Origin of the sequence: Geobacillus sp. FJAT-46040, from assembly GCF_002335725.1 — a bacterium.
Lineage (GTDB): Bacteria > Bacillota > Bacilli > Bacillales > Anoxybacillaceae > Geobacillus > Geobacillus thermoleovorans.
Genome location: NZ_NISS01000001.1, coordinates 1,687,903 through 1,745,573 on the forward strand (window position 1 = coordinate 1,687,903; position 57,671 = coordinate 1,745,573).

Below are 57,671 nucleotides of genomic sequence, written 5' to 3' on the forward strand. Positions count from 1 at the left end.
TCGTTTGCCCGCCCTCAGCCGCTTGTCTCGACGCCTCACTAGCGATGGCGGACACGCTTTGCGCCCGTCCGGAAATTTGCTCGATTCTCTCAGACATCAAATCGACGGCGGCGGACGTTTCTTCCACGCTTTGCATTTGCTTGTTCATGCCGGAAGCAACGCCCTGAATCGTCATGGCGATTTGCTCGGTCGCCTTGCTCGTCTGTTCGGCGCTCGCTGCCAGCTCCTCCGACGAAGCGGCGACTTGCTCGGCGTTTTGCGCCACTTCCTTTAGCACTTCGCGCAAATTTTGGGCCATTTGTTCAAACGAAGCGGCCAGCTCGCCGATTTCGTCCCGGGTGCGGACGCCGATTTTCGTCTTGGTCAAATCGCCGGCAGCGATCCGACCAGCCGCATCCGACAGCACCAATAGCGGGCGGGAAAGCGAGCGGCTGATGAAATAGCTGACAGCCGCCCCGACCGCCACCACCAACACACCGACGATGACGATCAGCCGGCGAACGGCAGCCGCCGATGCGCTCGCATGATCATTAGCTTCCTTCATTTCCTGCTCCTGGAGAGCGGCCAATTGATGCGCCTTTTCACCAAATTGGGTTGCTAAGCCGCGCCCTGTTGTGGTCAAAAGGGCGATGTACTGCTCCGGTTTGTTTTGCGCTTTTAAGTCGAACATTTTTTGCCCAAGTTCGTAAAACTGCTGTTCAAGCAAATCGAGCTCGGCAAGCTGCTGTTTCATTTCTTCCCGCGTCAGCTTCGCCGCAAGCTTTTCGCTTATTTTCTTGTACTCCTCACGCGCTTTTTCAAAGTTTTTCCTTAACGTCTCATCGCCAGTCAACAAATAGCCGCGCATGCTGCCGAATTGGCGTTGGATGAGCACCTCCAGCTCCTTGACGTTGACGAGATTCGACACCTGTTTGTCAATGATATCGGTATATATACCGTTCAGTTTGGAAATTTCGTAATAAGAAAACCCGACTAGCAGCGCGATCAACACATAGACAAGGCCAAACCCAGCCTGCAGTTTTCTGCGCACGGTCATTTTCATGTTCATTGGCAAATCCTCCTTTTTAATCACCTATGAATATCTTACTGTAGTTGAGCAATTTTCATTACAATAACCCGTGGTGCTATATATATGCTCATTGAAAAGTTAACCTTCGTATAAGTGGTTCCCACTCCGGTTATACTGCTCCTAAGGAAAAGCATGGAAAAGGAGCGGAATTCTGCATGAAACGTCTCAAAATCACCAACGATCACGGATGGACACCTCGGACACTTCGCAAACAGGAACGGAAAATCAAAAACACCCTTCTTCGCCAACGGGTGATGGCGGTTCGCCTGGTCATGGAAGGCTATTTGGGTAAAGAGGTGGCCTCCATGGTCAACGTGTGCCGACAAACCGTTTCCCATTATGTGTCGCTGTTCAACGAAGGCGGTCTGGAGCTCTTGCTTCATCGGGATTTCGCCCCCGGGCGGGAGCCGTTTCTCACCGAAGAACAGCAGGAAGAGATCAAACAGCTTGTGTTGACCACCACTCCCGTAGAACTGGGCTGGGACGTCGCTTCGGCGTGGAACACCAAACTCCTGCAATCCTATGTCGAAAAGCACTTCGGTGTTTGCATTTCCCGCGAAGCGTTGCGAAAACTCCTGCACCGCAAAGGGCTGTCGTGGACACGGCCGACCTACACATTGGCGAAAGGCGATCCGGATCGACAAAAGAATTTTGAGAAACAGATCGACTTCATAAAAAAAACTTAATGGATCCTGATTCGGTCTTGTTGTACCTTGATGAAACACATATCCGCTCTTACCATGTCTTGCGGTCCACATGGTCGGAAGTCGGCCACCAAAAACAAGTGCCGACGTTCGGCCATCATGCCCACGTATCGCTGTTTGGCGCGGTCAACATCCACGATGGCGAAACGGTGCTTCATCAAACGACCGCTGCCAATGCCGCGACGTTCTTGGATTTCTTGAGAATGCTCAAAGAGCGCTATCCGGACCGTCTCATGGTTTTGGTGTTGGATAACGCCCGCATTCACCATGCCAAAATGGTCAAGGAGTTTTTGCGGGAAGAAGGACAGTGTTTTCACTTTATTTACCTTCCTCCCTATTCGCCACAGCTGAACCCGATCGAACGCTTATGGAAATGGCTGAAAGATACGGTGATTGCCAATGTCTTTCACAAGGATCGCCACGATATCATTCAAGCCATTACTCGGTTTGTCCACTACATCCACGAACGTCCGGAGGAAGTGCTGCAACGCTTAGGGTGTGCAGGATGACTGAGAAGTTAACTCTTCATGTTGCATGTATATAGTTGGAGGGCGAATAGTTACATTATAATTTTATCATACGGTTTTTATTCCTTTAATTACCATATGATAAAAATAATTCCTACTTTTTTGCTAAAATTCGACAAGCCCATCATCTTGTGTGCCTGCGTAGGGGCCTGTCACTTGTTGAAGGCTATTCCATCAACGAAGTGATGGAAACTATATAGATAAACTTGAGCAAGCATAAAAATAGCCCTTGCTGGCGGATCTCCTGTAGAATGAAAGTGCGACCTGCCATTCGAAAGGAGAATCCCCATGCAAGAGCACTTTCATTTTACTACAGATCGAGCCAAGATTGAGAAGCAATATGCCGCCATTTTCGTTTTTGTTTCTGCTCAATTTTCATGCATTCAGGTGCATCTTCATCGTCGAAATCGCCATTTGGTCAAGCAAGGCTGTACGAAGAATACCAAATGGCGCTTTGGACTCCGTCTCGAAAAAACCAGAAACATCGTGCGTCTGAGACATGGGAGCAGTGGATCCAACAAAAACGCAAAGTGATCGAGACGGTGTTCTCGGTTCTGGTTGACCACTATCGCATCACGGGGATCCGAGCCAATTCGATTATCGGATTTGAAGTGGCACTAGACGGTATATTGTTAGCTTATTCCCTGGTTACACTTGGGCTAGTTGAGCGCTAAAGCTCAACTAGCACCACGGGTTATATATTTGTACTTGTTGCTGTTTTTTGTTGCCTTAAAAGCAGAAAGCCTCAAAACCGCTAACCCGTTTTCCGCGGCATCATCCTGCATCTTTTTTGGATTCGGCTTTCACTCGCACGAGCAACAAAAAAGCTGTTCACCGAAGCGCCTAAGGCTTCGTACGAACAGCTGCGTTAATCGTCTTTCATTTAGTTGATGACCCGAACCGCTTTTACATACCGCGTTTTCCAATAGGATGACGTCAGCGACGAATACGTGACACCGAGCGAAACGGTGGCGTTGATCATTTGCCCGTTGCCAGCATAAATGCCGACGTGGTTGATTGTGCCGTTCGAATCGGTATCAAAAAAGACGAGATCGCCTTTTTGCAACTGGCCAAACGACACCGTTCTTCCCGCTTGCGCCTGAGCGATGGATGTGCGCGGCAGCGAAATGCCGACTTCGCCAAAAACGCGCATCGTAAACGATGAGCAGTCAAACACATCGGTGCGCGACGGGCTTGCTCCGTACAAATAACGCGCCCCTAAATATTTTTCCGCAATATCGATGATTCGGTCGGCAAGCGATGCGGACGACTCAGTGGCAGCCGAGTTGGCGGCCGATACTTGCTGCTTGGCCTCCCGGACATCAGTCATTCCGCCCGCCACTTTAATGGCTTGGCCAATGCGGATGGTGTTCGGGTTTGTAATTTGTGGATTCAGTGCCAATAGACGGTCGACCGTCGTGCCGGATTGCCGGGCAATCTTCCAAAGCGTATCGCCTTTTTGCACCGTATAGCTCGCCGCCGATGCCGCGTGGCCGGCCAACAAGGAACCGATCAACGTGCTTGTCAATATAACCGTTTTTTTCATGCTGCATCCCCCTATGACGTCGATGTATCTATGTTTATACAAAATTCGCTATCACTCTACAAAATTCACCACGTATTCCTACACATGAGCCATTATAGTAAAATCAAAGCAATCCGTCTGTAACAGAAAGAATAAAAGTAGATTACAAAACGATTACAAAAAGCGCCCCCTTTGTCGCACAAAGGGGGCGCAGGCTACATCACCCGTTTAAATAGTTTTTCAATTTCATATGTCGAAAAATGAACGATGATCGGCCGGCCGTGGGGACAAGTAAATGGGTCCGTCGTCTGCCGCAGCGCCTCAAGCAAAGCGAACAGTTCATCCTGGCGCAAATGTTGGTTTGCTTTAATGGCGCGCTTGCAACTCATTAAGATCGCCGCTTGTTCGCGCAATTGCTTGATGTCGACCGTTTTGGCCGCCAACACTTGTTCGATCATTTCCTCGATGATTTCCCTTTCTCTCCCTTTCGGAAACCACGTCGGATGGGAGCGAACGAGAAACGCCCGCGGCCCAAACGGCTCAAGAAACACGCCGCAGTGCGCCAGCTCATCGCGGCAGGCGGCGATCCGCTCGTACTCGTCGGCTGGATATTCAAACATCAACGGAACGAGCAGCTCCTGCACTTCCTTCGTGGCTTCGCCGAGTTTTTCCCGGAAATATTCATAGTTGATCCGCTCTTGAGCCGCATGCTGATCGATCATATACAGCCCATGTTCGTTCTCCGCCAAAATGTACGTCCCATGCAATTGTCCAATCGGATAAAGCGGCGGCAGGCGATCGGCCGCCGCTTTATCCTCCGCTTGCCCATCTGTCGGCAAGCGGGGAGAGCACCGCTCTTCTCCCTCCTCTTCCTCCTGCTTTCGCTCGAAAGCGGGCCCATGTTCGTCCAGTATTCCACATTCATCCGTCTGCACAGCCGCGGATGGCCGCTCAGCCGGTGCGTCACCGGTTAGCGGCGCAAGAGGGGCGGTCGCATCTTCCCCGCCGCCGATGTCGCTCGATAAGACAGACGGCTCGCGGACGCGATGAGTGAACGTCCAAGCCGCCTGCTCCGCCTTTGGTTTTGCCATCTTGCTGTCGGCAGATACGGACGGAATGAGCGTCCGCTTGCGAAATGCCTGGCGGATGGCGTCTGTGACGAGCTCATTCAGCTCTGCTTCCTTGCTAAAGCGGACTTCGAGCTTTGCCGGATGGACGTTGACATCGACAAGCACCGGATCCATTTCAATGGATAAAAACACAATCGGATAGCGGCCGATCGGCAAGAGCGTATGGTAGCCGGCTTCAATCGCTTTCATGAGCGGCACGCTGCGCACATAGCGGCCGTTGACAACAAGCGAGATGTAGTTGCGCGAGGCGCGCGTCACGTCCGGCGGCGAAATGTAGCCGCGAACGGTAAAATCGAGCGATTCCGCTTCGATGGGGATCATTTGCCTCGCCGTCTCGGCGCCGTAAATAGCGGCGAGCACGTGCCGGACATCGCCGCTGCCATTGGTGGCAAGCAATGTTTTGCCCTGGTGGCGGAGGCGAAATGATACGTCCGGATGGGCGAGCGCTAGCCGGTTGACGACGTCGGCCGCATGGCCGAGCTCGGTGTGGATCGTTTTCATATATTTCAAGCGCGCTGGGGTGTTGAAAAACAAGTTCGATACGGTAATATCCGTTCCTTTGCGCCCCGCCGCCCGCTCGCGGGAGACGAGTGCGCCGCCTTGAAGCACAAGCTTCGTTCCCGGTCCGCTGCCCGTGCCGGTCGTCAGCTCCACTTCGGATACAGAAGCGATGCTCGGCAGCGCCTCACCGCGGAACCCGAGCGTGCGGATGCGGAACAAATCGTGCTCGTCATGAATTTTGCTTGTCGCATGGCGTTCAAAAGCGAGCAAGCAGTCGTCTTCCTCCATGCCGTCGCCGTTGTCGATGACGCGGATTTTCGCCATTCCCGCCTCTTCAAGCTCGATGTTGATGACCGTACTATGGGCATCAATGGCGTTTTCCACCAACTCCTTGACGACCGAAGCCGGCCGCTCGACGACCTCGCCGGCGGCGATTTTGTTTGCCAGCAGGTCATCGAGCTTGCGGATGCGTCCCATCGGGCCTCCCTCCTTTACTTGAGGAGCTTTTGCAGTTCATACAGTTTGTTGAGCGCCTCAAGCGGCGTCATCTCGAGCAAATTGATCTCTTTCAGCGCCGCGAGCGCCTTTTTCTCTTTGCTTGAAAGAGGCGGCTCCACAGGCGCCGGGGCAAGGTCAGGAAACATGCTCAGCTGCTCAAACGCCGCTTCCGCCAAAACGCCCTCCCGCGCCGCGCCGGCTGACGGACGGGAGGCCTTCTCGCGCTCAACCTTGCTGCCGACGTCTAACGCTTCGTTCCCCTGAAAAGCCAAACCCGCTTCCGCCAAAGCGCCATCGTCCATCCTGCCTGCGGCGGCTTCCTGTTTTCCCGCCGCTTTCTCCAGTTCCGCTAAAATGGCCCGCGCGCGTTCAATGAGCGAAGCCGGCAGCCCGGCCAGTTCGGCGACGTGAATGCCGTAGCTCTTGTCGGCCGGCCCGTCGGCGATTTGATGCAAAAAGACGACTTTGCCGTTTTCCTCGATGGCGCGGGCATGGACGTTCGAAAGCCGCGGGAGCGAACGCTCCAAGGCGGTGAGTTCATGGTAGTGGGTGCTAAATAGTGTTTTCGCGCCGATATGGTCGTGAATGTACTCAATGATCGCCTGGGCGAGCGCCATGCCGTCGTACGTCGATGTGCCACGCCCGATTTCATCAAACAAAATGAGGCTGTTTTGTGTCGCATGAGCGATGGCGTGGCGCGCCTCCAACATTTCGACCATAAACGTGCTTTGTCCTGCCGACAGGTCGTCAGCAGCGCCGATGCGGGTGAACACTTGGTCAAAAATGGGCAGCACCGCCCGCTCGGCGGGAACGAAACAGCCGATTTGCGCCATGACGGCGGTGAGCGCCACTTGCCGCATGTACGTGCTTTTTCCAGCCATGTTCGGTCCAGTGATGAGCAGCATTTCCCGCTCGCGGTTCATGTAGCAGTCATTCGGCACGTACATTTGCGCGCCGAGCACTTTTTCGACAACCGGGTGGCGGCCGCCTTGAATCACCAAGACGCGCTCCGTGGAAAACTGCGGACGCACGTAGCGATACTCGTCGCTGATCGTTGCGAATGATTGAAGCACATCAAGCTCGGCAATGGCTTTCGCCAACGTCTGCAGGCGCGGGATGTATTGCTTCACCTGCTCGCGAATGGCGACAAACAGTTCATATTCGAGTTCGATGCTTTTTTCTTCCGCCTCCAAAATGAGCGCCTCTTTTTCCTTCAACTCCGGGGTGATAAACCGCTCGGCGTTGGCGAGCGTCTGCTTCCGCTCGTAACGTCCTTCCGGAACAAGGGGGAGATTGGGCTTTGTCACTTCAATATAGTAGCCAAACACTCGGTTGTAGCCGACTTTGAGCGATTTGATGCCGGTCGCTTCCCGCTCCTTCGCCTCAAGTTCAGCGATCCACGCCTTGCCGTTGCGGCTCGCATCGCGGTAGCGGTCGAGCTGCTTGTCATATCCGTCTTTGATGAGGTTCCCTTCTTTGACGGAAAGCGGCGGCTGTTCTTGAATCGAGCGCTCGAGCAAATCGACGAGCTCTTCGCACGGGTCAAGGCGCTCGCACAGCTTGTCCGCTTCAGCGAGCGGCAGTGCGCCGACCGTCTGGCGGAGCGCCGGCACTTGAAGAAGCGACTTTTTCAGCTGCACGAGATCGCGGGCATTGGCGTTGCCGTAGGAGACACGGCCGACAAGGCGCTCAATGTCGTAAACGCCGCGCAGCCTGTCGCGCAGCTCCTGCCGTTCAAAATAGCTCGTTTTCAACGTTTCCACAAAATCGAGGCGCCGTTCGATTTCGCGCCGATCAATGAGCGGCCGGTCCAGCCATTGTTTTAAGAGCCGCCCACCCATCGCTGTCACCGTTTCATCCAGAAGCCATAACAACGAGCCTTTCCTTCCTTTTGACCGCACCGTTTCGACCAATTCCAAATGCAGCTTGGAATGTCGGTCCATTTTCATATAGTGGTCAACTTGATACAACTCAGCCGGCTGCAAATGATCGAGCCGCCGCTTTTGCGTGCGGACGAGGTAATGAAGCAAGCGGGCTGCGGCCTGCCGCAGCTTTTCTTGCGCCACATGGCCGATGACGCCGTTCCATTCGTCGCATAGAGATGTGTCGTCCTCATAAGAGACCGCCGCCCCGTACCGCTCTTTCAGCTCGCGCACCCACTCTTCGCCGCTGTCTGTGGCAACGATGATCTCCCGCGCTCCAACGGCGTGCAATTCGTTTGCCGCTTCCTCCCACGAAGAAAGAAGCGTCAACCGGACCTCGCCGGTCGACAAATCGGCGTAAGCCAATCCGTATGTACCATCAGCAAACGGCGTGAGCGCCGCCAAGTAGTGGTTTTCCTTCTCGGTGAGCCCTTTGCCTTCCATGAGCGTCCCTGGGGTGATGAGCTGCACAACTTCGCGGCGAACGACGCCTTTGGCCGTTTTCGGGTCTTCGACTTGTTCGCAAATGGCGACTTTATATCCCTTTTCGATTAACTGCTCAATATATCCTTGCGCCGAATGGTACGGCACCCCGCACATCGGCACCCGTTCATCGCCGCCGCCATCGCGGCTTGTTAATGTAATTTCCAGCTCTTGCGCCGCCTTGATGGCGTCGTCAAAAAACAGTTCGTAAAAATCGCCAAGCCGGAAAAATAAAAACGCGTCCGGATATTGCGCTTTAATGTGCAAATATTGCTGGATCATCGGTGTGTACGATGGCATCGCTTCTCCCCAACCTTTTCGGCCCGAAGGCTCGTTGATTGCGCTACTATTATAACAAGCGGCAAAAGAAAAAACTAGGAAAGAAATTTCCTAGTTTTATTCTTCTTCGCCAAGCAGCAAATCTGGGCTTAAATCTTCTAATTCTTCATCAAGGTCATCCTCGTCGCAAAAATCGTCGTCCTTGCCGCATCCTTCCGGATTGATGGCAACGCACACCTTCGTTTCGCCGATCACTTCGGCGACAAACTCCCGCTCAACATCGACAACGATTTTATTGCCGTTTGGCGAAATCGTGCATTCGAGGCAGTTCGGCTGCTGGATGACGCGGACGATGACATCGGTGTCATCGCTGATTAAATTATCTTTGTCGCGATATTTTAATTTGACGACGTCCGTATACGACACCGTTTCGGTGACGACTTCGGTTTTTGTATTGTGGTTGTACGAATACCAGACGTTGATGTCATAATGGCCGTGAATTTCGACCGTTTTATCGCATTTTTTCGCTTCATAACGGTGGTTGATGATCCAGCAGCCAAGAATGCTTGACGGGCGGTTCGGCGCCGTCACCGTATGGGTCGATTGTGTAAACTTGCGGCCTTTGCCGACAACGGCTTTCGTAATAATTTCTCTGTATTCAGACATCGAACGGAACCCTCCTCAAATGAATCTTCATTTCATCCTATGCGCCATCTCCGCTAATGTGCACAGCAAATGAATCATTATTCCGTATAGTTCATTGTATGCGCCTGCTCCGTTCGATGTGCCTTCTTTTTTGCCGCCAGGCAGCCGCCCGTGGTTTGGGGGAAGGGAGAGCGCGCCCATAAGAAAAAAAGCGCCCCGAAGGACGCTTTTGAGCCGCATGCCATTAATGGCAGCCGCCGTGTTTGTTGTAGCGAAGCGCGGCGCCGGTTTCGCCGCGCAGCACGTCGCCGCCCGTCGAAGCGAGAATTTCATCGGTCACCGTATTCGAAATCGTCGAGGCGACGAGCTGAAGCAGGTCGTTCACATCGGATTGGGACTGCTGGAATTCGCTGACGATCGGAATTTGCGACAACTCTTCGTAAATGGCGTCAATTTTGGCCTCAACCTGTTTCAGCGCTTCATGTTTTCCGTAATGCTGAAGGTTGACCGCTTGCTTTTGCAACGATTTCAGCTCGTTGATCAACGTGCGCACTTTTTCGTTTTGGTGGATTTTTTCTTCCGCTCGTTTGAAAAAGTCGACTTCTTCCGTTTCGGCGATCATTTTCGCCAGCTGCTTCGCCTGGGCCAAGATATCATCCCGCGTATATTTTGCCATGTTCGTTCACCTCGATCGCTTCATTGACTAGCTCGCCCGTCAGCGTCCACGTCTTTGCCTGCGTAATGCGCACGTTGACCAATTGGCCAATGAGCGATTTGGGGCCGACGAAGTGGACGAGCTTGTTTTTGCGCGTATAACCCGCCAATACGTCCGGATTCGTTTTGCTTTCGCCTTCCACAAGCACTTCGACGACTTGCCCTTCGTATTGCTTCATTTTCTTGGCCGCGATTTCCTGAACAAGGTCGTTGAGACGCTTGAGCCGCTCTTTTTTCACTTCCATCGGCACGTTGTCCTTCATGTTCGCCGCCGGCGTGCCTTCGCGCGGTGAATAGATGAACGTGTAGGCCGAGTCAAATTCGACTTCACGGTAAAGCGACAGCGTTTCTTCAAACTGCTCGTCCGTCTCGTTCGGGAAGCCGACGATAATATCCGTCGTCAACGCGACATCCGGAATGGCGGCTTTGATTTTGCGAACGAGCTCCAAGTACTCCTCGCGCGTATATTTGCGGCCCATCATTTTTAAAATTTCCGTGCTGCCCGATTGCACCGGCAAATGGATATGCTCAACCAAGTTGCCGCGTTTGGCGAGCACTTCGATGAGCCGGTCGTCAAAGTCGCGCGGATGGCTCGTTGTGAAGCGGATGCGCGCAATGTCAATTTTGCGCAGCTCATCCATTAAATCGCCAAGGCCGTACTGGATGTCGGTGAAATCTTTTCCGTAAGCGTTGACGTTTTGCCCAAGGAGCGTAATTTCTTTATAGCCTTGGGCGGCGAGCTGGCGCACTTCTTGGATGATGTCTTCCGGACGGCGGCTTCGCTCTTTGCCGCGCGTGTACGGAACGATGCAGTACGTGCAAAACTTGTCACAGCCGTACATAATGTTGACCCATGCTTTAATCTTCCCTTTGCGCACTTTCGGCAAGTTTTCAACAACGTCGCCCTCTTTCGACCATACTTCGACGACCATTTCTTTCGACATGTACGCCTCATGCAAAATGTACGGCAGGCGATGGATGTTGTGCGTGCCGAAAATAAGGTCGACGTATTGGTATTGCTTTAAAATTTTCTTGACAACCGATTCTTCTTGCGACATACAGCCGCACACGCCGAGCAATAAGTCCGGGTTCGTCGTTTTGAGCGGCTTTAAGTAGCCGAGCTCGCCAAACACTTTGTTTTCCGCGTTTTCACGGATCGCGCACGTGTTGAGCAAAATGACGTTTGCCTCTTCCGGACGGTCGGTCGGCTCATAGCCGAGCGCCATGAAAATGCCGGCCATCACTTCCGTATCGTGCTCGTTCATTTGACAGCCATACGTGCGGATGTAAAACTTCCGTCCGCGCCCCATGCCGCGAAACTCTTCAGGAATCGAAAAGTCTTTGACGTACTTGACTTCCTCTTTGCCGCGTTTCTTCGCCTCTTTTAAATTCGGCGGGAGAAACACGCTCGTGAAATATTTCTCATAGTCTTTCGTCGTTTTTTCTTTCAGCCGGTCCAAGGCGGATTTTCTGTCCGCTGGATGGCTTTCGGTTTTGATTTGTCCCGTTTGCTCCAAACGTTGTTTTTCGTTCATAGCAATCTCCTTTCTTCACAAAATCATTCGATCATCCGAGACGAGCGGCCGCCGTTTCCTGTGCAGCCGGCCTCGCCTCGGCAAATTTCTTCCAACCACACACTACCATAGTATATCGCGAGCGGCAAGGAAACACAATGGGGTTTGTTCCGGAGGACCGGAACATGTCATGATAACAAAAAACACCCAATGAGGCAAGCCTCCATCGGGTGCAAATTGTTTCCATTTTTACATAAACTCTGCTACGAGTTCGGCGAACTTTTCTTTGCTCATTTTCAGCTCCGCCTCGGCAAGCGGCGCCTCGCTGTAGCCTGGCACAAGCTCTTGGTACGACTTTTGTTCTTTGTTTTGATAAATGATCCCGGTGACGAGCCCATCGTATTTCATGACCGTCTGCATCGCCATCTCCCGGTCGGACGGGTCGTATCCTTCGATGTCGCTCACCTTGATGAGCCGCTCTTTGAACCACTCGTACGTATTCACTTTGTTGTACGTCACGCACGGGCTGAAGACGTTGATGAGCGCAAAGCCTTTATGCTTGACGCCTTCCTCAATCAAGCTCGTCAATTCTTTTAAATCGCTTGAGAAACCTTGCGCGACAAACGTCGCTCCGGCGCTTAACGCGATCTCGAGCGGCGACAAAGCCGGCTCGATCGACCCGTGCGGCGTGCTTTTTGTTTGGAAGCCGGCAGCACTGCGCGGCGATGTTTGTCCTTTCGTCAACCCGTAAATTTGGTTGTCCATGACGATGTATGTGATGTCGATGTTGCGGCGAATGGCATGAACCGTGTGCCCCATGCCGATCGCGAATCCGTCGCCATCCCCGCCGGCGGCGATGACCGTCAAATCGCGGTTCGCCATTTTCACTCCTTGCGCCAGCGGCAAAACGCGGCCGTGCGTGCCGTGAAAGCCGTAAGAGTGAATGTAGCCGGAAATGCGGCCCGAGCAGCCGATCCCGGAAATGACCGCGAGTTCGTGCGGCTCCAACCCGAGATTGGCGGCCGCGCGCTGGATGGCGGCCTGCACGGAAAAGTCGCCGCACCCCGGACACCAGTTCGGTTTCACATCATTGCGGAAATCTTTAAAGGTGGCCATTGCGCTAACAACTCCTTGCATTTAGTATAGACGTCGCCCGGCAAGAACGGATTGCCGTCGAATTTTAAGACGCTGGCGATTTTATCAGCGTGCCCGACGTTCATTTTCAACAAGTTCGCCAGCTGCCCGGTGGCGTTTTGCTCGACGACGACGACTCGTTTCGCTTTCTCGATAAGCGGCCGCACGTCGTCAACCGGGAACGGATGAAGCAGACGGATGTGCGCATGGTTGACTTTGACGCCATCTTGCTCGAGCCGCTCCATCGCTTCTTCAATGGCTCCGCGCGTCGATAAAAAGCCAACAAGGAGCAAATCCGGTTCTTCGTGGCGGAGTTGTTTGTGCACCGGCGTCGGGAAGTGGATGTGCTCGAGTTTGCGCATCCGTTTTTCCATTTGCGCCCGGCGGTTTGCCGCCGTCTCTGACGGGCGGCCTGTTTCGGCGTGTTCGACCCCGGTGACATGGTGGATGCCGTATTTTGTTCCCGGCAGCACCCGCGGCGAAACACCGTCCGGCGTGATTTCATACCGTTTGAAGTTGTCTTTGTCCGGAAGCGGCGGCAGCTCACCATTCATCAGCTTGCCGCGGCGGATCTCGATCCGATCGTAATCAAGCGGCTCAACCGTCTGCTTGCCGAGCGACAGCTGCAAATCCGACAGGAAAATGACCGGGCATTGGTATTCCTCAGCTAAGTTGAACGCTTCCGCCATATCGTAAAACGCTTCTTCGACCGTGCTTGGCGCCATGACAATTTTGGGAATTTCCCCGTGCGTGCCATAGATCATCGCGAGCAAATCCGACTGCTCTTGCTTTGTCGGCAAGCCGGTGCTTGGACCGCCTCGTTGCGTGTCAACCACAACAAGCGGTGTTTCCGTCATCCCAGCTAGTCCGATCGCTTCGGCCATAAGCGACAACCCGGGTCCGGCGGAAGCGGTGAACGCCCGCACGCCCGCATAGTTGGCGCCGATCGCCATCGTACAGGCTGCGATTTCATCTTCTGTCTGGATGACCGCGCCCCCAAAATCCGGCAGCTTTTTAATCAAATACTCCATAATCTCCGAAGCTGGGGTGATCGGATAGGCGGCCATAAAGCGCGCCCCGCCGGCAATGGCGCCCAAGGCGATGGCATCGTTGCCAATCATGAACATTCGCCGTTTGCCGTCGGCTTTGGCTAGTTTCATCGTTTTCGTCGAACCATCGAGCTGCTCTTTCATATATTGCGCTCCAGCGCGAATCGCTTCCATGTTTTTCTCAACGACTTGCGCCCCTTTGCGCCCAAATGTATCCACAACAACACTTTCGAACACGGCGGCGTCCAAATCGAGCACCGCACTTGTCGCGCCGATGGCAACCATGTTTTTCATCAGCGGATTGCCAAGCTGTGTAGCGATATCGGTGAACGGAACGGCGTAAAGCGCCACTCCTTTTCCTTCCGGAATCACTGGATTGAATTTGGCGTCCGCAATGACGATGCCGCCGTCACGCAGCTCGTGGAAGTTGAAGTCGATTGCCTCTTGGTCGAACGCCACCAAGATGTCCAAATCATCAGCGACCGCCCGCACCGGTTTCGTGCTGACGCGAATTTTGTTGTTCGTATGACCCCCTTTGATGCGTGAAGAAAAATGGCGGTATCCATATAAGTAATATCCGAGGCGGTTCAGCGCTGTGGAAAAAATTTCCCCTGTACTTTCAATTCCTTCCCCTTGCTGGCCGCCTACCTTCCATGACAGCTGTTCGATCATGAATTACACCCCTTTATATTCACTCCAGCCTTTCGCTACTATTGTACCACTTTTCTGACAAGGAAACTACCATTTTGAACGCCTTTTTCAGCCGGCGCCGCGGATGCCCTGTCTCCTATTCTAGGATACGCAGAGCCGATACTCAGTGATATTCGTCACTCCGGCAAATGGGCGTAGAAGTTGCCGAATAAAAAGCGGGATACTTGCTCGGTGGAGTAATGCTTGTACAACTCGTTGACAAGCCGCGCATATTCCCTTACCGTTCCAAGGCCGGCGACCGTCTCCGTGATGCCATCGAAGTCGGAGCCAAACCCGACGTTGTTTTCCCACCCGAGCGCGCATATATGGTCGAGATGGCGAAGCACATCAGCGATCATCGCCTCGTTTTTCTTCGCCGTCAAAAAATACGGAACGAAATTAATGCCGATCATGCCGTCTTTTTCGATCAACGCTTTGATCTGCTCGTCGGTTAAGTTGCGTGGATGTGGGCATAGACGATGCACGTTGGAATGGGAAGCGATGGGGAACCGAGCCATCTCGATGACATCCCAAAACGCTTTCTCCGATAAGTGGGACACATCGACCCATCGTTTTGCTTCATTAAGAAGTGCAACGACTTGCCGGCCAAACGCCGTCAGCCCGGCGCCGCGCTTCTCCCACGCTCCGTCAGCGACAGCGTTCGGGAAGTTCCATGTCAACCCTACGGAAGCGACGCCGAGGCGGAGGAGCGTCTTTAGCTTGACAAGGTTGACGCCGATGGCGTCGCACCCTTCCAGCGTCAACATGGCGCCGACTTCCTCTTTTTTAAGGGCGGCGATATCCCGTCTCGTCCGCACGAACTTCACAGACGGAAACGCATCGATAATGCGGGCAAAGAAGATGTCCACCATCTCCAGCGCAACAGTGAACCGGGCTTCCTCCGGCACCGTTTCCGGTATGTAGATGGCAAAGCATTGCACTTTCACCCCTGCTTCCGCCATCCCGGAAAGAGTGACGTGAAGCGAAGCTCCGTCGTAAAACGACAGAGACCGATCTTGCCATAACTTCATCAACACATCGCAATGTGCATCGAAGATCATTCCGTTCCCCCCTTGAAAAAGCAAAAATAACCTGCCTGCCTTCGCAGCCGAAGGCGCCAACAGGTTATAGCCGCCATTGTCTGATCATCCAGTTAACGAGGTTCGACAATCAATTTGATCGCTGTCCGCTCTTCTCCGTCGATGATAATATCCGTAAACGCCGGAATGCAAATCAAGTCCATGCCGCTCGGTGCCACAAACCCTCGTGCGATCGCTACTGCTTTAACGGCTTGGTTCAGTGCACCTGCGCCGATCGCTTGAATTTCCGCTGCGCCGCGCTCGCGCAACACCCCGGCAAGTGCACCAGCTACAGAGTTCGGATTCGATTTTGCTGAAACTTTTAATATTTCCATTCCTAGCTCCTCCCTCGTTTCCTTGGAAAATGATTTCGGTAAAAGGTCTTCATTGTAACTATATTCACTGTTTCGACAACTATTCCTGCATGGGAGGAGGACATTTTAAAAAAATTTTAAAAGATGGACTATTCAAAATAAGGGTGGTCATCGTTAATGATCAACCGTTCAATGCGAAACGCCCGTCCGCTTTTTTCGTCTACATCAACAAAGACGGCATTCAATTGGCTTCGTCCTTCCTTGACGTCGAAACGAACTGGCAGCCCGGTTAAAAATTTGCGCAGCACCGCCTCTCGATCGACGCCTAAAATGCCGTCGTATGGACCGGTCATGCCAACGTCGGTAATGTACGCCGTCCCTCTTGGCAAAATGCGGTTATCGGCCGTCTGGACGTGTGTATGCGTGCCGATGACCGCGGATACGCGGCCGTCTAAGTACCAGCCCATCGCCTGTTTTTCACTCGTCGCCTCGGCATGGAAATCGACGATGATGACCGGCGTGCGCGCGGAGGCGGCGGCGATCAGCTCGTCCGCCTTTTGAAATGGGCAGTCAATCGCCGGCAAAAACGCCCGCCCTTGCAAATTGATGACCGCCGCTTCGCCATGCTCGGTCGGCACAAAGACGATGCCTTTTCCCGGCGTGCCGGGCGGGTAATTCGCCGGGCGAATCAATGCCTTCGCCTGATCGATAAACTCAAAAATATCGCGTTTGTCCCATGCGTGATTGCCCAACGTGATCACATGAGCCCCCCAAGCGAGAAGCGCCCGGTAAATCGGTTCGGTGATTCCTTTCCCGCCGGCGGCGTTTTCGCCGTTGATCACAACAACGTCCGGCCGATGTTTTTCCTTCAGCCTTGGCAAATAGTGCTCCACCATTTTTTGCCCCGGCAAACCGACGACGTCGCCGATAAATAAAATTCTCATCCCTGATCCCTTTCTAAACGAAAAATATCGCCTTGCGCCCATCTCCGCATCGTTATACCCTCCTATTTTACGCACAAAAAAAGAAAGTGGCAATAGCCACTTTATTTCGCGTATTCGACCGCCCGCGTTTCGCGGATGACCGTCACTTTAATATGGCCCGGGTAATCGAGCTCTTCTTCGATTCGTTTGCGGATGTCACGCGCCAGCCGGTGCGCTTCCAAATCGTCGATCATATCTGGTTTGACCATAATGCGCACTTCACGCCCAGCTTGAATGGCGTACGATTTTTCAACGCCTTCGTACGATTCGGCGATTTCTTCAAGCTTCTCTAGACGACGGATATAGTTTTCCAGCGTTTCGCTGCGCGCTCCCGGCCGCGCCGCCGACAGCGCATCGGCCGCCGCGACGAGCACAGCGATGACCGACGTCGGTTCCGTATCGCCATGGTGGGAAGCGATGCTGTTGATGACGACCGGATGTTCTTTATACTTCGTCGCCAGCTCAACGCCGATTTCCACATGGCTTCCTTCGACTTCGTGGTCGATCGCTTTGCCAATGTCATGAAGCAAGCCGGCCCGGCGCGCCAGCATTTCGTCCTCCCCAAGCTCGGCCGCCATCAGTCCGGCTAAAAACGCCACTTCCACCGAGTGTTTTAAGACGTTTTGTCCGTAGCTCGTTCGGAACTTGAGCCGCCCTAAAATTTTGATCAAATCCGGATGCAAGCCGTGAACACCGACTTCAAACGTCGTCTGTTCGCCGACTTCGCGGATATGCTCATCCACTTCGCGGCGCGCCTTTTCGACCATTTCCTCAATGCGCGCTGGATGGATGCGGCCATCTTGCACAAGCTTATCGAGCGCGATGCGCGCCGTCTCGCGGCGAATCGGGTCAAATCCGGACAAAATGACCGCTTCCGGCGTATCGTCGATGATCAAATCGATGCCGGTCAACGTCTCGAGCGTGCGGATGTTCCGCCCTTCGCGCCCGATGATCCGCCCTTTCATTTCGTCGTTTGGCAAATTGACGACGGAAACAGTCGTTTCGGCGACATGGTCGGCGGCGCAACGTTGGATGGCAAGCGACAAAATCGCCTTTGCCCGTTTGTCTGCCTCCTCTTTTGCCCGCGTTTCCGCCTCTTTGATCATCATCGCAATCTCATGCGACAGCTCTTTCTCGACGCGCTCTAAAATGAGCTGGCGGGCATCGTCGCGCGTCAGGCCGGAAATGCGTTCAAGTTCGGCTTGTTGTTGTTTGACGAGCGCTTCCACTTTGCTTTCCATTTGTTCAATATGCTGTTGTCTTTCGTTCAACGCTTCTTCCTTTGCCTCAAGCAACGCCTCACGTTTGTTGAGCGCTTCATCTTTGCGGTCGAGATTTTCCTCCTTTTGCATCAGGCGGTTTTCTTGTTTTTGGAGCTCGCTTCTCCGGTCGCGGATATCACGCTCCGCCTCCGTACGCAGTTTGTGAATCTCGTCTTTCGCTTCGAGAAGCGCCTCTTTTTTCAAGGCGTCCGCCTCGCGTTTCGCCTCCTCAATCAGCTGTTCGGCAGCGGCTTTCGCCCCGCCGATTTTCGCTTCGGCAATCGATTTGCGAACAAAAAAGCCAACAACGGCACCAATGACTAAGGCAAGCAAAGCGGAGATGATGATCGAACCCATCGTTTCACCTCCTCTTGCTGTTCGGTTTCCTTTCGCTCTCTCTTCTCACCGCCATGACCGGCGCAGATGGACATTCCCGTTTTCAATCCATTAGCTCAGTCGCTTGGCATCACAATCGACCCGCGCAGCCTTCCGCACGAAGGCGGTCCGCCGCAGCGGGCGGGCGTATGGCCCTGCCGCGCGTATGGACAAATATACATGTTCATTGTAAAGGCGGCAATAGGAATTGTCAAGATATTACACCGACGCGCCTAGAGGATGACAACGGAACAAGACCGTTCCGCACGCCGTCCTTTTTTAGGCTTATCGCTCTCCTTGGCAGGCCGAACGGATGGAAAAAGGCGCCCCGGCAGCTTGCCAGGACGCCTTGTCCCGTTATTCTTCAAGCAATCCGAACCCGTCTTGCTGCGGTTCGCTCGTTCCCTCTTCAACGTCGATGCCGTAATGCTGGCGGATGGCGCGGGCGATCTCATCGGCGATGTGCGGGTTTTCCTTCAAAAATTGCTTCGCGTTTTCCCGCCCTTGGCCAAGCCGCTCGTCTTTGTACGAATACCACGAACCGCTTTTTTGCACGATGTCCAATTCGGACGCCATGTCGAGAATTTCCCCTTCGCGGGAAATGCCCTCGCCGTACATAATGTCGACGTCAGCCGTTTTAAACGGCGGCGCGACTTTGTTTTTGACGACTTTGATTTTCGTCTTGTTGCCGACCATATCATTGCCTTGCTTGATTTGCTCGGCGCGGCGAACCTCTAGGCGGACGGAAGCGTAAAACTTGAGCGCCCGCCCGCCCGGCGTCGTTTCCGGATTGCCAAACATGACGCCGACTTTTTCGCGAATTTGGTTGATGAAGATGGCGATCGTTTTCGATTTGTTAATGGCGCCAGACAGCTTGCGAAGCGCCTGGGACATAAGCCGCGCTTGCAAGCCGACATGGGCGTCGCCCATCTCCCCTTCAATTTCCGCTTTCGGCACAAGCGCCGCCACCGAGTCGATGACGATAATATCGACCGCGCCGCTTCGCACGAGCGCTTCCGCGATTTCGAGCGATAGTGATAGGTAAGCCTTTGATGCAATCTCCGGCTTTTCCCCCACCCCACACCGTGCGTGCGAGTTTCCCCGCACACGGCGTTCCACCGGGACAGCTTCGATAGCCCCGTTTGGGCTATCTCTCCACCATATCACCTCGCGATGACATGGCAGCAGCACCTACAATTTTTCCAGCGAACAGAACTTTTATATTTTCAGCTTGTTCCTATACTCCGTTAGTTTGTCAATCATTTTTCGTTCTGTAAACGGCGGTTCTTGGTTGCTATGGACAAGCCTATGGCATTGGTTGCATAAGCTAACTAGATTAACGGTCTTATTGATCTCACTTAAAGGTTTACTCGGGTCAATATGATGGCAGTGGAAGTTACCGGGACTTAAGTATACAGCACATATTTTGCATTTTCCTTTATCTCTGTGAAATACATTCACCCTATTTAAGAAATATTCAAGATTATATTTCCCATCATTATGCTCAGATAAAATGTAGATGAATATCGAATCGTGATCAAACAGACTCATTTTATCTGGCAATCGTATTTTTCTATGCTTTTCTTCATACATTTTTCTGCCGTCTGCAGTGTATGGGGTCATTTCTTGTTTGAATACTGTTGCATACTGTATAGGCGTTACGATGCATAGTACCCGTTTATCCCTAACGCCCATATTCCACATGATGTTCAGAAGCTTCTTATGATTGATGTGATCAAAATAACTTTCAATGTCACCTTTTACAACCCAATACAGCTTGCTTCCGTTGATGATTTTCAGCATCCAGGCTAAGGCATGTTCGGTGGAGCGATACGGTCTGAACCCATAACTGTGCGGATAGAATTGGGCTTCGAAAATCGGCTCGAGCACTATCCGGAGCATCTCTTGGATGATTCTATCCGTCACCGCGGATATTCCTAAGGACCTCGTTTCCCCTTCCTCATTCGGACTATTGCCTTTTCTTTTTGAGCTTTTGGCATTTCCTTTGGGCTTGTTGCACCTTCTCACTGGTATAGGCTTATAGTCATTGAGTTTGGCTTTTATCATCCCGAAAACCTTTTCCGTTGGCATAAGCAAATAATCATCTACTATTTTCTGATCAATCCCCGCCATTTTGCTACCTTTATTGCTTTTAATATTGCGAATAGCTTCTAAAATGACAACATCATTTTGAAGCAACTCAAGCATCCCGTAAAAATGTTTTCCCTTTTTAGCTTCTTGATAAAGAAGATCCAAGCAGTTTCTCAAGTCCTGTTCGCTTTTTACGACAAGTTTGTTTACCTTCATGCTCCTTTCTCCCTTTTTATAATACTGGGTGGAAGTGCCATGAATTAGCCTGCTTGCCGTAACATGTAGATACTTTGCCGCCCCGGCTGGTTCCCTTCACTCCAGAGCGTTTTTTCCTCCCCCATCGTTGCCTTTGGGGTTCAAACGGCGCTCCTTCATCATTACTATGGAACCGCTGACTCCCCCTAAGATGTCATCGACCAGCCCTGTCTCCTCCTTAGGGGGCCTCTCACGTTCCCTACAGCCTATCCCTTCTTTTGAACGCCCTTAGGTGCCTACTCTACTCGGCAGGACCTCTGATTGGAACGTCCGCTACCCATCAGAGCAGTAACCGAACTAAGCCAGCCGGTTAAAGGAAACACCGCAAACAAGACACGGTGGTTCGTCCTGTATGGTCCCTTTTCAGGGAGCACCGGTAACCGAGCTTCACGCATAGGTTCCTTTCGTCACCATAGGCGTCTTTTAAGGAGCCCCGCACCACTTTCGCCATAGCCACATTTTGCGGCCTTAGGCTACTTGGGTTACGACTTCACCTGGCTTCATACATCCCGGTGAGGGTGCACCGGAATGCATGCAGGAGTCTCAGGCTCGTGGATATAGGACTATCACCACGGGAAGGAATTTCACCTTCCAACTCGGCTGTAGAGTTGTCCCGATGTTCCCATCGGACTCCGCTTTCGTGCCTACGCACTTATACGGAAACGTGACGCACCTTGCTCGCCCGTGTCAGGCTGGGAAAGCAGCAATTCATCGATATTGACCCCTAATTTTTGTGCATAGATGGGGTCGAGCGCGTGCTCTGCGTCGATGAAAGCTGCTTGCCCGCCCCGCTTTTGCACTTCCGCGATCGCGTGAAGGGCAACGGTCGTTTTCCCGGACGATTCCGGGCCGTAAATTTCCACAATCCGCCCGCGCGGATAGCCGCCGACTCCTAACGCGATGTCGAGCGCCAGCGAACCGCTCGGCACGACCGACACTTTGCGGTCGACTTGCTCGCCGAGCTTCATGATGGCCCCCTTGCCAAACTGTCGTTCAATTTGTTTTAATGCCTGCTCCAATGCAGCTTGACGATCTTGGTTCACTAACCTACTCCTCCTTATTCTAGGACTACTTATACTATACCGCGTTTTGCGGCCATTGCCAAGCAAAAAACGAACGTCCATTCGTTTTTTCGGTGGAGAAACTAGCAACAATCGCCATACTCATGCGGTGGAAAAAACGATGTGCGGTGGAGAATGGAGAAGGAAGGGGGCGGCCGATCAGCAGTCGGCCGCGAGCATCTCAAGCAGAAAAAAACAGCCGTATTTGGCGGTGCGGATGCGAATGGCATCACGCGTGCCGGACAGCATCAGACGGTGGACAGTCGCATCGCGCCCGCGGACGGCGATGCCGACATACACGGTGCCGGGCGGGTGGCCCTCAAGCGGATCGGGTCCGGCGACGCCGGTGAAGCTGATGCCGATATCCGCATCGCACATCGCGCGGACGTTTTCAGCAAGCAAACGGGCGCACGGCTCGCTCACCGCCCCTTCTGCCTCAAGCAGCGGGCGCGGTATGCCAAGCACCTGTTCTTTGACGCCGTTTGTGTAGCAGACGACACCGCCCTGCACGACTTGCGACGCGCCGGGGAGGGCGGTGAGCTGTTCGAGGAAAAGGCCGCCGGTCAAACTTTCGGCCGACGCGATTGTCCATCCTCTTTCTTTTAACCGTGCCAATGTCTTTGTAAACAGCGTTTCATCATTATACCCGTAACAATAACGGCCGACGCGCGTCAAAATGGCGGCTTCCGCCTCGTCGAGCAGCCGCTTGGCTTCCGCCTGATCCCGATGTTTCGCCGTCAGACGGAGCGTTACCTCACCGTCGTTTGCAAGCGGGGCGATCGTCGGGTTCGACTGGGCGTCGATCAAGTCGGCGATCGCCGCCTCGAGCGCCGACTCGCCGATGCCGAAAAAGCGGAGGACGCGCGATTCGATGCGCTCGGAAAGCGAAAACGTACGGCGCAAAAAGGCGTTTCCGTATTTTTTGAACATCGGCCGCATTTCTTTCGGCGGCCCGGGCAGCAGCATGTACGTAATGCCGTCTGCCACAAGCGCCATCCCTGGCGCCATGCCGTGCTCGTTTTTCAGCACCGTCGATCCTTCCAAGACGAGCGCCTGCTTTTTATTGTTTTCTGTCATCGGCCGGTTTGTGCGGGCAAAATACACCTCAATCGCTCGGAGCGCTTCCTCGTCGATCACGAGCCGGCGGCCAAGCAAACGGGCGATCGTCTCCTTCGTCAAATCGTCTTTCGTCGGGCCGAGGCCGCCGGTGAAAATGATGAGGTTCGCTCTCGTTTGCGCCGTTTTCACCGCCTGCTCAAGGCGGCCGGCGTTGTCGCCGACGACGGTATGGAAATAGACGTTAATGCCAAGCATCGCCAGCTGCTGCGACAAAAACTGGGCGTTCGTATTGGCGATTTGCCCAAGCAACAGCTCGGAGCCAACGGCAATGATCTCCGCGTTCAACAGACTTTCTCCCCCTTTGCGGCCGGCTATTTCGAATGGGAAAACGCATGTCTGTTTTTCGCAAAATAATCCCAGCCAGACCAAATCGTGAAAATGACCGCCACCCACAGCGCCAATTCAGCGAACGGAAACGAAATGAGCGAGAAAGGGAAGTTATGTAACAATAAAGCGGAAATGGCGACAATTTGCGTCCATGTCTTGATTTTGCCAAGCATGTTGGCAGCGACGACTTCCCCCTCGCCGGCAAGCACGAGCCGCAAGCCGGTGACGGCAAACTCGCGGCTGATGATGACAATCACCATCCACGCCGGAACGGCCCCGAGCTCGACAAGCACGATAAGCGCCGCCGACACAAGCAGTTTATCGGCAAGCGGATCTAAAAATTTTCCTAAGTTCGTCACCAACCCGTATTTGCGGGCATAGTAGCCATCGATCCAGTCCGTGGCTGAGGCGATGATGAAAATGAGCGCGCCGGCAAGATGGGCAACCGGAAGCTCTGTCCCGCCGATTTGGATGCTTCCCCACCCGAACGGAACGAGCATCACGATCAAGAAAAACGGGATGAGCATAATGCGCGCTACCGTAATTTTATTCGGCAAGTTCACCACAAATACCTCCGCTCATTCAACATAGTTCAGTCCGTGCGAAAAGCAGGCGCCTTCCTGCGGAAAAGCGCCCTGTTCCATCATTTCTTCAACACGAAATGCAGCTTTTGGTATACTTCCTCTTTCGGGGCAAACGGGTAGGCAAACGGTTGGCCGTTCACCTTCATCTCAACATCGAGCGTACGCCCGATTTTCACCCATACTTCGCTTTCGGCCGACAGATCGAACGTTTTCGTCTGCCCGCTTGTCAAGTTGCCGCGGTAAAACGTATGGCCTTTCGTATTGTATACTTCGACCCATGACGTTCCTTTGGATGAAAGCTCGATGGAAAACGCGCCGGAGCTGGCGACTTCAATCGTCGCCGTGTTGCCGCGCTTTTCCGTCACATTCATCGCCGCAGCCGGCTGTTCTTCTTCGCCAGTCGGCGCTGGCTGTTCATTTTGCTGTCCGTTTTCATTCGTTGCCTTCTCGTCCGTTTCCTTCGCCGACTGCTTTTGTTTCGCCTGCTCAAGCGGCGAATGTTTCGGCTTTTCGACCTCCGCTGTTTTTGGGCTTGTCTTTGTCGGCGGCTCATTTGCGGCGCCGTGCTGGAGCAGCACCCAAACGAGGACAGCCGCCCCGATGACGACCGCCGCGACAATCACTTTCGGCAGCCAATCGAGCCATTTCGCCCCCTCGGCAGACAGTTGCTGGCGCGTCTTCACGCGCGACAGCGTCTGCGGAATGTCATCTTGATAAGACTGGGGAATGTCCTGTTTATACTGTTCAAACAGCTCATCCGGATCAAGTCCGACCGCTTCAGCATATTGCCGGATGAAGGCACGCACATAAAAATTTCCAGGCATGATGGCATAGTTGCCTTCTTCGATGCCGATCAAATACCGCTTTTGAATTTTCGTCATCTCCTGCAGCTCGTCCAAACTCATATTTTTTTCTTCCCGTGCTTCCCGCAAACGTTTTCCTAGTTCCGTCAACGGCCAACACCTTCCACTTTTTTAAATTAAAACCCAAATTCGGAAAACCCGTCATCGCCCAACAATGACGGGCGGTCAATCGCTTCGTAGGAAATATCTTCGTCCGGTTCATGGCGCAGCTCAATAATATAATCAAAATCATCGAGCGTGTATTCCGTATGGCGAACAAACATGTCCGGATGCTCGACGACTTTCGTCGCCTCAAGGCGCATGAGCTCACGGATGAGCTGCCAGTGCTGCTCGTTCCCGCGGCGCGTTGAGACGATGCCGTCGATAATGAAAATGTTGTTCTCGCTATACTCATCTTCGATCAACTGCGTGCGAACCGTCTGTTTAATCAGCGTCGATGAAACAAACAGCCATCGTTTGTTGGCGCACACGCTGGCGGCGACGATCGACTCTGTCTTGCCGACGCGCGGCATCCCGCGGATGCCGATGAGCTTATGCCCTTTTTCTTTAAAAAGTTCCGCCATAAAATCGACAAGCAGTCCAAGTTCATCACGGACGAAGCGGAACGTTTTTTTGTCATCGGCATCGCGCTGGATATAACGGCCGTGGCGGACGGCGAGGCGGTCGAGCAGCTTCGGCTGGCGCAGCTTCGTCACCGTAATGTTGTCCATCGTCCGCAAGATCGTCGCCAACCGTTCAATTTGCTCGTTATTGTCGCACAAAAGCAACATGCCGCGGCGCGAATCCCGGACACCGTTGATCGTCACGATGTTAATGGACAACATACCGAGCAGCGAAGCAACGTCGCCGAGCAACCCCGGGCGGTTGACATGAATTTCATATTCCAAATACCATTCCTGCTTGCCCATCCCGTCTCCTCCCTTGCCGGTGTCCGCACGAACGCCTTATGCTAAGTTCATACTACTATAATTATAAATGGAAAAGCAACCGAAAAGGAGGAAGAAAAAAGAGAGGGAGGCCCCTCTCTTTTACCGGGTGATTATTTTTGTTGGACCAGCTTGACCATCATGTTGGCAAGGGCGTGCTGCTCTTTTTCATCCGCAACGCTCCAAAGATCAGCGAGCACCCGTTCTTCCGGGTTTTTCGGGTCGACGTGTTTCGCCAAATAATCCCCGATTTGGTAAGCGACATCTGTGATCACTTGCTGAGTCAATCCTTGCTGTTGCGCTTGTTCTAAACGTTCCGCCAAAAAGTCTTTCCATTGTTCAAAGTTATCCAGTACCGACATGTCAATCCCTCCTTGTTGAATGTTTCAAGGATAGTTTGCCTGCCGAACCGGAAAATATACGTTCAACAATACCAGCCGCCGTTGACGGAAATGACTTGGCCGGTGATATACGAAGCGGCATCAGACAGCAAAAACGCCACCGTTTCCGCCACCTCATCCGGGGTGCCGAGCCGGCCGGCTGGAATTTCGTCAGTGAGCGCTTCCAGCTCCTCAGGACGAAACACCCGCAGCATATCGGTATCAATCGCCCCCGGTGCAACAGCGTTGACGCGAATGCCGCTTGGGGCAAGCTCCTTGGCCAGCGCCTTGGCAAACGCGTTCTGCCCTCCCTTTGTCATCGAGTACACCGCCTCGCATGAAGCGCCGCACAATCCCCAAATCGAGGAAATGAACACAATATGACCGCGCTTTCTCGCCACCATTGATGGGATCAGCCTTTTGATGAGCAACGCCGGGCTTGTCATGTGAAGCCGCACCATCCGCTCGATTAATTCATCGTTCATGTCGGTCAACAATCCGTAATAGCTTGCACCGCTGTTGTAAACGATGGCATCAACCGGGCGATCGATTTGCGAAACGAGCTTTTCCACCCCATCCAGTGCCGACAAATCGGCCTCAATCGGTACAATATGCACATCGTTAAGCTCTTCTTTCAGCGCTTCAACAGGCGCCCGTCGCCGATAGTAATGGAGAAAAAGTCCGTACCCCTCCCGAGCGAGCACACGAGCGATGCTTTGTCCGATGCCTCCAGAGGCTCCCGTGATCAAGGCGTAGCGCATGAAACCATCCTCTCCTTTTTGCCGCAAAAAAGCATCCTTCTCAGGAAGGATGCCTTATTGCCCTTTTGGAACGACTTCGCAAACCGCGATTTGCGAATCGCGGAAGCAAGAAGAGGCAACCGCCGCGATATCGTCCATGGCAAGGGATGAAAGCGCCGGCAAAATGTCAAACAAGTTGGATCCGTAAAACGCGTAGCGCGTAAACTGGTTGGCGATGTATTCCGGCGAGTTGAGCGCGCGCAAAAAGGCGCCGATTTTTTTCTTTTTCACCCGTTCAAATTCTTCCTTTTTTATAGTCTCCGCGGCAAACGACAGCAGCACCGTTTGAATTTCCGAAGCGAGCCGTTCAGCGTCCCTTGTATCGCCGCCGATCAACGCGAAGCCGAACCCGCGCTCTTCTGTATAATCGTACATAAATGTATCATCGATCAATCCTTCGCGGTACAGCCGTTCATAATGCGGCGAGCTTTTTCCAAACAAATAGTCCAATGCGACGTGGAAGGCAAGCTCATGCCGAAGTTTTTGTTCGCCGGCTTCAGGAACGGACGGCGCTTTGATGCCGACAAAGCATTTGTTCGTCTGCACATGCATCGGAATCACTTTTTTCTTTTCCGCTACTGCGCTCGGTTCTTCATACGCAAACCGCTTCACTTCCGGGGCTTGCGGGAACGACTTTTTCGCCTGGTTGTCGCGGATTTGCTGCATGATTTTTTGTTCATCGACCGGGCCGACGACAAATAAAAGCATGTTGCTCGGGTGGTAAAACGTTTCGTAGCACTCATACAGCAACTCTTTCGTAATTTGGGCGATCGATTCAACTGTGCCGGCGATGTCGATTTTGACCGGATGGTTGTGATACATGCTTTCGATGGCGCCGAAATAGACGCGCCAGTCTGGGTTGTCGTCGTACATCCGGATTTCCTGGCCGATGATCCCTTTTTCTTTTTCCACTGTCTTGTCGGAAAAGTACGGGCTTTGCACAAAATCGATCAACGTTTCCAAGTTTTTCTCGACGTTGTCGGTGCTTGAGAACAAATAGGCGGTGCGGGTGAACGTCGTAAAGGCGTTCGCCGAGGCGCCTTGTTTGCTGAACTGCTGAAACACGTCGCCGTCTTCTTTTTCAAACAGCTTATGCTCCAAAAAATGGGCGATGCCGTCCGGAACGCGATTCATCTCCGTTTTACCGAGCGGGACGAACTGGTTGTCGACCGAACCGTAGTTCGTGGTGAATGTCGCATACGTTTTGTTGAATCCTTTTTTCGGCAAAATGTATACGTCAAGGCCGTTGTCCATTTTTTCATAAAACAGCTCTTCGTGCAACGTCTCATACACCCGTTTTTCCATCTTCCGTCGCCTCCATTCCGGTCAAAAAGTACACCGTATCAAGCTCCACCTTGTCAGCGGCGCGCACCACATCCTCGCGCGTCACTTGATCGGTGCCGGCAATCCATTCATCGATCAGGCGCTTTCGCGTTGAGACGACGTTATGGTACAACACCTCCACAAGCCCGCGCGGCGTATCGAGCGTCTCAAGCAGCTGGTTGCGGATGACCGCTTTCGTCTGCGCCATTTCTTCATCTGTGAAATCGCCGTTTTTCATCGCCTGCATTTGCTCATCGATGATGCGGCGCGCCTTCTCATAGTTGGCCGGTTCAATGCCGGACATGACCATAAGAAGCCCTTTATGGCTCTCAAGCCTTGAGGCGGCATAATAGGCAAGGCTTGCCTTCTCGCGGACGTTGATGAACAGCTTCGAATGGGAAAAACCGCCAAAAATGCCGTTAAACATTTGCAAGGCGTAATAATCGTCATCTTCATACGTCACATTTGTCCGATAGCCGATGTTGAGCTTTCCTTGCTTCACGTCTTGCCGCTCGATGACTTCGCGAACTTCCCCTTGCGGCTTGACAGAAACCGACGATGCGCGCTCCCGCTTTGGACGATCCGGCAAAGAGAAGCGCTGCTTCACCGCTGTGAGCACCGCCTCTTCAGCCACGTCGCCAATGACATATAGATCCAGCTCATCCTCGGCCAGCGCTCGTTCATAATAGCGATACAGCCCTTCCGCCGTGATGCCGTCCACGTCTTCAAGCTCGCCGTTTGGCGAGAGGGCGTACGGTTCGCCTTTGCACATTTCTTCTACAAGGCGCATGTTCGCATAGCGCATTTTGTCATCATACACCGCCTGAATGCGTTGACGGAGCGCCCGCTTTTCCTGCTCGACAATGTCGGTGACAAACCGCCCGCCATCAAGAGCCGGGCGGAACAGAAGATCGGCCAAGAGCTGAAACGCTTTCGAAAGCAACGGCGTTTGCTCCGGCAAAAATCGTTCATTGGCGACATCGATGCGAATCGTCATGATATGATGTTCGCCTTTTTTCGTTAAATCGACGTTCAGCGTCGCCCCATACAGTTCATCCAAATAGGTGCGCAGCGCCTTAACGCTCGGATAGTCGGCCGTGCCGCTTTGCAAGACGTATGGCAAAAGCGCGCGCAGCGTGACCGTTTCTTTAGCAAGAGGGGCCTTCATTTTCCAAACGATCGTGTTCGTTTTGTACTTATCGGTCGAAATCGTATGGACGCGAACCGGTCCGACCGCTGTGACTTTTTCGTCGACCAATCCAACTCCTCCTTACTTTTTCTCTTTGCAGATATGCACTATCTTTAATTTATTGTAAAGCGTCTTATCAACAATATACCTTTTGCCAATAGAAAAATGCAAATCATTCCATTCAGCAAAAAACGGCCGTCCGTTTTTCGGACAGCCGCTTTCATTACCGTTTTCCTTTGATGTATGGCGTGCCAGCCGCTTTCGGCGCCTCAGCGCGGCCGATGAAGCCCGCCAGCGCCAAAATCGTGAGTGCATACGGGGCGATGAGCAAGTAAACGGTCGGGACGTTTTTCAAGAACGGAATCGTTTGCCCGACGATGCTTAAGCTTTGCGCCAACCCGAAAAAGAGCGCCGCCCCCATCGCGCCGATCGGATGCCATTTGCCAAAAATCATGGCGGCGAGCGCCATAAATCCGTGCCCAGAAATCGTCGCATGGCTGAAATCGCGGGAAATGATCGTCGCGTATACCGCACCGCCCAAACCGCCGAGCGCCCCGCTGATCATGACAGCGATGTAGCGCATTTTGGCGACATGAATCCCCATCGTATCCGCCGCCATCGGATGTTCGCCGACCGCACGCAGCCGCAGGCCAAACGGCGTTTTATAAATCACATACCATGATACAAACGCCAGCGCAATGGCGATATATGACGGCGCGTACGCGTTAGAAAACAACAGCGGCCCGATGACGGGAATGTCGCTTAACACTGGCACGTCAATTTTGTCAAACCCAACTTGAATTTGGTCCGTCTGCCCCTTGCCGTACATTTTCTTCACTAAAAACAGCGACAGACCAAGCGCCAAAAAGTTGATCGCCACCCCGCTTACGACTTGGTCGGCGCGAAATGTGACCGACGCGACAGCGTGCAGCAGGGAAAATACAGCGCCGACCACCATGGCAGCCAATAAGACAAGCCACGGCGTCCATTCGCCAAACCGATCGGCAAACGTCAAATTAAAGACGATGCCGACAAACGCGCCGATGGTCATCAATCCTTCAAGCCCGATGTTGACGACGCCGGACCGTTCACTAAACACGCCGCCAAGGGCGGTGAAAATGAGAGGAGCCGCAAAGAAAATCGTTGTCGGGACAATCGTTTGCAAGACGTCATACACGCTCACTTACTCCGCCCCCTTTTGCCAACGAGATAACAGCCAGCGGATCATGTAGCTGGATGCAACAAAGAAAATGATGAGCGCGATAATAATATCGACGAGTTCGGTCGGCACGCCGGCGCTTGACGGCATTTCCAACGCCCCGACTTTTAAGGCGCCAAACAACAAGGCGGAGAGCAAAATGCCAAACGCGTTGTTTCCTCCGATCAAGGCAACCGCGATGCCATCAAATCCAAGGCCGGTAAAGCCGGCTTTCGTCGAGATGTTTCCAAATGTGCCAAGCCCCTCCATCGCCCCGGCGACGCCGGCAAAAGCGCCGGAGATGACCATCGCTAAAATGATGTTGGCGCGCACATTCATGCCCGCGTACTGTGACGCATGCTGATTGAAACCGACCGCCCGCAGCTCAAACCCTTTCGTCGTCCGCTCAAGCAAAAACCACATGACAAATGCGGCGGCGACAGCGATGAAAATGCCGTAATGCATGGTGGAATGATGCGTAATGGCATCAAAAAAGTCGGAGTGAAGCGATGCGCTTTCTTTCACCGGCTTTGATTTAAATCCCTCATCAGACAAAACGGAACGGATGATGGCGTTCGTTACATGCAAAGCAATATAGTTCATCATGATCGTAATAATGACTTCGTGCACTTTTAAATACGCCTTCAGCACACCCGGAATCAAGCCCCATAGCGCCCCGGCCAACGCGGCGGCCAACAAAGCGAGCGGCAAATGGATGATTTTGGGCAAATCAAAGGACACCCCGACCCAAACGGCAGCGAGCCAGCCGACGATCAGCTGCCCTTCAACCCCGATGTTAAACAAGCCGGTGCGAAAGGCAAACGCCACCGCCAAGCCCGTTAAAATGTATGGCGTCGTCTGGCGGATCGTTTCGCCGATATAGTACGTATCGCCAAACGCCCCGTACACGAGAGCGCCAAAGCCGGCGATCGGGTTGTAGCCGCTTGCAAGCATCACGATCGAACCGGCGATCATGCCAAGAAGAACGGCCAACAATGGTATCAAAAATTGCTGGAGACGATTCGACTTCATCACGACACACCTGCTTCCTTCCGTTTGCTTCCAGCCATCAACAACCCGAGCTCCTGTTCGGTTGTTTCTTTCGGATCAACGATGGCGATGATGTTTCCTTCATAAATGACAGCGATCCGGTCGCTGACGTTCATCACTTCGTCAAGCTCAAACGAGACGAGCAGCACCGCTTTCCCGCGGTCTCGCTGTTCAATGAGCCGCTTATGAATAAATTCGATCGCTCCAACATCAAGCCCCCTCGTCGGCTGGGCGGCGATCAACAAGTCAGGGTCGCGGTCGACTTCACGGCCGATGATCGCTTTTTGCTGGTTTCCGCCCGATAGCGCCCGCGCCTTCGTATATTCATCCGGCGTGCGCACGTCAAATTCGCGGATGAGCTGGCGCGCTTTTTCGTAAATGGCTTGAAAATTCAACAGACCCCGTTTCGAGTACGGCGGCTGATAGTACGTTTGCAGCACCATGTTTTCGCCGATCGGAAAGTCAAGGACAAGCCCGTGCTTATGCCGATCTTGCGGAATATGGCCGACGCCGGCTTCGATGATTTTGCGCGGCGGCAAATTCGTAATGTCTCGGCCGTTGAGGCGGATTGTCCCTGATTCAGCTTTGATCAAGCCGGTTATGGCTTCAATGAGCTCGGTCTGGCCGTTGCCGTCGACTCCAGCAATGCCGACGATCTCGCCGGCGTGCACCGTCAAGTTCAAACCGTTGACCGCTTTGATCCCGCGCGCGTCCTTGACGACTAAGTCTTTAATTTCCAACACCGGTTTTCCCGGCTCAGCCGGTTTCTTAGCGGTCGTAAACTGCACCTCGCGGCCGACCATGAGCGCCGCCAGTTCGTTCGGATTCGTCTCCGCCACATTGAGCGTCGCAATTCCTTTGCCGCGGCGGATGACGGTGACGCGGTCGCACACTTCCATAATTTCTTTGAGTTTGTGCGTAATTAAAATGATGGATTTTCCTTCGCGGACGAGCGTGCGCATAATTTGCATGAGCTCGCGAATTTCCTGCGGCGTCAACACCGCTGTCGGTTCGTCAAAAATCAAAATATCGGCGCCGCGGTAAAGCGTCTTTAAAATTTCCACGCGTTGCTGCATGCCGACGGAAATGTCGGCGATCTTCGCTGTCGGATCGACCGCGAGTCCATATCGTTCCGACAATTCGCGCACTTCCCGCTCCGCCTGCTTCATATCGATCGTTCCGGCCCGCGTCGGCTCGCTGCCTAAGATGATGTTTTCCGTCACGGTGAACGTATCGACGAGCATAAAGTGCTGATGCACCATGCCGATGCCAAGATCATTGGCGACGTTCGGGTCGGTGATGCGCACCGGCTTTCCTTTCACGCGGATTTCGCCGCCGTCCGGCTGGTATAAACCGAACAGCACGTTCATGAGCGTCGATTTGCCGGCCCCGTTTTCGCCAAGCAGAGCGTGTATCTCCCCCTTTTTCACTTGCAGCGTAATGTTGTCATTGGCGACAAACGTGCCAAACACCTTGCGGATATTGAGCATTTCAATCACGTATTCCAAGCGATTCACTCCTTACTCAAGCAAGGTCAAAATCACAAAATGAAAGGCGACAGCGAAACAGCCGCCCTTCATTTTATGATTTTGAAGAAGGCTAGCAGCGCGCACTAGCCTTCTTCGCCGTTGTTCGTCACTTGATCGTCGCAGCGAATTGCTCGTACTCTTTCCGGTTTGTCGGAACTTTCACTTCGCCTTTGATGATTTTTTGCTTCCATTCGTCAACTGTTTTTAACACGTTCTCCGGAATGTTGTCTTGCGTCGGGGCAATGCCAACCCCATTTTCCGGCAACCCGTACTCAATCGTTTTGCCGCCCGGGAAGTCGCCCTCTTTCGCCCGTTTCGCCGTGTCATAGACAGCGACATCGACGCGTTTCACCATCGAAGTGAGCGTTACGTTGTACGTTTTGCCGCCGACTTTCACTTCTCCCTCCGGCGCTTGGTCTTTGTCAACACCGATGACCCAAATTTCGCGGTTCGGATCTTTCTTCTTCAAATCTTTCGCTTCCGAGAAGACGCCGTTCCCAGTCGCGCCCGCTGCATGGTAGATGATGTCGATGCCAGATGCGTACATGCTCGAGGCGATCGCTTTCCCTTTATCCGCTTGGTCGAACGCCCCGGCGTATTGCACTTTCACAGTCGCCTTCGGATTGACCGCTTTCACGCCGGCGCGGAATCCGCTTTCGAATTTTTCGATCAACGGAATCTCCATCCCACCGACAAAGCCGATTTTATTCGTTTTCGTCATTAGCCCGGCGACAACACCGACAAGGAACGAGCCTTCATGCTCCTTGAACGTGATGCTGGCAACATTTGGCTCGTCAACAACCGTGTCGACGATGGCGAAATGTTTTTTCGGGTTTTGCTTCGCGACTTCTTTCACCGCGTCGCCCATCAAATACCCGATGCCGAAAATCAAGTCAAAGTCGCTGCGCACAAGCTTGTTTAAGTTCGTGGCATAGTCAGCGTCGCTCGATGACTGCAAGTAGTCGTAGCCGCCGCGGCCTTTTTCAAGCCCGTTGTCTTTGCCGAACTTTTGCAGCCCTTCCCAAGCCGACTGGTTGAACGATTTGTCGTCAACGCCGCCGACGTCGGTGACCATGGCGACACTGAACGTATCTTTCTGATTGCCGCCTCCCGCATTGTTGCCGGCTTGTCCGCAGGCGCTAAGCAGCGTGCCGGCGGCAAACAGGACGGACAACACCAATCCGATTCGCTTTTTCACATTCACTACCCCCTGGCTTGAAAATTTGTTCTTTAATTAGTATAAAGCTTCCGCTCTCTTTCTATGTACCCATTTTCACCCCCTTAAAAGCTGAACCGCTTCCGCATGACATGGAAGCTGAACTTGTCGGAGCGGAAGTAGTTGACGGAATAAAAAATCGGCTCATCGTTTTTATCGAAATGCATTTGCTTGAGCACAAGCAGCGCCGTTTCCGGGTCGCATTGCAAAATCGGCGACACTTTTTCATGATAGCCGAGCGGCACGATGCGCGCGACCGCATAGGCGATATCACGATGCGTTTGGTTGTGCAAGTTTTCAAACAGCGACTCCTGTTCATAGGAGATGCCCTTTGGCAAATATTTGCATAAAATTTTATCCAAGCAATAAACGACCGGCTCCCCATCGGCGGTGCGCACCCGCTCGATGAGCAACAAATTCTCGTCCGGGCGGCATTGGAAGCGGCGCATATCGTCTTCTGTCGGCTGTTGGATGGAGGAAGACAAAAAAATCGTTCCTGGCTTGCGCCCCGCTTGACGAATCATATCCGTGACGCTTGAGAGCTGCTCGATGCCGGACGTAAACAGCGGACGGGCGTTGACAAACGTTCCGACGCCGTGGCGGCGGATGATAATGTTTTCTTCTTCCAGCACCCGCAGCGCTTCCCTCAATGTCGCCCGGCTGACGCCAAGCTGTTTGGCGAGTTCAAACTCGGACGGCAGTTTTTGCTTTTCTTTGTACACTCCCGTTTCAATATCGCGCTTGATGCGATCAATCACTTGCAAGTAAAGGTGGCGGCTGTCTGATTTGATTGACATGACAACGTCCTCCGTGTTACGCATTTCCGTTGAGATCAGACCTCTGACATTAGACATATAACCTTTTTGAGATTACTATATCATTTTTTACTGGGCAAATAAATAGGTGATATCAAATTTTGTCGAAGAAAAAGAAATAGGATTGGCAACGCTTCCAATAAGATGTATGATTGAGCGGGCAGGCTTTTTTCGCCCGCCCTTTTTTCCCATTTATGATGTCTTTTTTAAATCTTCCTTCGACCAAAGAACGGCGCGCGGCTTGCTTCCTTCATACGGGCCGACGACGCCGCGCTCCTCCATGGCATCAATGAGCCGAGCGGCGCGATTGTAACCGATGCGGAAGCGGCGTTGCAGCATCGAGACGGAGGCGCTTTGCATTTCAACGACAAGACGGACCGCCTCATCGTACAACTCGTCTTCAAGGGCTGAGGAAGAGGGTTCGCTGTCTTCGACGAACATCTCCTCATAATATTGCGCCTGCTGCTGTCCGATGACAAACCGAACGACTTCTTCCACCTCTTGGTCGGAGACAAACGCCCCTTGGACGCGCACTGGTTTTGAGGCCCCCATCGGCAAAAACAGCATATCGCCGCGGCCGAGCAGTTTTTCCGCCCCGCCCATATCCAAAATGGTGCGCGAGTCGATTTGCGATGATACACTGAAGGCGATGCGCGACGGAATGTTCGCTTTGATGACGCCGGTGATGACGTCCACCGACGGGCGCTGGGTGGCGATGATCAAATGGATGCCAGCGGCGCGCGCCATTTGCGCCAAACGGGTGATCGCCTCTTCCACATCCGAGGAAGCCACCATCATCAAGTCGGCCAATTCGTCGATGATCACGACGATGTATGGCAAAAGCGGCTGCTGTTCCGACGCCGTTTCGTTATAGTGGCGGATATGCTCGTTATATCCTTCAATGTTGCGCGTGCCGGTATGCGAGAACAGCTCGTAGCGCCGCTCCATTTCTTGGACGACTTTTTTCAGCGCCTGGGCCGCTTTTTTCGCGTCGGTGACGACCGGTGTCAACAAATGAGGAACACCGTTGTACACACTTAACTCCACCATTTTCGGATCGATCATCATCAGCTTCACCTCATGCGGCTTCGTGCGCATGAGCAGGCTGACGATAATGCCGTTGATGCAGACGCTTTTGCCGCTGCCGGTCGCGCCGGCGATCAACAAATGCGGCATTTTGTTTAGTTCCGCAGCGACGACTTCACCGGAGATGTCGCGCCCAAGCGGAATCAAAAGCTTCGCCTTGTCCCGTGTATGCTCAATGGCTTCCAGCACTTCGCGCAGCGAAACAGTGGCGATCTCTTCATTTGGCACTTCGATGCCGATCGCAGACTTGCCGGGGATCGGTGCTTCAATGCGGATGTCTTTCGCCGCCAAAGCGAGCGCCAAATCGTCGCTTAAGCTGACAATTTTGCTCACTTTCACCCCGACGTCCGGATACACTTCATATTTCGTCACCGCCGGACCGAGGTGCACTTGCGTCACTTTCGCCTTGACGCCGAAGCTTTGGAACGTTTTCTCCAGTTTTCGCGCGTTGGCGTAAATGTTCGCATGATCGGCCGATTGCCCGGCCGGCTTCGGCAGGCGAAGCAAATCAAGCGGCGGCAGGTCGTAATTGGTGTTTTCATGCTCGGAAAACGCAAGCGGCGGCGCCGGTTTGTCCTCCTCCCCCCCACTGTCGCCTTCCACCAGTGGATTCTTCTCTTCTTCCGGCTCAGCGGCCGACCGGACCGCGGCAAAATCGGAAATGATCGGCGGCGGGGAAAGCAGTTCCTCATCCGGCTCGACGCTGCTTGCTTCAGCCGGCTCGTCTTCCCGCTTTGCGGCCGCCCGCCGCGAGCGTCGGCTTCGGCCGCCGCTTTCCTTGCGCTTCCTCCCCGCCCGCCATTGCTTTATATCTTCGACAAACGCCAACCATTCTTTTCGCACAAACGCTGCGGCAAAAGCAACCCATTTGCCGGCCGTCTCGCGCAGCGATTTCCCGGTCAGCACGACAAAGCCGACGATGAACAGAAGGAAACAAATCCATTTCGTCCCGGGCGAATCGAACAGCTGGTAGCTGGCGGCAAATAACAGGGCGCCGACCATTCCGCCCCCTAAATCCACATCGGCCGCCTTGCCGCTTGCTTCGTTCCAAAACAGCCCCCACGTCGTCCGAATGATGCTCGGATCAAGCTCGCCGCGCCGCGACATGAGTTCAAACAGCTTGTCATGGCTCAAAAGCAGAAGCGCCGCGGCGATGGACGAAGCGCCGACAAACGGGCGGCCCGTCCATGACGGCCACTCCCGCCGCCACATGACGATGAGCGATAATAGGAAAAGTCCGCCTACTAATAGCATGTACCATTCGCCGAAAAAAAAGCGACCCACAAGCACGAGCGTCTCCCCGACAAGCCCGAGGCGGGCCATCGCAACGACAGCGACCGCGAGCAAGCCAAGTCCGATCAATTCAAAGCGGATTGTTTCCGTCCATGGCTGTGTTTTTGACGGCTTCCCTTTTCTTCTTCGCTTTCGTTTCGCCATGATCGTTCACTCCAGCATGAATGAATTGGCAAGCCGGAAAAAAGCAGCCAACAATGGCTGCTTTTTTCCGTTTGTTTACTATTATATCATGAACGGCTGAACAATTCATTACGATGTTGCCGCAGAAGCTGGAAATCTCGCCCCAGGCGCATATTTGGCGTTTAAAAAATGGAACGGATTCGTGCTTAAGTTTTGCACGATTTCATATTCTCCCGTTTCTACAGATTGGACGAGAAACGGAATGCCATCGTAATACACCATTTTCCGCTTCTCATAAACAGCGGCATCGACCGGAAAAATCAAATGTTCGGGCATGATCGTATACAAAATCATTGGATCATCTTCCCTTCCCCGTTTTTCCTCATCGCGATCAGCTCGCGCAGCTTCGCCATCGCTTGGGACACGCCCCCGACTTCATCGATGAGCCCGTACCGGACGGCGTCAGGCCCAACGACGTTCGTGCCGATGTCGCGCGTCAAATTGCCTTTGGAAAACATGAGCTCTTTAAACTTTTCCTCGCTGATCTTCGAATGTTTCGTCACGAAGCGGACGACGCGCTCCTGCATTTTATCCAAGTACTCAAACGTCTGCGGCACGCCGATGACAAGCCCCGTCAAACGGATCGGATGAATCGTCATCGTCGCCGTCTCGGTGATGAACGAATAGTTGCACGACACAGCGATCGGCACGCCGATCGAATGGCCGCCGCCAAGCACAACGGAAACAGTCGGTTTCGAGAGCGAGGCGAGCATTTCGGCAATGGCGAGCCCTGCTTCCACATCGCCGCCGACCGTATTTAAAATGACGAGCAGCCCTTCAATTTTCGGGTTTTGCTCGATGGCCACAATCTGTGGAATGACGTGCTCGTATTTCGTCGCCTTATTTTGCGGAGGCAGCTGAATATGCCCTTCAATCTGTCCGACAATCGTCAAACAATGAATGTTCGTATCGGGATCCATTTGCGGGACGTTCGTCTGCCCAAGCTGGGTGATGGCCGCAGTCGCTTCCTCGGCCTTTGTTTCCGGCTGTTCTCCCTCGGTTTCCGCTTGAAAATAACGTTCCTTCTCCATCCATTTCTCGTCTCCTTTCTTGTCGATCATACGCTTAGTATGGCCGAAAGAAAAAAGAAAAATGCCGGCAACGGCTGACCGTTCCCGGCATTTTCCAGTTGACTTTGAGCATGATTGCATTATACTTCCATAATAATAGGCAAAATCATTGGTCTGCGCTTCGTTTTTTCAAATAAAAACTGACTTAACGCTTCACGGATGTTCGCTTTCAACGACGACCATTCAAGCATGTACGATTCAAGGCAGCGCTCGATGATTGCCGCCACCATTTTCTCTGCTTCCTCCAGCAGTGTCTCAGACTCGCGCATGTAGACGAACCCCCGCGAAATGATTTCCGGGCCGGCGGCGATCGTTTTCGCTTCTTTATTCAGCGTGACGACGGCGATCAAAATGCCGTCCTGGGACAATAAGCGGCGGTCACGCAACACAATGTTGCCGACATCGCCAATGCCGAGGCCATCAATTAAAATATTGCCGTACGGCACTTTGCCGCCAGGGCGGGCGGCACCGCCGCGGAACTCGATCACTTCGCCTTTGTCGATTAAAAACGTCCGCTCCTCCGAGATGCCGACCGCCTTCGCCAACCGGGCGTGCGCTTTTTGCATCCGATATTCCCCATGCACCGGAATAAAGTATTTTGGCTTCATTAAATTGAGCATCAACTTTAATTCTTCTTGGCAACCGTGCCCAGATACGTGCACTTGCCGGTCGCGGTAAATCACGTTGGCGCCGGCCCGATACAAGGCGTCGATCGTTTTCGCGAACCCAAGCTCATAGCCCGGCATGACGGATGCGGCGACGATGACGGTATCCCCTTCTTTGATGTTCGCTTGTTTGTTCGCTTGACGCGCCATGCGCCAAAGCGCGCTCATCGGCTCGCCATGCCCGCCGGTTGTCAAAATGACGAGCTCGCGGTCATTGTAGCGATCGATATCGTGCGCAGAAATCGTCACCTTGTCTGGAACATGCAAATAGCCAAGGCGCACGGCGATGTCCATTACTTTATGCAGCGTTTTGCCGATGACTGCCACTTTACGCCCGGATTGGTGGGCGGCGTACAGCACTTGCTGGATGCGGGTGATGTTGGAAGCGTAGCAGGCAACAAACACGCGTCCTTTCGCATGGCCGATCACGTCAGCGATCTCATAGGCGACTACCGTATCGGAGCCGCTGTAGCCGGGGCGTTCGGCGTTTGTGCTGTCCGACAAAAGACACAGCACCCCTTCTTCGCCGATTTGCGCCATTTTCCCTAAGTCGGTGCGGTTGTTGCCGTACGGGGTTTGGTCGAATTTAAAATCGCTCGTGTACACGATCGCACCTTGCGATGTATGCAGACTGATGCCGATCGAATCGGGGATGCTGTGGATCGTGCGGAAAAACGTCACTTTCGCCTTGTCAAACACGAGCTCCGCATCCGGATGAACTTCATTGAGCTTCGCGCCCGACACCCCTTGTTCTTTTAACAGCGCCTCCGCCAACCCGAGCGTCAGCTTCGTTCCGTATACCGGCACAGACAGCTGCTTGAGCACGTAGGCGATCGCCCCCATATGCTCCTCGTGCCCGTGGGTGAGAAAAATTGCCTGAATGCGATGCTGCCGTTCAATCAAATATGTGATGTCCGGGATCACTTTGTCGATGCCGAGCATTTCGTCTTCCGGAAACATCACCCCGGCGTCGATGACAAAAATGTCCTCGTCCAATTCGACAACATACATGTTTTTGCCGATTTCTCCGACTCCCCCAAGGGCAAAAATGCGTATTTTCTCTACCGGCTTTATTTTCGATTTCAAGGCTGCGTCCTCCCAATTGTGATGCTAACCCGCTCAAAGTCACTTGCTTTTATTATAACGAATCGATGCTGAAAAACACAAGATGGTTCATTCACCAGCCAATGGATTTCACAGCCAAGGCAAAAAAAGGCCCCAACGCGCAAGCAAAGCGTTGGGGAATCGTTTCGTTACGACAGCGCATCGAGCAGGCGGCTTAGCTCCTTCCGCTCTTGTTCGGTGAGCGGCACAAGCGGAAGGCGCACCGAACCAACGTCCAGCCCGCGCAGCTGCAGCGCCGTTTTCACCGGCACCGGGCTTGGGGCGGCAAACAAGCCTTTCATGAGCGGCAGCCATTTTCGATGCAGCGCCGCCGCCTTCTGATGATCGCCCGCTAAAAAGGAACGAATCATTTCCTGCATTTCATTGCCAATGATGTGCGAAGCGACCGAGACGACGCCATTGCCGCCGATCGCTAGCACTGGAAGCGTCAAGCTGTCGTCGCCGCTGTAGAGCAAAAAGTCGTCCGGCGTACGCTCAATGATTTCCGCCATGGCGTCCAAATTGCCGCCCGCTTCCTTGACAGCGACAATGTTCGGAACTTCGGACAGCCGGATGACCGTCTCCGGAGCAAGACTCACCGACGTGCGCCCTGGAACGTTATACAGCATCACCGGCAGCGATGTGCTTTCGGCAATCGCTTTGAAATGTTGATACAGCCCTTCTTGGTTCGGCTTGTTGTAATACGGCGCCACAAGCATGACAGCATCGACGCCCGCCTCTTCCGCCTTTTTCGTCAGCTCGATCGACGCGCGCGTATCGTTCGTGCCCGTTCCAGCAATGACCGGCGCCCGGCCGTTGACGACGGAGACGACATGGCGAAAAAGCGCGATTTTTTCCTCGGTCGTCAACGTCGGCGACTCGCCGGTCGTGCCGGCGACAACGAGCGCATCTGTGCCATTGTCAAGCAAATAGTTGACAAGCTCCGTTGTTTTTGCCAAGTCGAGATTCCCTTTTCGGTCAAATGGCGTAACCATCGCCGTTATGATGTTCCCGAACTGAACCACGGTTTTCACTCCTCGCTCCAAATCGCTTCATCTTCGCCCGCATCCGCCTCGGATAAACAGAAGGCGTCATGCAGAGCGTTGACCGCCTTTTCCATATCGTCTTGCTTCACTAGCACCCAAATCGTCGTATGGCTGTCGGCGGACTGCAAAATTTGAATGCCTTGCTCCGACAAGGCAGTGACGATTTTCGCCGTCACCCCCGGTACGCCGGCAATGCCGGCGCCGACGACCGACACTTTGGCGCATCGGGGCGTCACGGCCGGTTCGTAGCCGATGCGGCGCAGGGCGGCCACCGCTTTTTCCGTCATGTCGCCGCTCACGGTGTACACAACACCGTACGGGGAAATGTTGATAAAGTCCACGCTGATCCCTTCATGGGCCATCGCTTGAAACACGTCAGACTGCAGCTCATAGTGGCCTTCTTTCGCCAGCACTTTGATTTGTGTGACGTCGGCGACGTACGTAATGCCGGTGACAAGCCGCTCTTTCACATCGCTTCCTTTTCGGCCGCGCACCGATGAAGTGACGAGCGTCCCGGGAGCATCGGAGTACGTCGAGCGAATGCGCAGCGGCACTTTCGCCTGCATGGCGATCTCCACCGCGCGCGGATGGATCACTTTCGCCCCTTGGTACGCCATGTTGCAAATTTCCGTATACGTAACGACGTCAAGCGGCCGGGCGCTCTCAACGATGCGCGGGTCGGCGGTCATGACGCCGTCGACATCGGTGAAAATATCAACCCACTCCGCGTTTAACGCCGCGCCGAGCGCTGCCGCCGACGTGTCGCTTCCGCCGCGGCCGAGCGTTGTTATGTCGCCGTTTTCCGCCATGCCTTGAAAGCCGGCGACAACGACGACGTCGTATTGCCGAAGCGCCTCAAGGAGGCGGTCGCAGCGCATTTCGAGAATTTTCGCGTTCGTATGATCGCTGTTCGTGCAAAATCCTGCCTGGGCGCCGGTGAACGCCGTCGCTTTGATGCCGTGTTCGTTCAACAAGTTGCTGAACACAACGCTTGAGATGATTTCTCCGCACGCCATAAGCATATCTTGCTCTCGTTTTGTGACATGGTGATGAACGCCGCCGATCAAACTAAGCAGCGTATCGGTCGCATATGGATCGCCGCAACGTCCCATAGCCGATACGACGGCCACGACTTTATAGCCATCTTCCAACGCCCGTTCAATATGGCGGCGCGCCAAGTTCCGCCCGCGCTCGTCGCGGACGGACGTGCCGCCGAACTTTTGAACAATGAGTTTCATGCTAACACCTCGATGCTTTTTCAAATGAGCCCGAGCTTCAACAAACTTTCTGCGATTTGCACCGAGTTCGAGGCTGCACCTTTTAGCAAGTTGTCAGCGACAATCCATAGATGGAAGCCGCGGCGGTTGTCCAAATCGCGGCGGATGCGGCCGACAAACACGTCGTACTTACCGACGCAATGGGCCGGCATCGGATACAACTGTTCGCTCGGATCATCTTGAAGCACGACGCCCGGCGCTTCGCGGAGCACCGCCTGCAAGTCAGAGGCGGTGACGCCGTCTTGTTCAATTTCGATGTACACCGATTCCGAATGGCCGCTCGCCACCGGAATGCGCACGCACGTCGCCGCCACTTTCAGCTCAGGCATATGCATAATTTTTTTTGTTTCATTGATCATTTTCATCTCTTCAAACGTAAATCCATTGTCTTGAAACTTATCGATTTGCGGAATGGCGTTGAACGCAATTGGGTAATGCTTTCGGTCCGATTTCACTGGCAAAATGTTCGCCTCCACCGGCTTCCCTTCGAGCACCGCTTTCGTCTGCTCGTTGAGCTCTTCAATGGCCTGCGCTCCCGCCCCGGAGACGGCTTGGTACGTCGAGACAATGACGCGCTCTAGGCCAAACGCCTTCCGAATCGGCTCCAACGCCACAACCATTTGAATCGTCGAGCAGTTCGGATTGGCGATAATGCCGTTATGCCACGTCAAGTCGCTTTCGTTCACTTCCGGAACGACAAGCGGCACGTTTTCCTCCATCCGAAACGCGCTCGTATTGTCGATCACGATCGCTCCGCGCCGCACCGCTTCCGGCGCCAGCGCTTTCGATACGGCGCCGCCGGCGCTGAACAAGGCGATGTCGACCCCGTCAAAGCGCTCGGGCGATGCCGCCTGCACTTCGATCTCCTCGCTGCGAAAGCGCATTTTTTTGCCGGCTGACCGCTCCGATGACAACAAAGTCAATTTTCCAACCGGGAAGTTCCGGTCTTCAAGCGTCCGCACCATTTGCTGCCCGACGGCCCCCGTTGCTCCGACGACAGCGACATGATATTGTTTTTGAGCCATCCACCATTCTCCTTCCACATCGTCACTCTTAAGAAGTGAATTCATAGTCTTTATTTTATCACATTCCGCTGTGGACGAGAGAACATTTTTATGCGGAACATGGATTTTCGATTCAGTTGTAGCGGAACCGCTCGATAATGACCGGCTGCAGCTGCTTCCCTTCAAGCGCGGCGAGAATCGTATCGCGCAAAAGCGGCATGTAGGCGACCATGGAGTTCGGCTTCGCCTGCGGGGCGTCTTGGCCGAACGGGATGAAATAAATGTTTTTTGCTGCCATAAGCCGCATTAGATTGACGCCGTTTAAGCCGAGCGCATCGTTCGTCGAAATGCCAAGCACGACCGGGCGGTGGTTGCGCATCGTCGCTTTCGCCGCCATCAGCACGGGGGAATCCGTCATGGCATTGGCCAGCTTGCTCATCGAGTTGCCGGTGAGCGGAGCGATCACCATGCAGTCGAGCGGAATTTTCGGCCCGAGAGGCTCCGCTTTGACGATCGTATCGATCACTTCATGTCCGGTCAGTTGTTCGAGTTTTTTCACCCATTCTTCCCCTTCGCCAAAGCGGGTGTTCGTCGTTTTCACCGTATAGGTGACGATCGGCAGCACCTCCGCTCCTTCGTTGACAAGCTTCTCGATCTCCGGGAACACCGCATCATATGTGCAATGCGACCCGGTGAGGCCAAAGCCGATCCGTTTTCCTTTCAAGCTGTTTCCGCTCATGCATGATTCTCCTCCCGTTTTTGTAAATCTGCATATAATAGTTGCGCCAAGACGTTGGCGATGATTTGCCCAGCTGTCTTCGGCGCGACAATCCCCGGCAGCCCGGGCGCCAAAATGGCTTTCACTCCCCGTTTTTCGGCATAGCGGAAGTCAGTGCCGCCCGGTTTTGACGCCAAATCGATAATCAGCGTATGGGGCGGCATTTTGGCGATGACGCTCGCCGTCACGATGAGATGAGGCACGGTGTTGATGCAGACGTCAATGTCACGCACTTCTTTTTCCAAATCGTTTAAGTGAAACGGCACGAGCCCCATTTCTGTAATGCGGGCGAGATGCTCCGACCGGCGCGCCCCGACTTTCACTTTCGCCCCCAACGCGGCGAACGTCCGGGCGACGGTCATGCCAACGCGTCCAAGCCCCAAGACGGCAACGCATGAGCCGTGGATCGTAAAATCCGTATGCTGAATGACCATCATCACCGTGCCTTCCGCGGTCGGAATGGAGTTGTAAATGGCGACATCGTCGCGCTCAAACAACTGCACGTGCTTGCGCCCTGTTTTTTTCACCAATTCGTCCAAATACGCGTTGCTGATGCCGGAATAAATCGTGCATTGCCGCGCCGTTTTTTGCACCATCTCTTCTGTAAACGGAATCGGTTCGTGGGCAAACACGCTGTTGACGTTTCCGTCCAGCGTCGTGCCGTGAACCGGCAAAATGATCGCATCCAAATCGGCAAAATCGACTTCGCCAATCGGCAGCTTCATCGCCCCGGTGAAATGATGGGCGAGCTGGTCGAAGCCGACAAGCGACAACTTCGCGTCGAGTTCAACGAGTTTGCGGATGACTTCAAGCTGCCTAGCATCGCCGCCGATGATGGCGATATGCGTTCCTGTCAGCATCATGTTGTACGCTCACCTTCTTTTCTGGCAAACTGCTCCGTTTCCTTTCCCATCTTATGTTGGAAGGAAAATATAGGTGAATATCCTTGCGGGAAAAAATGGGCGATATGCGCCCAAAGCTGACAAGAGGCAGTCATTTTTTCTGTTTTTGTTCCTTACATATAAAGTAAAGAAGCGAAAAAGGAGGAAACCAGCATGAGGCTGAGCGAGTTAAGCGGAAAAGAAATTGTCGATGTAAGCCGAGCCGAGCGGCTCGGGGTGCTCGGGCAGACCGATTTGGAAATCAACGAGCAAACGGGGCAGATCGAGGCGCTGCTCATCCCAACGGGAAAATGGTTCGGGTTTCGCAAAGACGGACAGGAAATTCGCGTGCCGTGGAAATATATTCGCAAAATCGGCGCCGATATGGTGATGATCGACGTCCCCGAGGAAGGGTGAAAGAGGCGGAAACGAAAAGCTAACAACCTAGCGAAAGGTCGTTAGCTTTTTTGGGCTTGGTCTATGAATGGAGCGGGCGCGGCAGCACGCCGTCCGGGCTGATTAAGGCGAGCGCGTAATCGTCCGTGAAAACCGTGCGCGCCAGTTCGTTTACTTTTTCCACCGTGACACTTTCAATCTCTTCAATGATCTCATCAAGCGAGCGGTGGCGGCCGAGAAGGAGTTCATTTTTGCCGTTGCGGCTCATCCGGCTGTTCGTGCTCTCGAGCCCAAGCATCAGGCTTCCTTTCATCTGCTCTTTGCTGTTATGCAACTCTTTTTCGGTCACTCCGTCCTCCTTCAGCTGGCGAATGGTGTGCTGGATCGTTTCGAACAGCACATCAAGCTGGCTGCTTCCTGTGCCGGCGTAAATGGCGAGCAGGCCGCTGTCTTGGTAGGCGGAATGGTACGAGAACACCGAATACGCCAATCCGCGCTGTTCGCGCACTTCCTGAAACAGCCGGCTGCTCATGCTGCCGCCTAAAATATTGTTCAAGATGAGGAGCGGGTACGCGTCCGGATGGCCGATCGGCAACCCGTTGAATCCGATGCATACGTGCGCCTGCTCAGTGTCCTTTTTGCGCGCGATCTTTTGCGGCACAAACGCCGGCGTCCCTGAAGAAGGCAGCTTGCTCTCTGCGGCAAACGAGCCGAAATAGCGCTCGACCTCATCAATAAACCGTTCGTCGACGTTGCCGGCGACCGAAATGACGACGCGATCCGGTGTATAGTAGTCCGCCATATATTGGCGCAGCGTGTCGCCAGTAAACGTGCGCAGCGTCTCTTCCGTGCCCAAGATCGGATAGCCGAGCGGATGACCCGCATAGCACGCTTTGCCGAGCAAATCGTGGACGATGTCATCCGGTGTATCTTCATACATTTTGATTTCCTCGAGCACGACGTTGCGCTCCTTTTGCAGCTCATCCTCCACAAATGTGGAGTGGAAAAACATATCGGCGAGCATTTCAAGCGCCAGCGGCGCGTGTTCATCCAACACTTTGGCGTAGTAACACGTATACTCCTTCGATGTAAAGGCGTTTACTTGCCCGCCGATGCTGTCGAATGCTTCCGCAATGTCCCGGGCCGTGCGCGTCGTTGTCCCCTTGAAAAACATATGCTCTAAAAAATGGGAAATGCCATTGGTTTGCTCCGTTTCATTGCGCGAGCCGGTCCCGATCCATATGCCGATGGCCACCGACCTTACAGTCGGAATTTGCTCGAGCACGATTCGCACACCGTTTTTGCACGTATATTTGTTAATCAACTCCATGTTCCTCCTGTTTGTTTGCCAGTCTTTTCTCATCGAATAAGGCCGTCAAGCTGCCTAGGGCGTAGCCTTTTTGCTTAATCGAGATGATCAGCTCGTCAAGTGCAGCCGCCGTCGGCATCGTTGGGTGCATCAAAATGATGGCGCCAGGATGAACTTTCGATGTCACCCGTTTCACTATAACAGATGGCGACGGTTTTTGCCAATCAATTGTATCGACGCTCCATAGAATCGTTTTCATGCCGAGTTCCGCGGCGACCTCGACGACCTCGTCGCGGTAGCTGCCGCTTGGCGGGGCAAACCATTTGCATTTAACCGATGTCGCCGCCTCAATCACTTCGTTTGTTTTTTCGAGCTCGCGGCGGATGTTGTCGACAGCGAGCGTTTTCATATCGGGATGGCTATAGGAATGGTTGCCGATTTCATGGCCGGCGTCTGCTATCATTTTTGCCATCTCCGGGTGTTTTTTTACCCATCGTCCTTCCAAAAAGAACGTCGCCTTGACATTGTATTTTTTCATCGTCTCAAGCATGTCGGGGAGGTATTCTTCCCCCCAAGCGACATTGACCGCAAACGCCACCATCGGCTTGTCAGGATGGCCGCGGTAAATCGGCGCCGGCGGCAAATCGTCCAAATGGACGCGCGGGGGCACTTGACGGAACACGAGTTTTCGCTCATCAAACATCCCCGTTTTCTTCATGTTTTGATAGGAGGCGTCAATGTCGACGGCGAGCCCGTTGTAGCCGGGCGTCGCCTTCCATACTTTATCGATGACCGCATCTTGGGCGGGAATTTCATATTGCTTCGCTTGTTTGACGATCGTGTCGTACAGCTTGTCGCGCTCTTTCATCGCGGTTGTTTCCATCGGACGCCAGCTCGCGATGTAATCGCCAACCGGAGGCCAATGAACCGCCGCCCAGGCGGCAAGAAACATGACCGCTAGCGCCATATAGCGGGCAATTCCGTTGTTCACCCTTGTCCCCCTCCTTTTTTACTACTACAACATATGTCTTAGGGGGACAGGATAGAACATAACAAAAGAGCCTTAAGAAACAAATTCCTAAGGCTTCATGCGATGGCGCTCCGGCCGTCTTCCTCGTTTTTCCCTAGATTCCCGCGGCAGTTCCCCTCCAATGTTGCGGGCATCGCGCAACACCGCTTTGCGCGACAGGTTGACGCGCCCTTGCTTATCGATTTCCGTTACTTTCACTAAAATTTCATCACCAATCGAAACGACGTCTTCGACTTTGCCGACCCGCCCTTCAGCGAGCTCGGAAATATGGACAAGCCCGTCTTTGCCGTTGAACAACTCAACGAAGGCGCCGAATTTTTCAATCCGTTTCACTTTGCCTAAGTACACTTGGCCGACTTCGACTTCGCGGACGATGTCTTCGATGATTTGCTTCGCTTTTTGGTTGGCCGCTTCATCCACAGACGAGATGAAAATCGTGCCGTCTTGTTCGATGTCGATTTTGACGCCGGTTTCGTCGATGATTTTGTTGATCTGCTTGCCGCTTGGTCCGATCACCTCCCGGATTTTGTCCGGGTTGATGTGCATGATCAAAATTTTCGGTGCATATTTGGACAGCTCTTTGCGCGGTTCGCTGAGCGTTTGCATCATATGATCCAAAATCTCGAGCCGCCCTTTGCGCGCTTGCATGAGCGCCTCTTCCAAAATCTCGCGCGTCAATCCTTTGATTTTAATGTCCATTTGCAATGCCGTCACGCCTTTTCTCGTGCCGGCGACTTTAAAGTCCATATCGCCAAGATGGTCTTCGATGCCTTGAATGTCTGTCAAAATCGTGTAATGGTCGTCGTTTTTCACAAGCCCCATGGCAATGCCGGCGACCGGTGCTTTAATCGGCACCCCAGCATCCATCATCGCCAGCGTGCTGGCGCAAATGCTGGCCTGCGATGTCGAGCCGTTCGACTCCAGCACTTCGGAAACGAGGCGGATCGTATACGGGAATTCGCGCTCCGACGGCACGACCGGCTCGAGCGCCCGTTCGCCAAGCGCCCCGTGTCCGATTTCACGACGCCCCGGCCCGCGCATCGGCCCGGTTTCCCCGACGGAAAACGGCGGGAAGTTGTAATGGTGCATAAACCGCTTCGATTCTTCAAGGTCAAGCCCGTCCAAAATTTGCACATCACCAAGCGCCCCAAGCGTACAAACGCTCAACACTTGCGTCTGCCCGCGCGTAAACAAACCGGAGCCGTGCGTGCGCGGCAGGACGCCGACCGCCGATGAAAGCGGACGGATTTCATCAACTTTGCGCCCGTCCGGACGGATTTTCTCGACCGTGATCAAACGGCGCACTTCCTCTTTTACGAGTTTATGCAAAATTTCCTGTACTTGCTTGAGCTTCTCCTCATCCGCTTCTTCCGCCTCATATTTGGCGATGACGCCAGCTTTCACATCTTCAATGGCAGCATCGCGCGCCAGTTTCTCCGGCACTTGCACCGCTCGCTTAATGTCCGCTTCGGCAAGCTGGCGGATTTCCGCCTCCAGCGCTGGATCCGGCTCGTAAAGGACGACTTCCATTTTTTCTTTGCCGACTTGGGCGGCGATTTCCTCTTGGAAGGCGATGAGCCGCTTCACTTCCTCATGGCCGAACATGATCGCTTCCAAAATCACTTCTTCCGGCACCTCATCCGCCCCGGCTTCCACCATGTTGATCGCATCTTTTGTGCCGGCGACGACAAGATGCAGATCGCTTTTTTCCATTTGCTCGACCGTCGGATTGATGACAAACTGGCCGTCAACGCGGCCGACGATGACACCGGCGATCGGCCCTTCAAACGGAATGTCGGAAATCGTCAGCGCCACCGACGAACCGATTAAGGCCGCTACTTCCGGCGCGCAGTCTTGATCAACGCTCATGACCATCGAGACGACTTGCACTTCGTTGCGGAATCCTTCGGCAAACAGCGGGCGAATCGGTCGGTCGATGAGACGGCTCACCAAAATGGCTTTCTCGCTCGGGCGACCTTCGCGCTTAATAAACCCGCCAGGAATTTTTCCAACCGCATACAACCGTTCCTCGTAGTTGACGGTAAGCGGGAAAAAGTCAACGTTTTTCGCCTCTCGCGACGCGGTGGCTGTGCTCAACACGACCGTATCGCCGTAGCGGACGAGCGCCGCGCCATTCGCCTGTTTCGCCAGCTCGCCGGTTTCGACGATGAGCGGCCGCCCGGCCACATCGATGGAAAACACGCGTTTCTCTTGTTCCATACAGACGAGTACTCCTCTCTATGTACAGATGAAATTTAGATCAGCTGATGATTAGTATAGACGAATTGGCACCATTGTTATCATCGCCGTGTCAATCACGCCTATAAACTAGCAAAAAAGCGGGAATGCTCCCGCTTTTTTATCGACGTAATCCAAGTTTCTCAATCAATTCACGGTAGCGCGCCACATCTTTCTTGCGCAAGTAGGCCAATAAGTTGCGGCGCTTCCCGACCATTTTCAGCAAGCCGCGCCGTGAATGATGGTCTTTTTTATGAATGCGCAAATGCTCGTTCAAGTTGTTGATTTGCTCCGTCAAGATCGCAACTTGCACTTCCGGAGAACCAGTGTCGTTCTCATGGATTTTAAACTGCTCGATGATTTCGCGTTTGCGCTCCTGCGTCAATGCCATCCTTGTTCACCTCCCTAGTCCTAGATCCCCGATTGCCGAGCGGGCGTCGGTGACTCGCCTAGCCAAGCAATGGTTCGCATACATTGATTAGAATACCTCTTTTTCCGGCAAAATGCAAGTCTTTTCGCTGAAACAGCGGAAATACTGCTCCGCCTCTTTCTTGTCGCGGGCGATTTGCGCCGTCAGTTCATCGACACTGGTAAACTTCTGCTCGCTCCGCAGACGGCGGTGCCACTCAATGGTCATCGTTTGTCCATAAATATCGCCGGAAAACTCGAATAAGTGCACCTCAATATTCGGCAATCCTTCGCGCGTTTTATGGAACGTCGGTTTGTAGCCGACGTTCGCCACCCCTTCATATACTTGCCCGCCGATCACCGCCTTGACTGCATAGACGCCGACTGCCGGCAAGGCATAATCGCTGTTTAAAGCGATGTTCGCCGTTGGAAAGCCGATCATCCGCCCGCGCCGTTCCCCGGCAACGACCGTTCCTTCAAGCTCATAAAAGCGGCCGAGCAGGCGGGGAAGCTGTTCGACCGCCCCGTCTTCGAGCAGTTTCCGCACCCGGGACGAGCTCACTTTTTCCCCGTCGACCGCGAGCTTCGGAATGACCGTCTGTCCAAAGCGGCCGCACGCATGAATCGACATCGTCTCCATCGTTCCTTTTCCGAACCGCCCATAAGTGAAATCGAAGCCGGCGACGACATGTTTCACGTGCAACCCGTCCAAATATTGGTCAACGAACGCTTCTGGCGACAGCGCAGCAAACGTCGGCGTAAATTCAACGATGTACAGCCGGTTGACGCCAAGTGATGCAATCAGCTGCTCCTTTTTGCCAAGCGGCGTGATCGAGCGCAGCTCGGACTGTTTGCCAAGCACAACGGACGGATGAGGATGAAACGTCATCACCGCGCTTTCGTACCCACGCTCGTTGGCGATCTCGACCGCGGTGCGGATCACTTTTTGATGGCCGAGGTGGATGCCGTCGAAATAGCCCAGCGCCATCACCGTCGGAGGGAGCGCCTGGCGTTCGAGACGGTGGGGATGCGAAAGAAACAGCGTTTCCATGTCCATGACCTACCTTCTTTATTTCCGCGTTGCACCCGCGGCGTTAACGAAACACTTTGAGCGGTTTCATCAAGCCGGGGCGCGCCGGATGCTTCACGTACAGGGCCAGCGCTTCCCGCTCGGGCGAAACAAGCACGACCGGCCCGTCAAGCTTCTCTAAAAAAGCGGGAAGCCGGAGCAGCGCCCCGTTTTTTACCTTCTCTGCTACTTTATCATTGATTTCATATTTCGGCAAATGAAAAAGCGCCCGCTCGATCGGGATGAGCAAGGCATCAGCCGTCCCGTCGGCCGCCCGGCGCTCAACGTCTTCAAACGTTACGCAATCTTCAAGCCGAAACGGCCCGGACGCCGTACGGATGAGGTCGGACATATGCGCCGGATAGCCGAGCCGCTCGCCGATCATCACCGCCAGCGTACGCACGTACGTGCCTTTGCTGCACGTGACGCGAAAGCGAAATGACACCGTTTCCCCAAAGAATTGTTCACGTTCATCAAGCAGTTCGAGCTCATAAATGGTCACGCGCCGCGTCGGACGTTCGACTTCGATGCCGGCGCGCGCGTATTCATACAGTTTTTTGCCGCCCACTTTCACCGCGGAGTACATCGGCGGCGTTTGCTCAATTTCTCCGGTCAAGCTGTCAAACACCGCTTCGATTTCCGCGCGCGCAATCGGCCGGTCAACCGGACGGGCGGCGATGATGTCGCCGTCCGCATCTTCGGTTGTCGTCGCGGCGCCAAGCGTCACTTTTCCTTCATACGTTTTCGTCGTCCCGGTCAAAAACTCGGCGATGCGCGTCGCCTTGCCAAGGCAAATGGGCAGCACACCGGACACGTTTGGGTCAAGCGTGCCGGTGTGTCCCGCTTTTTTTACGCCAAGCAGACGGCGCACTTTGGCCACGCAGTCGTGAGACGTCATCCCTTTCGGTTTATTCAGCAGCAATACCCCGTCCATCGACGCACCCTTTCCGTTTCCATGATCATGAATGGAAATGGATAGACGGTTCGTCTATCCATTGTTCGGCTCCCCATCCGCCTCTTTCGCCGGGTGGTCATCGCTTGAAATTTGCCGAATCAGCTGTTCGATGCGGCTGCCGTATTCAATCGTTTCATCGATTTCAAAGAAAATTTCCGGCGTCTTGCGAAGGCGGATGCGCTGCCCGATTTCCGAACGGATAAACCCTTTCGCTTTCTCGAGCGCCTTCAACGTCTCTTCCTGCTGCTTGTCATCGCCAAGGACGCTGATGTACACTTTCGCCTGTTGCAAATCACCGGTGACCCGCACATCGGTCACCGTGACAAAGCCGATGCGCGGGTCTTTCAGCCTGCGGCTGATGATGTCGCTCAACTCTTTTTTCATTTGCTCGCCAACGCGAGTTGCCCGTATATTCATCACCCATCACCTCGGTTACAACCACTCGAATGATGTGGCCGCCCGCTCCAGCTCAGGGAACGAGTCGATCAAAGCAAGCGCACGCTCGAGCTCCCGTTCGGTCGCCCGGCGGCTGGACGTAATGGCAACAAGGCCGATGGTCGCTCGTTGCCATGCGTCTTGATGATCGATTTCGGCCACAGAGACGTTATATTTTTGCCGGATTCTTGTCATGACCCGCTGCAGGACGGCCCGTTTATCCTTGAGCGAGCGGGCGTTGTAGATGATGCATTCGCACGCGGCGAAGCCGATCATGCCCGGGCCACTTCCTGCATGATGTATGCTTCGATGACATCTCCTTCTTTGATATCATTGAAGTTTTTGATCGTCAGCCCGCATTCATACCCTTGCGCCACTTCGCGCACATCGTCTTTATACCGCTTGAGCGAATCGATTTCCCCTTCGTAGACGACGATGCCTTGGCGAATGAGGCGCACCTTGCTGTCGCGGGTGATTTTGCCGTCCGTGACATAGCAACCGGCGATCGTGCCGACTTTCGATACTTTGAACGTTTGCCGCACTTCCGCCTGACCGATCACTTTCTCTTCGTACTCCGGATCGAGCATCCCTTTCATCGCCGCTTCAATTTCCTCGATGACATTGTAAATGATGCGATGGAGGCGGATGTCGACTTTTTCCGATTCAGCGACGCGCTTTGCGTTTGCATCCGGACGGACGTTAAATCCAATGACGATGGCGTTCGATGCCGTCGCCAGAGAAATATCCGATTCGGTGATGGCGCCGACAGCCGCGTGGATGATTTTCACCCGCACGCCTTCCACATCGATTTTTTGCAAGGCGGCGACAAGCGCCTCAACCGATCCTTGAACATCGGCTTTGACGATCAAATTCAGCTCTTTCATTTCGCCTTGCTTAATTTGTTCAAACAAATCATCCAAGCTGACGCGCGTTTTGACGCTTCGCTGCTCCTGCAGCTGCCGCTGCGCCCGCGCCTCCGCGATTTGCCGCGCCTTTTTCTCATCCTCAAACACCATGAAGCGGTCGCCGGCTTGCGGCACTTCATGCAGCCCAGTAATTTCGACTGGCATCGACGGAGTCGCCTCTTTGACGCGCCGGCCGCTGTCGTTCACCATCGCGCGCACGCGCCCGTATGTTGTGCCGACGACGATCGGATCGCCGACACGCAACGTTCCCGCTTGAATCAAAAGCGTTGCCACCGGGCCACGCCCTTTATCAAGCTTCGCTTCGATCACCGTACCGACCGCACGCCGGTTCGGGTTGGCTTTTAATTCTTCCATCTCACTGACAAGCAAAATCATTTCCAAAAGATGATCAAGGCCCTCTTTCGTTTTCGCCGACAACTTGCAGAAAATCGTATCGCCGCCCCATTCTTCCGGAACGAGGTTGTATTCCATCAATTCTTGCATGACGCGGTCCGGGTTCGCTTCCGGCTTATCGATTTTGTTGATGGCGACAATAATCGGCACGTTTGCCGCCTTGGCGTGGTTGATCGCTTCCACCGTCTGCGGCATCACCCCGTCATCCGCGGCAACGACAAGAATGACGATATCGGTCACTTGCGCGCCGCGCGCCCGCATCGTTGTAAACGCTTCATGCCCCGGCGTATCGAGGAACGTAATTTTTTTGTCATTGACCGTCACTTGATACGCACCGATGTGTTGCGTAATACCGCCGGCTTCTTGCTCCGTCACTTTGGAGTGGCGGATCGCATCAAGCAACGTCGTTTTCCCGTGGTCGACGTGCCCCATGATCGTCACGACCGGCGGCCGTTCAACCAAATCTTCCGGCGCATCGACAATTTCGATCGCTTCAAAGTTCGTCTCATCGATCGTCACTTTTTCTTCGACTTCAACGCCGTAATCTGAGCAGATGAGCTCGATGGCGTCTTTGTCTAAATCTTGGTTGATTGTCGCCATCACGCCGAGCATAAACAGCTTCTTAATAATTTCCGACGGTTCGCGGCCAAGCTTTTTCGCCAGTTCGGCCACGGTAAGCGAGCCTTCAAACGTAATTTTTTTCGGCAGCTCTTTTTCTTTTTTCGCCGGCTGCGGCGCTTGTTTTGCGGCTGGTGCTGCCTGCTTTTTCCCTTTCGCCGGCCCTTTTCCTTTCTTTTTCGCCGCTTGGAGCAGTTTCTTTTCTTGCTGTTGCGCCTCGGTTTTTTTCGTTTCCTTCCCTTTTGGCGCTCCCTTTTTCTTCGCCGGTTTCATTTTCGCCGCTTCTTTGCTGTCGTCAAAAATTTCCTCATCAGCAAAATCGGCCGCTTTCGCCGGCGTCGGCCGTTTCGGCTTCTCCGTTTTCTTTTCCGCTTTTTTCTCTTCTTTTTTCCCGGTGTTCGGGCGATATTGATGGTCGAGTTTTTCGACGACATCAGCCTCCAGCATCGCCATATGGTTGTTCACTTCAATGTTCATTTCTTTCAATTTATGAATGACGTCCTTGCTTGGAACGTTCTGTTTTTTCGCGTATTCATACACACGCATTTTCGACATACATTCACCCCCATTAAGATCGGTCGAGCATCGTTTGCAATTGGCGCGCAAACCCTTCGTCGATGACAGCGACAACGACACGGGCGTCCTTGCCGATCGCGCCGCCAAGCACATACCGGTCCGGCACTTTGCAAAGCGGGACGCCATAAAACGTGCATTTGTCCGTCACTTTTTTTTCGGTGTTGACCGATGCGTCTTGCGAAAGCAAGACGAGCCGCGCCCGGCCCCGCTGCACTTCTTTGACGACAAGCTCCTCGCCGGAGACGACTTTGCCCGCCCGCTGCGCCAATCCAAGCAGCGATGCCCAACGGTTATGCTTCATGTCCGGCCTGTTTCTCCTTTTCCGCCAAGGCGAGCAATTCGTCATAAATCGCATCATCGATGTCTGCTTTTAAATGGCGGGCCAAAATGTTTTTCTTTTTCGCCTGCAAAATGCACTCCGGATCAAGGGTAATATACGCGCCGCGCCCCGCCTTTTTGCCGGTTGGGTCGATCGACACTTCCCCCTCTTTCGAGCGGACGATGCGCACCATCTCCCGTTTCGGCTTCATCTCTCCAGTGACGACGCATTTGCGCAACGGAATTTTCTTTTGCGCTGCCATTTTTCATTCCCCCTCACTCGATTTCCGCCGATTGATCAAACGATGGGCCGTTTTCTTCGCTATTTTCATTATCGGCCGACGCATCGCTGAAATCAAGCGAAGTGGATGGCGCATGCGGATCAATGCCCATCTCCCGCGCTTCCGATTCGCTTTTAATATCAATTTTCCAGCCGGTCAATTTCGCCGCCAGCCGCGCGTTTTGCCCGCGTTTGCCGATGGCGAGCGACAGCTGATAGTCCGGAACGATGACCGTCGTCGCCTTTTGCTCCTCGTTGACAATGACGCGCAACACTTTCGCCGGGCTTAACGCGTTGGCGACAAACTCCACCGGATCGGCCGACCAGCGGACGATATCGATTTTTTCTCCGTTCAGCTCATCAACAATGGCCTGCACGCGTTGCCCTCTCGGTCCGACGCATGCGCCGACCGGATCGACCTCCGGGTTGTCGGAGTGGACGGAAATTTTCGAACGGTCGCCGGCTTCGCGGGCGATCGATTTAATCTCGACCGTTCCGTCGTAAATTTCCGGCACTTCGAGCTCAAACAGCCGTTTCAACAGTCCCGGGTGGGTGCGGGAGACGAAAATTTGCGGCCCTTTTGTCGTTTTTTCCACTTTCGTAATGTATACTTTCAACCGGTCGTGCGGCTTATAGGTTTCATTCGGCATTTGTTCGTTTGCCGGCAGGAGCGCCTCCGCCTTGCCGAGGCTGACGTAGACAAAGCGCGGGTCGACGCGCTGAACGATGCCGGTCATAATGTCCTCTTCACGGTCGACAAATTCGGCGTAGATGATGCTCCGCTCTGCCTCGCGCACGCGCTGGGTGACGACTTGCTTCGCCGTCTGTGCGGCGATGCGCCCGAAATCGCGCGGCGTCACTTCGAGCTCGACGACGTCGCCGATTTGATAATTCGGATTGATCCGCTGCGCGTCCTCAAGCGAAATTTCAAGGCGCGGATCGGCCACCTCTTCGACGACATCTTTGCGCGCGAACACGCGGATCGTGCCGGTGTCCATATTGAGATCGACGCGCACGTTTTGCGCCTGGCCGAAATTGCGTTTATACGCTGAAACGATCGCCGCTTCGATCGCTTCCATCACGACTTCTTTGCTGATGCCTTTTTCCCGCATCAGATCGGCTAACGCCTCAAGCAATTGCGTGTTCATGCAACAAAAATCCCCCTTTTGCGATTAGAAGAAAATGACGGCTAATCGGGCGCTTGCCACTT

General features: G+C 53.7%; 52 protein-coding genes and 4 pseudogenes (2 of these 56 only partly in view). 5 read left to right on the top strand and 51 right to left on the bottom strand.

What is annotated here, in order from left to right; translation table 11 throughout:
- Nucleotides 1-1,048, bottom strand: the 5' portion of a protein-coding gene (locus CD000_RS08910; protein ID WP_096225485.1) for a methyl-accepting chemotaxis protein. The gene continues 650 nt to the left of window position 1, outside the view; the window shows 1,048 of its 1,698 coding nt (coding positions 1-1,048); the start codon lies at nucleotides 1,046-1,048; the stop codon falls past the left edge of the window.
- Between the two features lie 176 nt (nucleotides 1,049-1,224).
- Here CD000_RS08910 and CD000_RS19415 point away from each other — a divergent pair, with 176 nt between their 5' ends.
- From CD000_RS19415 to CD000_RS08925, 4 genes and pseudogenes are all read left to right on the top strand, one after another.
- Nucleotides 1,225-1,755 (top strand): IS630 family transposase, encoded by a 531-nt coding sequence (locus CD000_RS19415; protein ID WP_014195313.1) that lies wholly within the window; start codon nucleotides 1,225-1,227, stop codon nucleotides 1,753-1,755.
- The gene (locus tag CD000_RS19420) at nucleotides 1,755-2,282 is read left to right on the top strand and encodes an IS630 family transposase (RefSeq protein ID WP_143425238.1); all 528 of its coding nucleotides are present in this window, start codon (nucleotides 1,755-1,757) and stop codon (nucleotides 2,280-2,282) included. Before CD000_RS19415 ends, CD000_RS19420 begins: the two co-directional genes overlap by 1 nt.
- Before the next feature lie 306 nt (nucleotides 2,283-2,588).
- Nucleotides 2,589-2,726 (top strand): annotated as a pseudogene (locus CD000_RS19655) (IS982 family transposase); the annotation flags it as partial.
- Nucleotides 2,720-2,974: pseudogene (locus tag CD000_RS08925) on the top strand (IS982 family transposase); the annotation flags it as partial. The pseudogenes CD000_RS19655 and CD000_RS08925, both read left to right, overlap by 7 nt.
- 209 nt (nucleotides 2,975-3,183) lie before the next feature.
- On the opposite strand, the gene CD000_RS08930 reads toward CD000_RS08925, so the two are convergent.
- The 37 genes and pseudogenes from CD000_RS08930 to dpaA form a co-directional block, all read right to left on the bottom strand.
- Entirely contained in the window at nucleotides 3,184-3,846 is a 663-nt protein-coding gene (locus CD000_RS08930; protein WP_096225486.1) for a C40 family peptidase, read from the bottom strand.
- Nucleotides 3,847-4,040: 194 nt separating this feature from the next.
- Nucleotides 4,041-5,933: a DNA mismatch repair endonuclease MutL gene (gene mutL, locus CD000_RS08935; RefSeq protein ID WP_096225487.1), complete on the bottom strand. Its 1,893-nt coding sequence runs from the start codon at nucleotides 5,931-5,933 to the stop codon at nucleotides 4,041-4,043.
- 14 nt (nucleotides 5,934-5,947) lie between these two features.
- Nucleotides 5,948-8,659, bottom strand: a complete 2,712-nt coding sequence (gene mutS, locus CD000_RS08940; RefSeq protein WP_013523438.1) for a DNA mismatch repair protein MutS — start codon at nucleotides 8,657-8,659, stop codon at nucleotides 5,948-5,950.
- A 96-nt stretch (nucleotides 8,660-8,755) separates the two neighbouring features.
- Nucleotides 8,756-9,304: an outer spore coat protein CotE gene (locus tag CD000_RS08945; RefSeq protein WP_011230804.1), complete on the bottom strand. Its 549-nt coding sequence runs from the start codon at nucleotides 9,302-9,304 to the stop codon at nucleotides 8,756-8,758.
- A gap of 223 nt (nucleotides 9,305-9,527) precedes the next feature.
- On the bottom strand, nucleotides 9,528-9,959 hold the full coding sequence (locus CD000_RS08955; RefSeq protein WP_011230803.1) for a YlbF/YmcA family competence regulator: 432 nt from the start codon (nucleotides 9,957-9,959) through the stop codon (nucleotides 9,528-9,530).
- On the bottom strand, nucleotides 9,937-11,532 hold the full coding sequence (miaB, locus tag CD000_RS08960; RefSeq protein WP_011230802.1) for a tRNA (N6-isopentenyl adenosine(37)-C2)-methylthiotransferase MiaB: 1,596 nt from the start codon (nucleotides 11,530-11,532) through the stop codon (nucleotides 9,937-9,939). Before miaB ends, CD000_RS08955 begins: the two co-directional genes overlap by 23 nt.
- A 228-nt stretch (nucleotides 11,533-11,760) precedes the next feature.
- The gene (locus tag CD000_RS08965) at nucleotides 11,761-12,627 is read right to left on the bottom strand and encodes a 2-oxoacid:ferredoxin oxidoreductase subunit beta (protein ID WP_011230801.1); all 867 of its coding nucleotides are present in this window, start codon (nucleotides 12,625-12,627) and stop codon (nucleotides 11,761-11,763) included.
- Nucleotides 12,594-14,366, bottom strand: a complete 1,773-nt coding sequence (locus tag CD000_RS08970) for a 2-oxoacid:acceptor oxidoreductase subunit alpha (protein WP_096225489.1) — start codon at nucleotides 14,364-14,366, stop codon at nucleotides 12,594-12,596. Before CD000_RS08970 ends, CD000_RS08965 begins: the two co-directional genes overlap by 34 nt.
- Nucleotides 14,367-14,521: 155 nt before the next feature.
- A complete protein-coding gene (locus CD000_RS08975; protein ID WP_096225490.1) occupies nucleotides 14,522-15,445 on the bottom strand; it encodes a dipeptidase in 924 nt (307 codons plus the stop codon).
- A gap of 92 nt (nucleotides 15,446-15,537) precedes the next feature.
- Nucleotides 15,538-15,798 carry a stage V sporulation protein SpoVS gene (spoVS, locus tag CD000_RS08980; RefSeq protein WP_003251598.1) on the bottom strand — a complete coding sequence of 87 codons (261 nt, stop codon included), beginning with the start codon at nucleotides 15,796-15,798 and terminating at the stop codon, nucleotides 15,538-15,540.
- A gap of 128 nt (nucleotides 15,799-15,926) precedes the next feature.
- Entirely contained in the window at nucleotides 15,927-16,721 is a 795-nt protein-coding gene (locus CD000_RS08985; protein WP_011230798.1) for a TIGR00282 family metallophosphoesterase, read from the bottom strand.
- A gap of 101 nt (nucleotides 16,722-16,822) precedes the next feature.
- Nucleotides 16,823-18,379, bottom strand: a complete 1,557-nt coding sequence (gene rny / locus CD000_RS08990) for a ribonuclease Y (protein ID WP_011230797.1) — start codon at nucleotides 18,377-18,379, stop codon at nucleotides 16,823-16,825.
- Nucleotides 18,380-18,754: 375 nt separating this feature from the next.
- Nucleotides 18,755-19,429, bottom strand: a pseudogene (recA, locus tag CD000_RS08995) (recombinase RecA); the annotation flags it as partial.
- A gap of 186 nt (nucleotides 19,430-19,615) precedes the next feature.
- On the bottom strand, nucleotides 19,616-20,704 hold the full coding sequence (locus CD000_RS09000) for a group II intron reverse transcriptase (RefSeq protein ID WP_096225491.1): 1,089 nt from the start codon (nucleotides 20,702-20,704) through the stop codon (nucleotides 19,616-19,618).
- Between the two features lie 713 nt (nucleotides 20,705-21,417).
- Nucleotides 21,418-21,786: pseudogene (locus CD000_RS09005) on the bottom strand (ATPase domain-containing protein); the annotation flags it as partial.
- A 177-nt stretch (nucleotides 21,787-21,963) separates the two neighbouring features.
- Nucleotides 21,964-23,208: a competence/damage-inducible protein A gene (locus tag CD000_RS09010; protein ID WP_096225492.1), complete on the bottom strand. Its 1,245-nt coding sequence runs from the start codon at nucleotides 23,206-23,208 to the stop codon at nucleotides 21,964-21,966.
- A gap of 26 nt (nucleotides 23,209-23,234) precedes the next feature.
- Nucleotides 23,235-23,813, bottom strand: coding sequence for a CDP-diacylglycerol--glycerol-3-phosphate 3-phosphatidyltransferase (pgsA, locus tag CD000_RS09015; RefSeq protein ID WP_011230793.1), 579 nt, complete (start codon nucleotides 23,811-23,813; stop codon nucleotides 23,235-23,237).
- Nucleotides 23,814-23,893: 80 nt separating this feature from the next.
- Nucleotides 23,894-24,787: a helix-turn-helix domain-containing protein gene (locus CD000_RS09020; protein WP_096225493.1), complete on the bottom strand. Its 894-nt coding sequence runs from the start codon at nucleotides 24,785-24,787 to the stop codon at nucleotides 23,894-23,896.
- Nucleotides 24,788-24,813: 26 nt separating this feature from the next.
- Entirely contained in the window at nucleotides 24,814-25,605 is a 792-nt protein-coding gene (locus tag CD000_RS09025; protein WP_096225494.1) for a DUF3388 domain-containing protein, read from the bottom strand.
- Between the two features lie 131 nt (nucleotides 25,606-25,736).
- On the bottom strand, nucleotides 25,737-25,985 hold the full coding sequence (locus CD000_RS09030) for a DUF3243 domain-containing protein (protein ID WP_011230790.1): 249 nt from the start codon (nucleotides 25,983-25,985) through the stop codon (nucleotides 25,737-25,739).
- Nucleotides 25,986-26,047: 62 nt separating this feature from the next.
- Nucleotides 26,048-26,764: an elongation factor P 5-aminopentanone reductase gene (gene ymfI / locus CD000_RS09035; RefSeq protein WP_096225495.1), complete on the bottom strand. Its 717-nt coding sequence runs from the start codon at nucleotides 26,762-26,764 to the stop codon at nucleotides 26,048-26,050.
- A 54-nt stretch (nucleotides 26,765-26,818) separates the two neighbouring features.
- Nucleotides 26,819-28,108, bottom strand: coding sequence for an EF-P 5-aminopentanol modification-associated protein YfmH (gene yfmH, locus CD000_RS09040; RefSeq protein WP_096225496.1), 1,290 nt, complete (start codon nucleotides 28,106-28,108; stop codon nucleotides 26,819-26,821).
- Complete coding sequence (gene yfmF / locus CD000_RS09045; protein ID WP_096225497.1) at nucleotides 28,089-29,384, bottom strand: EF-P 5-aminopentanol modification-associated protein YfmF; 1,296 nt, start codon at nucleotides 29,382-29,384, stop codon at nucleotides 28,089-28,091. The genes yfmH and yfmF overlap by 20 nt, the downstream gene beginning before the upstream one ends.
- 154 nt (nucleotides 29,385-29,538) lie before the next feature.
- A complete protein-coding gene (locus CD000_RS09050; protein WP_096225498.1) occupies nucleotides 29,539-30,498 on the bottom strand; it encodes an ABC transporter permease in 960 nt (319 codons plus the stop codon).
- Nucleotides 30,499-31,545 (bottom strand): ABC transporter permease, encoded by a 1,047-nt coding sequence (locus CD000_RS09055; RefSeq protein ID WP_013145711.1) that lies wholly within the window; start codon nucleotides 31,543-31,545, stop codon nucleotides 30,499-30,501.
- A complete protein-coding gene (locus tag CD000_RS09060) occupies nucleotides 31,545-33,071 on the bottom strand; it encodes an ABC transporter ATP-binding protein (protein WP_096225499.1) in 1,527 nt (508 codons plus the stop codon). Before CD000_RS09060 ends, CD000_RS09055 begins: the two co-directional genes overlap by 1 nt.
- Nucleotides 33,072-33,198: 127 nt before the next feature.
- Complete coding sequence (locus CD000_RS09065; protein ID WP_096225500.1) at nucleotides 33,199-34,290, bottom strand: BMP family lipoprotein; 1,092 nt, start codon at nucleotides 34,288-34,290, stop codon at nucleotides 33,199-33,201.
- A gap of 83 nt (nucleotides 34,291-34,373) precedes the next feature.
- Nucleotides 34,374-35,105: a GntR family transcriptional regulator gene (locus CD000_RS09070; RefSeq protein WP_011230782.1), complete on the bottom strand. Its 732-nt coding sequence runs from the start codon at nucleotides 35,103-35,105 to the stop codon at nucleotides 34,374-34,376.
- 210 nt (nucleotides 35,106-35,315) lie between these two features.
- Nucleotides 35,316-37,646, bottom strand: a complete 2,331-nt coding sequence (locus CD000_RS09075) for an FtsK/SpoIIIE family DNA translocase (protein ID WP_096225501.1) — start codon at nucleotides 37,644-37,646, stop codon at nucleotides 35,316-35,318.
- A gap of 108 nt (nucleotides 37,647-37,754) precedes the next feature.
- Nucleotides 37,755-37,979: a YlzJ-like family protein gene (locus CD000_RS09085; RefSeq protein WP_011230780.1), complete on the bottom strand. Its 225-nt coding sequence runs from the start codon at nucleotides 37,977-37,979 to the stop codon at nucleotides 37,755-37,757.
- Nucleotides 37,976-38,716 carry a ClpP family protease gene (locus CD000_RS09090; RefSeq protein ID WP_015374439.1) on the bottom strand — a complete coding sequence of 247 codons (741 nt, stop codon included), beginning with the start codon at nucleotides 38,714-38,716 and terminating at the stop codon, nucleotides 37,976-37,978. Before CD000_RS09090 ends, CD000_RS09085 begins: the two co-directional genes overlap by 4 nt.
- Before the next feature lie 119 nt (nucleotides 38,717-38,835).
- Nucleotides 38,836-40,506 carry a ribonuclease J gene (locus tag CD000_RS09095; protein ID WP_096225502.1) on the bottom strand — a complete coding sequence of 557 codons (1,671 nt, stop codon included), beginning with the start codon at nucleotides 40,504-40,506 and terminating at the stop codon, nucleotides 38,836-38,838.
- 167 nt (nucleotides 40,507-40,673) lie between these two features.
- Entirely contained in the window at nucleotides 40,674-41,549 is an 876-nt protein-coding gene (gene dapA, locus CD000_RS09100) for a 4-hydroxy-tetrahydrodipicolinate synthase (protein WP_011230777.1), read from the bottom strand.
- 5 nt (nucleotides 41,550-41,554) lie between these two features.
- Nucleotides 41,555-42,808 (bottom strand): aspartate kinase, encoded by a 1,254-nt coding sequence (gene dapG, locus CD000_RS09105; RefSeq protein WP_011230776.1) that lies wholly within the window; start codon nucleotides 42,806-42,808, stop codon nucleotides 41,555-41,557.
- Nucleotides 42,809-42,828: 20 nt separating this feature from the next.
- Nucleotides 42,829-43,872 (bottom strand): aspartate-semialdehyde dehydrogenase, encoded by a 1,044-nt coding sequence (asd, locus tag CD000_RS09110; RefSeq protein WP_014195482.1) that lies wholly within the window; start codon nucleotides 43,870-43,872, stop codon nucleotides 42,829-42,831.
- Nucleotides 43,873-43,984: 112 nt separating this feature from the next.
- Nucleotides 43,985-44,590, bottom strand: a complete 606-nt coding sequence (locus CD000_RS09115) for a dipicolinate synthase subunit B (RefSeq protein WP_011230774.1) — start codon at nucleotides 44,588-44,590, stop codon at nucleotides 43,985-43,987.
- Nucleotides 44,587-45,492 carry a dipicolinic acid synthetase subunit A gene (gene dpaA, locus CD000_RS09120; RefSeq protein ID WP_096225503.1) on the bottom strand — a complete coding sequence of 302 codons (906 nt, stop codon included), beginning with the start codon at nucleotides 45,490-45,492 and terminating at the stop codon, nucleotides 44,587-44,589. Before dpaA ends, CD000_RS09115 begins: the two co-directional genes overlap by 4 nt.
- Before the next feature lie 192 nt (nucleotides 45,493-45,684).
- Here dpaA and CD000_RS09125 point away from each other — a divergent pair, with 192 nt between their 5' ends.
- Nucleotides 45,685-45,927: a YlmC/YmxH family sporulation protein gene (locus CD000_RS09125; protein ID WP_011230772.1), complete on the top strand. Its 243-nt coding sequence runs from the start codon at nucleotides 45,685-45,687 to the stop codon at nucleotides 45,925-45,927.
- A gap of 61 nt (nucleotides 45,928-45,988) precedes the next feature.
- Here the strand turns inward: CD000_RS09125 and CD000_RS09130 are convergent, their stop codons facing one another.
- The 13 genes from CD000_RS09130 to rimP all read right to left on the bottom strand — a co-directional run.
- Nucleotides 45,989-47,236: a M16 family metallopeptidase gene (locus tag CD000_RS09130; protein ID WP_096225504.1), complete on the bottom strand. Its 1,248-nt coding sequence runs from the start codon at nucleotides 47,234-47,236 to the stop codon at nucleotides 45,989-45,991.
- Nucleotides 47,223-48,206 carry a polysaccharide deacetylase family protein gene (locus CD000_RS09135; protein ID WP_011230770.1) on the bottom strand — a complete coding sequence of 328 codons (984 nt, stop codon included), beginning with the start codon at nucleotides 48,204-48,206 and terminating at the stop codon, nucleotides 47,223-47,225. Before CD000_RS09135 ends, CD000_RS09130 begins: the two co-directional genes overlap by 14 nt.
- Nucleotides 48,207-48,293: 87 nt before the next feature.
- Nucleotides 48,294-50,465 carry a polyribonucleotide nucleotidyltransferase gene (gene pnp / locus CD000_RS09140; RefSeq protein ID WP_013523420.1) on the bottom strand — a complete coding sequence of 724 codons (2,172 nt, stop codon included), beginning with the start codon at nucleotides 50,463-50,465 and terminating at the stop codon, nucleotides 48,294-48,296.
- Nucleotides 50,466-50,604: 139 nt separating this feature from the next.
- Nucleotides 50,605-50,874 carry a 30S ribosomal protein S15 gene (gene rpsO / locus CD000_RS09145; protein ID WP_011230768.1) on the bottom strand — a complete coding sequence of 90 codons (270 nt, stop codon included), beginning with the start codon at nucleotides 50,872-50,874 and terminating at the stop codon, nucleotides 50,605-50,607.
- A gap of 87 nt (nucleotides 50,875-50,961) precedes the next feature.
- Nucleotides 50,962-51,942, bottom strand: a complete 981-nt coding sequence (ribF, locus tag CD000_RS09150; RefSeq protein ID WP_198962534.1) for a bifunctional riboflavin kinase/FAD synthetase — start codon at nucleotides 51,940-51,942, stop codon at nucleotides 50,962-50,964.
- Between the two features lie 43 nt (nucleotides 51,943-51,985).
- Nucleotides 51,986-52,894 (bottom strand): tRNA pseudouridine(55) synthase TruB, encoded by a 909-nt coding sequence (truB, locus tag CD000_RS09155; protein ID WP_013523418.1) that lies wholly within the window; start codon nucleotides 52,892-52,894, stop codon nucleotides 51,986-51,988.
- A gap of 54 nt (nucleotides 52,895-52,948) precedes the next feature.
- Nucleotides 52,949-53,332 (bottom strand): 30S ribosome-binding factor RbfA, encoded by a 384-nt coding sequence (rbfA, locus tag CD000_RS09160; protein WP_014195477.1) that lies wholly within the window; start codon nucleotides 53,330-53,332, stop codon nucleotides 52,949-52,951.
- Between the two features lie 15 nt (nucleotides 53,333-53,347).
- Nucleotides 53,348-53,626: a DUF503 domain-containing protein gene (locus CD000_RS09165; protein WP_011230764.1), complete on the bottom strand. Its 279-nt coding sequence runs from the start codon at nucleotides 53,624-53,626 to the stop codon at nucleotides 53,348-53,350.
- On the bottom strand, nucleotides 53,623-55,842 hold the full coding sequence (gene infB, locus CD000_RS09170) for a translation initiation factor IF-2 (protein WP_096225506.1): 2,220 nt from the start codon (nucleotides 55,840-55,842) through the stop codon (nucleotides 53,623-53,625). The genes CD000_RS09165 and infB overlap by 4 nt, the downstream gene beginning before the upstream one ends.
- 13 nt (nucleotides 55,843-55,855) lie before the next feature.
- Nucleotides 55,856-56,164, bottom strand: coding sequence for a YlxQ family RNA-binding protein (locus CD000_RS09175; protein WP_011230762.1), 309 nt, complete (start codon nucleotides 56,162-56,164; stop codon nucleotides 55,856-55,858).
- Complete coding sequence (rnpM, locus tag CD000_RS09180) at nucleotides 56,154-56,444, bottom strand: RNase P modulator RnpM (RefSeq protein ID WP_011230761.1); 291 nt, start codon at nucleotides 56,442-56,444, stop codon at nucleotides 56,154-56,156. The genes CD000_RS09175 and rnpM overlap by 11 nt, the downstream gene beginning before the upstream one ends.
- A gap of 13 nt (nucleotides 56,445-56,457) precedes the next feature.
- Nucleotides 56,458-57,609, bottom strand: coding sequence for a transcription termination factor NusA (gene nusA / locus CD000_RS09185; RefSeq protein WP_096225507.1), 1,152 nt, complete (start codon nucleotides 57,607-57,609; stop codon nucleotides 56,458-56,460).
- 24 nt (nucleotides 57,610-57,633) lie between these two features.
- A protein-coding gene (gene rimP / locus CD000_RS09190; RefSeq protein WP_011230759.1) for a ribosome maturation factor RimP crosses the window boundary here: on the bottom strand, nucleotides 57,634-57,671 show its end. The gene runs 436 nt beyond the window's last position; 38 of the gene's 474 nt are visible here — the last part of the coding sequence; its start codon lies off the right edge, out of view; the stop codon is at nucleotides 57,634-57,636.

Coding starts and splice junctions, on each gene's coding strand:
- miaB (WP_011230802.1), bottom strand. CDS start 11,532: ATGAACGAAAAACAACGTTTGGAGCAAACGGGACAAATCAAAACCGAA.
- truB (WP_013523418.1), bottom strand. CDS start 52,894: ATGGACGGGGTATTGCTGCTGAATAAACCGAAAGGGATGACGTCTCAC.
- rpsO (WP_011230768.1), bottom strand. CDS start 50,874: ATGGCATTGACGCAGGAGCGCAAACGCGAAATCATCGAGCAGTTTAAA.
- CD000_RS09115 (WP_011230774.1), bottom strand. CDS start 44,590: ATGAGCGGAAACAGCTTGAAAGGAAAACGGATCGGCTTTGGCCTCACC.
- mutS (WP_013523438.1), bottom strand. CDS start 8,659: ATGCCATCGTACACACCGATGATCCAGCAATATTTGCACATTAAAGCG.
- CD000_RS09055 (WP_013145711.1), bottom strand. CDS start 31,545: ATGAAGTCGAATCGTCTCCAGCAATTTTTGATACCATTGTTGGCCGTT.
- spoVS (WP_003251598.1), bottom strand. CDS start 15,798: ATGGAAATATTAAAAGTTTCAGCAAAATCGAATCCGAACTCTGTAGCT.
- CD000_RS19415 (WP_014195313.1), top strand. CDS start 1,225: ATGAAACGTCTCAAAATCACCAACGATCACGGATGGACACCTCGGACA.
- CD000_RS09165 (WP_011230764.1), bottom strand. CDS start 53,626: ATGATCGGCTTCGCCGCGTGCGAATGCATCATCTACAACGCCCGCTCG.
- mutL (WP_096225487.1), bottom strand. CDS start 5,933: ATGGGACGCATCCGCAAGCTCGATGACCTGCTGGCAAACAAAATCGCC.
- nusA (WP_096225507.1), bottom strand. CDS start 57,609: ATGAACACGCAATTGCTTGAGGCGTTAGCCGATCTGATGCGGGAAAAA.
- CD000_RS09125 (WP_011230772.1), top strand. CDS start 45,685: ATGAGGCTGAGCGAGTTAAGCGGAAAAGAAATTGTCGATGTAAGCCGA.
- CD000_RS08945 (WP_011230804.1), bottom strand. CDS start 9,304: ATGTCTGAATACAGAGAAATTATTACGAAAGCCGTTGTCGGCAAAGGC.
- CD000_RS08985 (WP_011230798.1), bottom strand. CDS start 16,721: ATGAGAATTTTATTTATCGGCGACGTCGTCGGTTTGCCGGGGCAAAAA.
- yfmH (WP_096225496.1), bottom strand. CDS start 28,108: ATGGAAAAACGGGTGTATGAGACGTTGCACGAAGAGCTGTTTTATGAA.
- infB (WP_096225506.1), bottom strand. CDS start 55,842: ATGTCGAAAATGCGTGTGTATGAATACGCGAAAAAACAGAACGTTCCA.
- CD000_RS09130 (WP_096225504.1), bottom strand. CDS start 47,236: ATGGAGTTGATTAACAAATATACGTGCAAAAACGGTGTGCGAATCGTG.
- CD000_RS09075 (WP_096225501.1), bottom strand. CDS start 37,646: ATGGCGAAACGAAAGCGAAGAAGAAAAGGGAAGCCGTCAAAAACACAG.
- CD000_RS08955 (WP_011230803.1), bottom strand. CDS start 9,959: ATGGCAAAATATACGCGGGATGATATCTTGGCCCAGGCGAAGCAGCTG.
- CD000_RS09085 (WP_011230780.1), bottom strand. CDS start 37,979: ATGATTTTGTATACGATCATGCCCGAACATTTGATTTTTCCGGTCGAT.
- dpaA (WP_096225503.1), bottom strand. CDS start 45,492: ATGATGCTGACAGGAACGCATATCGCCATCATCGGCGGCGATGCTAGG.
- rny (WP_011230797.1), bottom strand. CDS start 18,379: ATGGGTTCGATCATCATCTCCGCTTTGCTTGCCTTAGTCATTGGTGCC.
- rnpM (WP_011230761.1), bottom strand. CDS start 56,444: ATGGCAGCGCAAAAGAAAATTCCGTTGCGCAAATGCGTCGTCACTGGA.
- CD000_RS09090 (WP_015374439.1), bottom strand. CDS start 38,716: ATGGAGAAGGAACGTTATTTTCAAGCGGAAACCGAGGGAGAACAGCCG.
- rbfA (WP_014195477.1), bottom strand. CDS start 53,332: ATGAATATACGGGCAACTCGCGTTGGCGAGCAAATGAAAAAAGAGTTG.
- pnp (WP_013523420.1), bottom strand. CDS start 50,465: ATGGAACAAGAGAAACGCGTGTTTTCCATCGATGTGGCCGGGCGGCCG.
- ymfI (WP_096225495.1), bottom strand. CDS start 26,764: ATGCGCTACGCCTTGATCACGGGAGCCTCTGGAGGCATCGGACAAAGC.
- CD000_RS08975 (WP_096225490.1), bottom strand. CDS start 15,445: ATGATCTTCGATGCACATTGCGATGTGTTGATGAAGTTATGGCAAGAT.
- CD000_RS08930 (WP_096225486.1), bottom strand. CDS start 3,846: ATGAAAAAAACGGTTATATTGACAAGCACGTTGATCGGTTCCTTGTTG.
- CD000_RS08965 (WP_011230801.1), bottom strand. CDS start 12,627: ATGGCCACCTTTAAAGATTTCCGCAATGATGTGAAACCGAACTGGTGT.
- CD000_RS08970 (WP_096225489.1), bottom strand. CDS start 14,366: ATGATCGAACAGCTGTCATGGAAGGTAGGCGGCCAGCAAGGGGAAGGA.
- CD000_RS09070 (WP_011230782.1), bottom strand. CDS start 35,105: ATGTCAATCAAATCAGACAGCCGCCACCTTTACTTGCAAGTGATTGAT.
- CD000_RS09030 (WP_011230790.1), bottom strand. CDS start 25,985: ATGTCGGTACTGGATAACTTTGAACAATGGAAAGACTTTTTGGCGGAA.
- CD000_RS09025 (WP_096225494.1), bottom strand. CDS start 25,605: ATGGGCAAGCAGGAATGGTATTTGGAATATGAAATTCATGTCAACCGC.
- CD000_RS09000 (WP_096225491.1), bottom strand. CDS start 20,704: ATGAAGGTAAACAAACTTGTCGTAAAAAGCGAACAGGACTTGAGAAAC.
- CD000_RS19420 (WP_143425238.1), top strand. CDS start 1,755: ATGGATCCTGATTCGGTCTTGTTGTACCTTGATGAAACACATATCCGC.
- ribF (WP_198962534.1), bottom strand. CDS start 51,942: ATGGAAACGCTGTTTCTTTCGCATCCCCACCGTCTCGAACGCCAGGCG.
- CD000_RS09175 (WP_011230762.1), bottom strand. CDS start 56,164: ATGAAGCATAACCGTTGGGCATCGCTGCTTGGATTGGCGCAGCGGGCG.
- dapG (WP_011230776.1), bottom strand. CDS start 42,808: ATGAAACTCATTGTTCAAAAGTTCGGCGGCACGTCCGTCCGCGACGAG.
- asd (WP_014195482.1), bottom strand. CDS start 43,872: ATGGCTCAAAAACAATATCATGTCGCTGTCGTCGGAGCAACGGGGGCC.